Genomic DNA, 57,671 nt, shown 5'->3' with positions numbered 1-57,671 from the left:
AGAAACGGCCCCAGCGCGCTCGGCGGCAGTTCGCCGCGAACCACCCCCTGCAACGCGTCCCTGACGTGCCGTACGGCGGTGCGCTCCTGCGGCGACCCCTCGCCTCCGCGCTGCCGCAGCCATGCGCGCGCTTCAGCCGGATCGGCCAGAAGGTCCCGCTGGACGCCGTCGACGACCGGGGTGCTGTTGAGCACGTCCAGCAGCACCTCTTCGTCCGCCATCGTCTCGATCACTACCTAACCCCTTTGAATCACTTGACAGGTTAGAACCCTCTCTGGTTCAGTCTAACCAACCAAGCCGACTTAAGGGGTTAGCAATGGCGAGCGTCCATCACCGATACGCGATCGTGCAGGGCAGGCGGCTGTTCTACCGGGAGGCCGGACCGGCGGACGCGCCCGTGCTCGTGCTGCTGCACGGCTTTCCGACCAGCTCGTTCATGTTCCGTGAACTCATCCCGGCACTGGCCGACCGCTACCACGTCATCGCCCCCGATCACCTGGGGTTCGGGCTGTCCGACGCCCCGCCCGTGGAGGAGTTCGGCTACACCTTCGACGCGCTCACCGAACTGACCGCGGGCCTGCTGGACCAGCTAGGCGTCTCCCGCTACGCCGTCTACGTCCAGGACTACGGCGCTCCGATCGGCTGGCGGCTCGCCCTGAACGATCCGGACGCGATCACGGCGATCATCACGCAGAACGGCAACGGCTACGAGGCCGGCTTCGTCCAGAGTTTCTGGACGGACATCTGGGACTACCACCGGGAGCAGACCCCCGAAACCGAGCGGGTCGTCAGCCAGGCGCTCACCCTCGACGCGATCAAGTGGCAGTACGTCTCCGGCGTGCCGGACGAGACCCTCGTCAGCCCCGACACGTGGCATCACGACTTCGCCCTGGTGTCCCGCCCCGGCAACGACCGCGTCCAGCTGGCCCTGTTCCTGGACTACGCCACGAATCCTCCGCTCTACCCGCGTCTCCACGCGTACCTGCGTGAGCGTCAGACGCCTCTGCTCGCCGTCTGGGGCAAGAACGACGGAATCTTCGGTCCCGCCGGCGCCCACGCCTTCGCCGACGACCTTCCCGACGCCCAGATCCACCTTCTCGACGGTGGCCACTTCCTTCTGGAGAGCGCCCTGGACGAAGTGACTCGACTGATCAGGGACTTCCTCGGCTGACCCGACCGGCTGGAGATCGCGGTCCGGGCCGTCGTGTCAGCGGCGGCCGGAGGCGCAGGTGACACAGGTCCTGGCGGCCGGGAGAGCCATCAGGCGCTCGACGGGGATGCGCTGTCCGCACCTCTCGCAGATCCCGTAGGTGCCATCGCACAGCCGTTCGAAGGCGACGTCCAGATCGGCGAGGTGCGCCAGAGCCTGGTCGAGGAGGGATTGCACGTGGGCGCGCTCGAAGGCCGTGGACGTCCCCTCCGGGTCGTGCTCGTCGTCGGGCGCCGTCAGGGCGGACGATTCGACGATCTCGTCCCGGTCACGGCCCAGCATGGCGATCCGGGCCGCGGTCATCCGGCGGTCGGCGTCCAGCAGCTCCCGAATGGCGGCCTGTTCTGACGGGGAGAACGTGGCGTCCTGATTGCGTTCGGTCATCACGGTTCCTCACCTTCTCGACCAGGCTATTCACTGTGCGCCTGACTCCTCTGAGGGCGGGCATGCCGTCCGCGCCTGGATCGGCGCGGACGGCACATCGACCGGCGCTGAGGCCGAGGTCCCACGAGAGGGTCAGCGCTGGATCGACTTGGTCTCGAGGAACTCTTCGAGGCCGTGGCGGCCGAACTCACGGCCGTTGCCCGACTGCTTGTATCCGCCGAACGGCGCAAGCGGGTTCCACTCGGCTCCGTTGATGTCGACCTGCCCCGTGCGCATCCGCCGGGCGATCGCGAGCGCACGGTCCGCACTGCCGAACACGCCGCCGGTGAGCCCGTACATGGTGCTGTTGGCGATCTCGACGGCGTGGTCGTCGTCGACGTACGGAATGATCGTCAGGACCGGCCCGAAGATCTCCTCCTGGGCGATCACCGAGTCCGGTGCGACGTCGGCGAAGATCGTCGGCCGGACGTAGGCGCCCTTGCGCAGGCCGTCGGGCCTTCCCGGTCCGCCGAACACGAGCCTGGCGCCGTCGGCGACGCCTCGCTCGATGTAACCGTTGACCCGGTCGCGCTGCGCCTCCGAGGCCATCGGGCCGATGCGGGTGGCCTCGTCGGACGGATCGCCGACGGTGTATTCGGCGGCGGCGGCCACGGCGAGCTCGATCACCTCGTCCTGACGCGACGCGGGCACAATCATCCGCGGCCACGCGCCGCAGACCTGGCCGCCGTTGGCGAAGGCGATGCCCAGGCCGTGCCGTACGGCATGGGCGAGGTCGGCGTCGTCGAGGATCACGTTGGCGGACTTGCCTCCGAGCTCCAGCGCCACCCGCTTGACGGTCTCCGCGGCGACGGCGGCGACCCGCCTGCCCGCCCGGGTCGAGCCGGTGAACGACACCATGTCGACCCCGCGATGCGCCGCGATCGCCTCGCCGACCACCGGGCCCGTGCCGTGGACGACGTTGAAGACACCCGCGGGCAGTCCCGCCTCGGCGGCCACCTCGGCGAGGATCCCCGCCGTCAGCGGCGCCATCTCCGACGGCTTGAGGACCACGGTGTCACCCGCGACCAGGGCGGGCGCGACCTTCGAGACGACCTGCTGCAGGGGGAAGTTCCACGGCGTGATGGCGCCGACGACGCCGATCGGCTCCCGCACCACCAGCGAGTTTCCGATCTGCTCCGTCCAGGCGAAGTCGGAGGCGAGCGCGGCGAAGGACGCGGCCACCTTGACAGGGAAGGCCGCCTGCGCGAACCGGGAAAGGGAGATGGGAGCCCCCATCTCTCGGGTGATCGTGGTGGCGATCTCCTCGGCCCGGCGTTCCAGTCCCTCGGAGATGCGGCGGACGATCTCGGCACGTTCGGCCGGATCGGTGGCAGCCCAGCCCGGGAAGGCCGCCGTCGCGGCGGCGACGGCCCGGTCGACGTCGGCGGCGGTGCCCGACGGCACCTGGGAGACGACCTCATCGGTCGCCGGGTCGACCACGTCGATCATGTCCCCGGACCCGGCGACGGCCTCGCCCGCGATCCAGTGCGTGTTCAGCGTTCGTGTACTCATGTGGCCACCGTGGCAGCGGGGGACGACCGCAGGAATGTTCTCCTCATCCCTGGATCCGCTCGGCCTGGGCGGACGCCGATCCCAGGATCGGGAGTGCATGGATACGGCCGGCCGGTGCGGGACACCATGGGAAGCGCCCCTGACCGGGAAACGTTGTCAACCACAGTGCGGCAGACCTCGGAGAGGGGAGTGGAGCCGTGGACCGGGCCCGACTGGCCGATTTCCTGCGCGCCCGCCGGGAGGCGCTGCAGCCCGAGGACGTGGGACTCCCGCGCGGTGGACGGCGGCGCACCGGCGGTCTGCGCCGCGAGGAGGTCGCCGTGTTGTCCGACATGTCGGTCGACTACTACAGCAGGCTGGAACAACAGCGCGGGCCGCACCCGTCGGAGCAGATGCTGGCTGCTCTCGCCCGCGGACTGCGCCTCTCACTCGAGGAACGCGACCACCTGTTCCGTCTCGCGGGTCATGCCACTCCTCAGCGGGTCCTGCGGACCGACCACATCAAGCCGGGCATGATGCGCATCTTCGACGGGCTCGAGGACGCCGCCGCCGAGGTCGTGACCTATCTCGGTGAGACGCTGAAGCAGACCCGGCTGGCGAAGGCCCTCGTGGGCGACCAGAGCGCGCACACCGGTCTCGCGCGCAGCGCTCACTACCGGTGGTTCACCGACCCGGCAGCACGGTCGATCTATCCGGAGGAGGACCACTCGGCCCACAGCCGGCTGATCGCGGCGAATCTGCACCGGATGTACACGCGTGACAACACCGACTCCCGCGCGGCCACGATCGTCGACGCCCTGCTCGCCGAGAGCCCGGAATTCGCCGCGATCTGGCGCGAGCACCCGGTGACGGGCCCGTACTGCCCGCCCAAACGTGTTCAGCACCCCGAGGTCGGCCTGCTCGAACTGCACTGCCAGACCCTGATCGACCCTGACCAGTCGCAGGCGCTGGTCGTCTACACGGCGACTCCGGGCAGCGAGAGCCACGAGAAGCTCCGCCTGCTGTCCGTCGTCGGGAGTGTGCACGTCTGACCATTGCCCCTGCCCTGCGGCTCACCGGCGTCGCGGGATCAGAATTGGTCGTGGAGGGCGCGGAGCGTGATGTCGTGCAGGCGGTCCTGCGTCGCCTCATCGGACGCCTGCGGATTGGGCGGCTCGGGGGTCCGCTCGTCGTAGTAGACGCCGTTGTCGTCGCGGCGCATGGCGACGTACCGGATGTTGGCCGCCGCGTGTTCAGGCCGGTCGCCGGCGATGGAGAACATGGCGTGCAGGAGCCGGGTCGCGATCACGCCCGGATGCATGCTGACGACGTCGATCGACCGGCTGGGCCGGTGGGCGGCCAACCAGCAGGAGTAGGCGACCAGCGCGAGCTTTGAATGCGCATACGCGGTCGACGGCGAGTATGCATGACGGGCCAGGTCGAGGTCGTCCAGGAACAGCGTCGCAGAAAGGTGCGTGGCGGAGGCGACGTTGACGATCCGCCCGCGTGAGCCGTCGCCGATCAGGTCGATGAGCCTGGTCGTCAAGAGGACGGGAGCCAGGTAGTTGGTCTGGAAGGTGATCTCGTTTCCGGCCCTGCTGATCGTACGAGTGGGCGGGCCGGGCCTTGCGGCGTTGTTGATGAGGATGTCGATCCGCTCGGTCGCCTCGCGGATCCGTACGGCGAGCCGCGTGACGTCGGCGAGATCGCCGTAGTCGGCAGCGAAGTACGTCAGCCGCGCATCGGGACGCATCGCTGCCCGCACCGCATCAAGCACGTCCGCGATCTCGTGCTCCTGCTCCAGGCCATGGAGGATCAGGTGGCCGGCCCGGTCGGCGATGGACAGCGCGGTGGCACGGCCGATCCCGGTCGTCGCGCCGGTCAGCACGACGGTCGCATCGGGCATCGCATCTCGTTCGGCGGTCGGGTGTGTGTGCACGACTCCGGTTCCCATCTCGTCCCTGAACGTGGTTCTTTCCGAGGCTGCCCCAGCGGGGCCGCCATCGATGATCAGGTTAGGCGCACGCCCGTGAGGCGGTGCCGCCGCAGTCCCGCTTCGCCATGCGGCCGAAGACCGTTGTACGGCCGGCAGCCGGCGCGGGCCCGCCCTCTCGCTTCAGTGCACGAGGGTGGAGATCCAACCCCCGTCGACGCTCAGGGTCTGTCCGGTCACGTACGAACTCGCGTCCGTCGCGAAGAAGAGCACCGCCTGCGCGATGTCCTCCGGCTCACCCAGACGACCCAACGCGTACTGGGCGCTCAAGGCCTTCTCCCACTGGGAATCAGCGAAGATCGCGGCGGACATGTCAGAGCGGGTCACGGCGGGGCGCACCGCGTTGACGCGCACGCCCTTGGGTCCCCAACCCGCCGCGAGCGAGCGGGTGACGGCGTCGACTCCGCCTTTGGTGGCCGCGTAGAGACTCTGGTTGGGCATGCTGCGCTCGCTGCCGACGACGGAGGAGATGTTGACGATGCTGCCGCCGCCGTTGGCGGCCATGTGTGCGGCCGCCCTTCCTCCCAGAAGGAGCGGGGCCCGGCAGTTGAGCGCCCAGAGGGCGTCGGCCTCCTGAGGCGTCAGCTCGTGACTCGGGGTGAAGTTCTCGGCACCCGCGCAGTTCACCAGGACGTCCACGCGGCCGAGTCTCCGGATGGCGATGTCCATGACTTCTGCCGGGGCCTCAGGCCGTGAGAGATCGGCGGGTATGGTCACCGTGTCCCCGGCATCTCCGGACAGGGTGCGCGCGACGGCGGCGAGCGACTTCTCATCGCGTCCCACCAGGGCCAGCCGTGCGCCGGAGCGGGCCAGGAGGGCGGCCACGCTCGCTCCGATGCCTCGCCCGCCGCCGGTGACCAGCGCAGTCCGGCCGGCGAGCGGGTGGGTGGGAAGGCCCGGGGCTGCTGCCTTCATGTGGTTCTCTCCTTCGGTCGCGGTTCCGGCTCAGCCGGTCCGCCTGGGTGTGTCGCACTGGCGGGGCGGCGGTAGGCGCCGTACCACCAGATCTGTCCGAGTTCGCGGGCGAATGCGGCATCGCCGCTCCCGTCGTCGACGCTGATGTGACGCGCGATCGCCTGGGAGCCGCCCCAGACGATGATCCGGCTGGCCGCCACGGCGTCGAGGTCGGACGGTGTGGTGCCGGCTTCCTGCTCGGCCACCAGCGTCCTGAGCACGGCCTCGTCGAATTCCTCGAGGTCGGCTGTGTAGAAGTTCCGTACGGCCGGATCGTAGGAGGCGACCTCGCGGACGGCGGACAGCACGATGCGGTTGGCCCGGTGGATGGTTATCACTTCTTCGAAGAACCGGGCGTACCGTTCCGCACCGTCCTCACCGGCTCCGGGATCCCATTGCCTGGCCAGCGCCAGCAGGCCGGTCCTCAGGTTTTCCGCGAGGCGTGCCAGGATGTCCGACTTCCCCTGGAAGTGCGCGTAGAAGGTGGCCCGGGAGACGCCGGCCTCCTCCAGAATGCGCTGGACGCTGATCTCCGTGAAGGACTCCCCGTTGTTGAGGAGCCTTTCTACGGCCGACAGCAACTGTGCTTCGGTCGCGGCCGAGCGCTTGTCGTGGTGGGCGGCCTGACGTCGGGTTACGGATCTCATGGTCTCGTTCCAGGAAAAGCGGGCGGGTGTGCCTGATTCAGGACCCCTGCGTTCCGTTCAGCCAGTTGGCCTGGCCGGGTCCACATTCGTGGCGATCTTCACAAGAATCTCCGCGAACTCGCGTGGGTTCGAGTAGAAGGGCGCGTGGTGTCCGGGGCATCGGTAGACCGTATCGGCACGTGCCGCCATCTGCTCGGCCACGGTTCCGGTGATGGATACATCGCCGTCCGGGATGACGTAGCTGTTGGGCACCGACTTCCAGCCCGCGCGCGTCACCGTCTCGAAGTCGGCGCGTGGGGTCTGCGGAACCAGCCGGGCAGCCGCGGCAGCGGTCTCCGGATTCGCCGGGTCTCCGTCGTAGAAGGCGGCGGGCAGGTTGAGGTCCGGGTTCTCCGCAGGGCGCAGGCCGGCCAGGGAGTCCGGCACCGGAACACCGTGGGTCTGGAACATCCCCTCGCCGACGTCCAGCATGTAGGCGGCGACGTACACGACGTGCGCGACGTTGGAGGCCGTGGCGACGGCCTCGGTGGCCGGCACACCGCCGTACGAATGGGCCACCACGATGACGGGGCCGGTGATCCCGTCGAGCGCCTCGCCGATGACGCGGGCATCGTCGTACATGCCCGGCAGCGGCTCTGCCGGCGAATCATCGTGCACCGCACTGGGCAGGGTCACCGTCTGCGATTCCCAGCCGTCGGCGTCAAGCACATGTTGCAGCCTCTCCCACACCCACGGCCCGTGATGGCCTCCGTGCACCAGGAGGAATGTGGGGCGGTTCGCGTTCTCCAGCAAGTCTTCTCTCCTTTCGTGCTTCGCCGGCGCCGACGCGCGGCGGTCGCATACACGTTCGCTCCGCCCGGGACGCCCTGGGAGCAACCGGACAGACCAAGACAATACAACATATCTAAACACTGTGTATGATTACGGAGAGCGAGGACGGCAGTGGATCACCGGAAGGGGCGGGGAGATCAGGCGTCACCCGGTGTGATCGGCCGGTCGTCGGTGAGAGGGATCGTGACGAACAGCGACGTGCCCTTCCCCGCGGGGCTTTCGACGTGGATGCTGCCGCCGATGGCCTCGACCCGGTCCATGAGGCCGATGAGCCCCGATCCCTGTCGAGGATCGGCTCCTCCGACGCCGTCGTCGCGAACCGAGAGACGGAGGGCGGAATCCTCCACCGTGAGGTCGACATGCACCGTCGAGGCGCGCGCGTGCTTGGCCGCGTTGGTCAGCGCCTCCGATACGACGTAGTAGGCGGTCACCTCGATGCGTTCTGCCAGGCGGGTCCAGGCGCCGACGTTGAGTTCGACCGGTACGGCGGAGCGGCGCGCGAGGGCCCTGAGGGAGGGTGCGAGGCCCCCTTTCGAGAGAATCGCCGGGTGGATGCCCCGCGAGAGCTCGTGTAACTCCTCGATGATGTCGGCGAGATCGTCGGTCGTGCGAGACAGCTGCTTTTTGAGCTCGTCCTGTCCGCTGGGCACGGCCTCTTCCGCCCTTCGTAGGAGGAGCGCAAGCGAGACGAGGCGCTGCTGCGTACCGTCGTGCAGATCACGCTCGATTCGGCGGCGGGACTCGTCGGCGGCCGCGACGACCCGGGCACGGGAGGCGGCCAGTTCGGCGCGGCCGGCCTCCAGAGAGCTCGCCATGGTGTTGAGCGCGCGTTGGAGGTCGCCGATCTCGCCCTCCTCGGTCGCGGGCATTCGCACGCTCAGGTCACCGTCGGCGAGGTCGCAGGCCATGACGGACGCGCGACGAACAGGCCGGACGATGGATCGGATCACGTAGCCGTTGAAGGCGAGGATGAGCAGGGCCGATACCGCGACGCCGGCGGCCGCCCCGACGGTGGCCCAGCGACCGGCCGCCGTGGCACGTTCCTGGTGCTCCACGAGAAGTTTCCGCTCGGAAGCCACAAAGTGGTGGAACTGATTGCGAATCCCATCTAGGCGGTGTTTTCCTTCTTCTGTCACCGCGACAGTGCGCGTGGATGCCGGATCTTGCCGGGCGGCCTCCACGGTCGGGACCGAGTAGTCCCGGATATAGGAGTCGATGGTCTGCGTGAGCCGGCGGGCCTGCTCTCCCTGGCTGGCGTGGCGGGTGGCTGCCCGCTGTTGCAGGGTCGCGGTCTGCTGGGGGAGGGCGGCGCGAGCGTTGTACCACGGCTGGAGGAAACGTTCGTCTCCGGTGATGATGAATCCGCGCTGACCGGTTTCAAGATCGATGACGAGCTTCTCGACGTAGTACGCGCTTTGCAACGCCTCTCCGGAAGATTTCTGGAGATTCATCGCCTCGCGTAGGCCGGCGATCGCCAGGGTCAGAGCGGCGAAGGCGCCACCGATGAAGATCAAGAGCAGGATGCTCGCGACGACTGTGCGCCGGGTCAGTCCGCCTCTCCCATTGGCCAGTCGCATGCGACGCGCAACAGGCACCCTCATGGTTCGCCTCTTGACCAAGATTGTCAGCTTTGTGTCATCTTATTCCGATAGTGGGTGACGGGTGGAAGCCGGACGCCCCGGATCGCTCATGCGCCGGCGATCACTCGTATGGCTCGATCGGTTGCGGGATCTCGGCGACCCCGTCGGCTGCCAGCTCAGGGGCCGCCGTGCCGTTCGGGATCTTGCCGGACTTGGGGGCGATCCAGGTGCCCGTGACCTCGACCCAGGTGTCGTCCGGCGGGCGCTCGGCGCCGAGGACGGCGACCTTCAGCGCGATGGCGTCGGCGGCGCAGCAGCTCATCTGCATGCGCGCGACGTACCACCGGTCCTTCTTGGCGGAGCGGACCACGAAGCCGGTGAGCGTCACCTTCTTGCCGCTGAGCGTGCGTTTGTGATCGCTCCAGGCCCGGCCGATGAACTCGCCGATCGCCATGGGGGTGACCTTGTCGGCGGCAAGTGGGACGTACGCCTCGGCGGGCTGGACGGGCGGGCGGGCCGGGGCCTCCTCCGAGCGGGCCGCGAAGGCGCCCAGCGGGGCGGGGGCGATCAAGAAGATGGCGAACACGGGCAGGCACAGCAACCAGGCCACGCGGGGCACCCGCGAGTGATCATGCCCGTGGGCGCCGTCAGGGTGTGCCCCGTCATCGTGGGGGCCGTCGCGGTGGCCACCCTCACGCCACTCTTGGACCAGGCCGATCACTCCCAGAGCCAGCACGACCACCCCGGCCGCGATCAGGAACGGCCGGAATCCCGGCTTGACGTAGTCCGTGTACGTCGTGGACAGGACGGTGATGCGCAGGACGGCCCCGCCGAGGAGCGTGAGGATGAGGCTTTGCGACATGCGGTTCACAGGAGGACCTCTCCCACGGCGATGCTCGTCACGATGCCCAGCGCGAACGTCAGCGGGACGAATCGGGCGGCGAACGCCCGTCCGAAGGTGCCGATCTGCAGGGCGATGAGTTTCAGGTCCACCATCGGGCCCACCACCAGGAACGCCAGTTTGGCGGTGGGGGAGAACGCGGTGAGCGACGCCGCCACGAACGCGTCGGCTTCCGAGCAGATCGACAGCAGGACGGCGAGCAGGCCCAGGGCGATCACCGACAGCACGGGCACGCCGGCCACCGTGGTGAGCCAGGTGCGCGGCACCATGACGTTCAGCGTGGCCGCGGTCAGGCCGCCCACCACGAGGAATCCGCCCGCGTGGAGCAGGTCGTGACGCATCGCGTCGCGGAAGGCCACCCAGGCTGAGCCGGAGGCCGGCGGACGTGAGGGGATGCGCAACCAGTCGGACCTGCCGAGGCGGAGCCAGATCCAGCCGGCCAGCACCGCCACGATGAGCGAGGCGCCGAACCGTGAGACGACCATGAGTGGCTGCTGCGGGAAGGCCACGGCCGTGGCCACCAGGACCACCGGGTTGATCGCGGGCGAGGCCAGGAGGAAGGCCAGCGCGGCCGCCGGGGTCACGCCCCGGGCCATCAGGCCGGATGCCACCGGCACCGACGCGCACTCGCAGCCGGGAAGGACCGCGCCCGCCGCCCCGGCCACCGGAACCGCCGCGTACGGATGACGGGGGAGAGCCTTCGCCCAGAACGACGGCGGCACGAACGCGGTGATCGCGGCCGACAGCAGGACGCCGAAAACCAGGAACGGCAGGGCCTGCACGCAGATGGCGACGAAAACCGTCGCCCAGGTCTGTAGAGCCGGTGCCGTCAGCAGGGGGACGAGAAGGAACTGGCCGAGGATCAGGAGGATGACGATGAGGCCGAACGTCCAGGGCGTCACCGGAGCGACGGCGGATCTCCGGCCCCATCCGGAGGGAGGCAGTTCGACTGATCGGTCGGCCACCGTTCGGTCAGACATGCGGCAATCCTGGCAGAGCCGATCACGCGTCCAACAAAGATTCGATCGACTGGCCGGTCTCGAGGAGGATCTGGCTGAGATCGGATATCCCGCGGGGGCTTGAACGCCCGACCCGGCCACCCATACGAACGCCCGCCCAGCGGCGCGAGACGGCAATTCCGCCATGAGCACGGTTCAAGTACATTGCTGAAAATTCCGGGTGTATGCGTCCCACCTCGCGGCACTGACTCATCCCACCGCGGCCTCGTCGTGAACCTCCCGGACCTGGGAGTCTGTCCCGAACAGGCCTCCCGGTGTCCGCTGCCGGTTTCGAATGCCGAGCCCTTCAGGGAATCGTTTCGGCATGGGCCGGCTTTCGGCCGATGACGCGTACGGCCGGCCCCTCATGAATATCCGGGCCGTCATATTGCGGATCCACCAGACATCCGATCTATCGACTAACCGGTCTGGCTGAATGATGTTCGCTTCGCGCGGCTTGTGATGCTTTCTCACTACTGGCCCTTTGCGATTGTGAGGGCGAATTCGCCGTCGCCACGATGATCGGCCTCTCGTTTTTGGCTATTTGCCCACATTCGACGGTGGGTGGCACTTGTCTGCGAGCCGCCTCGGTGCCGCCCGGGCCGCAGTACCGGTGAGCGGCCGCTGCGGGCACCCCGTTGACAACGTGTCTCGTTGTGTGGGATCACAGTCCAGAGATCCAATCTTTGCGGTCTCGGGAGTCCCGCCGTGAGCGCTCACGGCGCGGCTGCCGGGGCAACAGCGCGGCCGATGTCCCGACCCGGAAGGCGTACGTGAAAACCCTCCCGTGAGCGCTCACGGGAACGGGCAGTCGTGCCGCATCTCCAAGGAGTTCACATGGTCAACCCCCCGTCCGAACAGGGGACCAGAGCAGCGAGACCCCGGCGTCGCAGGGTCGCCGCCGCGGCCGCCGTGGTCGTCGCCCTGGTCCTCAATGTGATCATGATCAGTCCCGCCCGCGCGGACCTGTTCAATCCCCGTCAGGAGTTCCTCCGCAATGCGGTCGGAGGTCTCTTCCTGCACTGGGGTGAGCGCACGGCGCCCCAGCACACCGATTGCGCCCAGTGGGAGGCGGACGTCACCAACGGCGGATGGACGCCCGACTACTGGCTCGACGAGGCGCAGAAGCTGCACACGCAGTACATCGTGCTCGCCACCTTCCACAGCCGGCTCGGCTACGCCCGCCCGTGGCCGTCCGCCATCCCGGGCAGCTGCAGCACCAAGCGGGACTTCCTCGGTGAGCTGATCGACGCGGCCAAGCCGCGAGGCATGAAGATCGTCCTGTACATGACCGATGACCCGCAGTGGCACACGCAGGGCCTGACGTCCGGTGACTGGCTCGACTCGGCCGCGTACTCGGCCTACAAGGGCCATGACGTCGACATCACCACCCGCGACGGGTTCGGCGAGTTCAGCTACGACAACTTCTTCGAGGTCATGGACCGCTATCCCGACCTCGGTGGGTTCTGGATCGACAACGACAACGCGTACTGGGAGAGAAATCACCTGTACGAGCAGATCCACCAGCTGCGGCCGAACTACACGCTGAGCAACAACAACGAAGACACTCCAGAAATGGACATGATCAGCAACGAGCAGAAGACCGGCATGACGCCGTCGTACGACTACCCCCAGGCGGTCTACACGGCACAGCCGCGGCTCACCGAGGCCGACTTCAAGCTCCCCACGACCGGCAACTGGTGGTACGACGGGGTCGACCCGTCCGTCGACTACAAGGTCTCGCTGGGCCGGCTGATCACCAACGTCGGATCTTCGGTCAAGGCGCTCATGGACGAGCAGGCCATGGTCAACGGCCACTTCCCGCCCAAGCAGGAGGCCTTCAACAACTTCGCCGACGACTACCTCGACCAGATCTGGGAGTCGCTGAACGGGGTCGAGGGCGGCGGATACATGTACGGCGGGCTCGAGCCGGGCGGCTGGAACGACGGCGCCCACGGTGTCACCACGATCAGCCGTACGGACCCGAACCTCCACTACATCCACGTGGTGACGCCGCCCACCGGGACCACCACTCTGAAGCTGGGCGACAACGGCTACAAGATCAAGAGTGTGACCAACCTGCGCACCGGCGCCAAGCTGAAGTTCTCCCAGTCGAACGGCACTCTCGCCATCACCGGGATCTCCGAATGGGATCCGTACGACACGGTCCTCAAGGTCACGTCGAACGGGCGTGCCAAGCCGTACCCCGGTGTCACGGTCACGGCGAGCGCGTCCGCGAACGGCCACGACGCCGCGGCGGCCGGTGACGGCGACTACCTGACGTACTGGGACAACAACAAGACGCTGCCGGTCTCGCTCGACTTCGATCTCGGCAACGCCGACCGGGTGCGGTACATCGGGCTCAACCAGCGTGAGGACTCCGTCAGCTACGCGCGGTCGGCGACCGAGCAGTCGGCCCGCATCCGCGACTACGAGGTGTACGCGAGCGACGACGGCGTCAACTGGGGCGCTCCCGTCAAGATCGGCACGCTGCCCAGCCAGCGTGGCGTGGAGATCATCGACCTGCCCCACACCACCGCCCGTCACGTCCGCCTGCGGGTGCTCAGCACCTACGCGGCTTCCACCGACACCACCAGGTACAAGCGGCTCCGCATCGACGAAGCGTGGGTCGGCAACCACTATGTCCGGCATGGGAAGCCGATCGCGGAGGACGGCGCCGATGGCGGTGCCACCCTGCCGATCTCGGTCGAAGGGGAGAGCGGCGTGCTGAGCGGGTCCGCCAGGGCCGACGTCTGCCCGGGCTGTTCGGGCGGCGCGAAGGTGCGCTTCATCGGCAACAACACCTCCAACTACGCGACGTTCAACGTCAACCTCGCGGCCTCCGCAGCGGGGGAGAGGCAGTTGACGATCGCCGGAGAGGTGAGCGGAACCCGGTCGTTCTCCGTGAGCGTCAACGGCGGCCCGGCCGTCACGGCGGCGCTCACCGGCACCACCTGGGACTCGCCCACCACGACGACCGTCACGGTGCCGCTGAACGCAGGCATCAACACCCTGAAGTTCTTCAACGACACAGCGAACGCGCCTGACCTGGACAGCTTCACGATCAGCTGAATGACAACGCCCGCCCTCCGACCGAAGGAAGGAGGGCGGGCGTTGGATCATCCCGCAAAGGATACTGCTGCGGGCTTGGCGTATCTATATAAAACGGGCAAACTCAAGCTAGCGCTAGTTGCCTAGAAACCCGCTGCCGCCGCGGTGTTTTCCGCGTCTGATGCCGCGTCCGTCGCCTTCCCCATGGCCTTCTCCGTATTCGTGGGCTCCTTTTGCAGCTGTGGAACGTACTTTTCCACGATGGGGTTGCCCTGGGCAGCCATCTTCAGTGCCCCTTCCGCCACAGGGTTGCCCTGGGCAGAAGCAGCAGACTGCGCCGCAATCGACAGGAACGCCGCCGAGGCGGCAATGAAGCCAATGCGTGTGAAGTTTCGCATCGCTGACCTTTCTTGACGTAGGGTCTTACTCACTCAGCGATACCCCGCCATTTTTAGTGAATACTCCGACTCGCCCATATGTGGCCGCTTTTCTGGTTCAAGATGACCATGAGTTGATGATGCCCGAATTGTCCTGCGGAGAGGGTAAAGCCGGTCGGCTGGACCAAACGAAGCGGCGCGCGGGCTCGTACACCGTGCGGGGGACTGCCGGTCATCCCTGCCCTCGGGCCTTTCGGCCCTGCCCCGGCCGGACTCGCGGCGGAAAACTGGCAGATGAGTCGGCGGGCCCATGGGCATTGAACTGATGATCACATGGCGTGCCACTCCGACGGCAAAGGACCCGAAGCGCGCGCAGGCGCCGTCGATCGTCATCCGGCGTCCGCGGCGCTCAGGGGTGTTCCGGCACCGAGCCTGCGAGGGGGTGGGCGGAGTGTTCCTTGACCGTCATGACGCGGGGCTGCGTCTTGCCGAGCGGATGCGGGGGATCACCGACCCGGCGAACGCGGTTGTTCTGGGACTCCCCAGGGGCGGGGTGCCTGTGGCGTTCGAAGTGGCCCAGGCGCTTGGAGCCCCACTGGATGTGATCGTCGTCCGCAAGCTCGGGGTGCCGTACCAGCCCGAACTGGGGTTCGGCGCCGTCGGCGAGGGCGGAGTGATCGTCATCAACCGCAATGTCGTACGGCTGGCGGCGCTCACCGAGGCGGAGATGACCCGGGTGGAGGAACGCGAGCGGGCCGAGCTGGGGCGACGCGCGCGCCGCTTCCGCGGCGAACGGCTCCCGCTGGAGCTGAGAGACCGGACGGTGATCGTGGTGGACGACGGGGTCGCCACAGGGGGGACGGCCCGCGCCGCCTGCCAGGTCGCGCGTGCGCGCGGAGCCTCGCACGTGATCCTGGCAGTGCCCGTCGGCGCGCCGGAGACGATCAGAAGCCTGCGGGAGGACGCCGACGAGGTGGTCTGCCTGGAGACGCCGGACTACTTCCACGCGATCGGCGTCTGGTATCGCGACTTCTTCCCCACCACCGATCAGGAGGTCGTGGAGCTGCTGCGGCGTGCCGCGCCGGCGGACGAGGAGTCCACGGCAGGGTCCCCGTGACCCCATGGCCTGTTCGCCGGTGGGCGCCGGAGGCGCTGAATGAGGTGGACGAGATGGGCACACGCAACGACGAGATCGCGGGGTTGCTGCAGGAGTACGCGGACCTGATCGCGATCACCGGTGGAGACGCGTTCAAGGTGCGGGTGTACGAGAAGGCGGCCCGTTCGGTCGGCGGATACCGGCAGGACGTTGCCTGCCTGGACGTGGGCGGGCTGCGGCGGATACCGAATGTCGGCGGGTCGATCGCAGGCAAGATCGATGAGTACCTGCACACGGGTGCGATCCATCAGCTGGAGGAACTGCGGGCGAGGATTCCGGCGGGGGTGCGGCAGCTGATCACGATTCCGTCGCTGGGGCCCAGGAAGGCGATGGTCCTGTACCAGGAGTGCGGAGTCGACTCGGTCGAGTCGCTGGAGGAGGCGATCAGGACCGGGAGGCTGTGCGGCCTGCATGGCTTCGGGGAGAAGACCGAGGACAACCTGCTCCACGGGATCGAGTTGATGCGCAAGGCCGGCAGGCGCGTCAACATCGGTGTCGCGATGGCCGTCGCCGAGGAGGTCGTCGCCGCGCTTTCCGCGATGCCGGGTTGCCTGCGGTGCGCTTACGCCGGGTCGCTGCGCCGGATGAAGGACACGATCGGCGACGTCGACGTGCTGGCCACGGCCCGGGACGCGCCGGCCTTGATGGCGGCCTTCACCACGCTGCCCTCCGTGGCCGAGGTGATCGTGCACGGCGAGACCAAGAGCTCGATCCGGACGGCCTCAGGGCTGCAGGTCGACCTCCGGGTGGTGCCGCGGGATTCCTGGGGTGCGGCGTTGCAGTACTTCACCGGCTCCAAGCCGCACAACATCCGGACGCGTGAAATCGCGGTGCACAAGAAGCTGAAACTCTCCGAGTACGGCGTCTTCGACGTGGCGACCGGAGAGAAGATCGTCTCCGCCGACGAGGCGGAGGTGTACGGCATGCTCGGCCTTCCGTGGATCCCGCCCCCGTTACGGGAGGACAGCGGTGAAATAGAGGCGGCGTTGCGGGGAGAGCTTCCGCAGGTGGTGGCCGAGGAGGACATCCGGGGCGATCTCCACACGCATACCGATCTCACCGACGGCCTGGCGTCGCTGGAGGAGATGGTCGCGGCGGCGGCCGCCCGCGGCTACGCCTACTACGCCGTCACCGATCACGCGCCGAACCTGTACATGCAGCGGATGACCGACGACAAGGCACTGGATCAGCGTGAACGGATGCGACAGCTGGGCGATGCCTATCCCGAGATGTGCCTGCTGCACGGGACCGAGCTCAATATCGACCCGGACGGGAACGTCGACTGGCCGCCGGATTTCCTGGCCGGGTTCGACCTGTGCGTCGCTTCGGTGCATTCGCATTTCACCCAGTCTGCGGCTGAGATGACCCGGCGCTTCGTCCGGGCCTGCGAGAACCGGAACGTCAAGATCATCGGCCATCCCACCTGCCGGACCATCGGCAAACGGGAGCCGGTCGAGGCCGACTGGGAGGAGGTGTTCCGGGCGTGTGCCCGTACGGGGACGGCTCTGGAGATCGACGCATTCCCCGACCGCCTCGACCTGCCCGCCGAACTGGTACGGCGAGCTCAGGAGTACGGCGTCCTGTTCTCCATCGGCAGTGACGCCCACGCGGTTCCGCATCTGAGCATGATGCGCTACGGCGTCGGCACCGCCCAGAGGGGCTGGCTGGCCCCGGATCGCATCATAAACACCTGGCCAGTGGGCCGCTTGCAGGAGTTCCTGGCGGCCCCGGGCGCGAGGTCATGATGGGGCCATGGCCGGGTGCAGCCGTTTCACCGCGTTCATGACATCGGACGGCCGAGCTCGGCCCGGGGAATGCGACGACGAAGACCGGGTGACATTGTTCCTCTGCGGCGACGTGATGCTGGGGCGTGGCGTCGACCAGATCCTTCCCCGCCCCGGTGACTCGGCCCTCCGGGAGATGTGGGTTCGGGACGCCCGGGCGTACGTGGAGCTGGCGGAGGCGGTGAACGGCCCGATTTCCCGCCCGGTCGGCTTCTCCTGGCCCTGGGGAGACGCGCTCCGGGTGCTCGACGCGGTGGCGCCCGATGTCCGCGTGCTGAACCTGGAGACGAGCGTTACACGCAGCGACGAGTTCGCCCCGGGCAAGGCAGTGCATTACCGGATGAGCCCCGACAACCTCGGCGGCTTGACCGTGGCCCGGCCCGACGTGTGCGCCTTGGCCAACAACCATGTGCTGGACTTCGGCCGGCGGGGGCTCAGGGAGTCGCTCGACGCCCTCACCGAGGCGGGACTGACCGCGGCCGGCGCGGGACGGGACGCTCGTCAGGCGTGGCGCCCCGCGGCCGTCCCGTTGCCCGGCGGTGGGCGGGCACTGATTTTTTCGTTCGGAACGGCCTCCAGCGGCATCCCGCCAGGATGGGCGGCAGCCGACGATCAAGCCGGACTCGCGTTCGTCCTCAAGCCGTCGGACGCCGCGGCGGCTGACGTCGTCGATCGGGTGAGCCGGGCGAAGCGTCCGGGCGACATCGTGGTCGCCTCCATCCACTGGGGCACCAACTGGGGATATTCCGTGCCGGCAGGCCAGATTCGCTTCGCCCATGCCCTGGTGGACGGCGCCGTCGACGTCGTCCACGGACATTCCTCGCATCATCCCCGCCCGATCGAGGTCTACCGCGACAAGCTCATCTTGTACGGCTGCGGCGACTTCATCGACGACTACGAAGGCATCGCGGGTTATGAGGAGTACCGGGACGACCTGCGCCTGATGTACTTCGCTTCGCTGCAGCCCCGCTCCGGAAACCTCACCGATCTGCGGATCGTGCCGATGCAGGCCCGGCAGATGAGGCTCCGCCATGCCGTACCCGCTGACCGCGCGTGGCTTCGCGGGGTCGTCGACCGCGTCAGCCGCAGCTTCGGGACACGAATCGCCCTCGAGCGCGACGAAACCTAGCAGTCAGTCCTGGACGGCCATCTCGCCGAGCAGGGACCAGTCGTCCTGCTCCAGGACCGTGTTGACGATCTTCGGAGTCTCGGCCAGGTAGGGCGGCAGAGTCCGCTGCGCCGTCTTGAAGTGCTCGGACTGGACGTGTGCGGCGCCGGCGTCGCCGTCCCGGAACGCCTCGACCAGCACGTACTCGGTCGGGTCGTCCAGGCTGCGCGACCATTCGAACCACAGGCAGCCCGGCTCACCGCGGGTGGCCTCGGTGAATTCCCGCGTGATCTCCGGCCACCCTTCGGCGTGCTCGGGTTTGATCCGGAATTTCGCAGTGATGAAGATCATGCTCGCCTCGCCGATGTCTCAACATGCTGATCTTCCAGCGAGCCTATCGCTGCCGACAGTGAATGCCGAGGCCAACCGGCACGTCGTTCGACCGCGTGCAATCACCGCTTCGGGCCCGCTCTTGGAGCGTTGACAGATGTTCGCATTTGTGGGATCACAGTCGAAAGATCCAACCTTTGCGCTGAGCCGGCTCTCTCGCCCACATCCGTGAACGCTCACGGCAACGATCCCGTGAGCGCTCACGAAGGTCGCCGAGCCGGCGGGAAAGGAGTCCTGGATGGCCCCTTCATCGACCAGCAGGAGGAGGAGGCTCGCTGCGGCGTTCGCCGTGGTGACCGCCCTCCTTCTCAGTACGGCGCCGGCCGGCCCCGCACGAGCCGATCTTCAAAATCCCCGCCAGGCCTTCCTGCGCTCCTCCGTCGCGGGGCTGTTCCTGCACTGGGGGGAACGCACGGCCCCGCAGCACACCGACTGCGCCCAGTGGGAGGCGGACGTCACCAACGGGGGCTGGACTCCGGGGTACTGGGTGTCGGAGGCGCAGAAACTCCACGCGCAGTACATCGTGCTGGCGACGTTCCACAGCCGCCTCGGGTACGCCCGTCCATGGCCGTCGGCGATCCCCGGAAGCTGCCGCACCAAGCGCGACTTCCTCGGCGAACTGATCACCGCCGCGAACGCCCAGGGCGTGAAGGTCATCCTCTACATGACCGACGACCCGCAATGGCATGCCGACGGACTGACCTCGGGCGACTGGCTCGACTCCTCGGCCTACTCCGCCTACAAGGGGCACACCGTCGACCTCACCACTCGGGACGGCTTCGGCGAGTTCAGCTACGACAACATCCTCGAGGTCGCGAACCGGTACCCCAGCCTGTCGGGGTTCTGGATCGACAACGACAACGCCTACTGGGAGAGCCACAACCTGTACGAGCAGATCTACCAGCTCCGGCCCAACTACACGATCAGCAACAACAACGAGGACACGCCGATCATGGACATGATCAGCAACGAGCAGAAGACGGGGATGACGCCGGCCTACGACTACCCGCAGGCGGTCTACACGGCGGCGCCCCGGCTGATCGAGGCCGACTTCAAGCTCCCCTCGACCGGAGCGTGGTGGTATGACGGGTCCAACCCCTCGGTGGACCGCAAGCTCACGATCGGCCGTCTCGTCACCAACGCCGGCTCCTCCATCAAGGCGCTCATGGCCGAGACCGCGCAGGTCAACGGCCGCTTCCCGTCGAACCAGGAGGCGTTCAACGACTTCGCCGACGACTACCTCGACCAGATCTGGCCGTCGCTGAACGGCACCGAAGGCGGCGGGTACATGTACGGCGGCCTCCAGCCCGGTTTCTGGAACGACGGCGCCCACGGCGTGACGACGATCAGCAAGACGAACCCCAACCTGCACTACATCCACGTCATCACCCCGCCGTCGGGAAGCACGGGCGGCACGCTGCAGGTGCGTGACAACGGGTACCGGATCACTGGCGTGAAGAACCTGCGCACCGGTGCGGCACTGAGTTTCACCCAGGCCGGCGGCACGCTGACGATCAGCGGCGTGTCGTCCTGGGATCCGTACGACACCGTCTTCACGGTCACGAGCAGCGGTCGCGAGGGGATCTACTCGGGCGTCACGCTGAGCGCCACCGCCTCGGCGAGCGGGCACGCCGCGTCGGCCGCCGGAGACGGCGACTACCTGACCTACTGGGACAGCAACAAGACCACGCCCGTCTCGCTCACCTACGACCTGGGCTCGGCCAAGGCCGTGCGGTACATCGGGATCAACCAGCGTGAGGACTCGGTCAGCTACGCCCGGTCGGACACCGAGCAGTCCGCCCGGGTCAAGAACTACCGCGTCTACGTCTCCAGCGACGGCACAAGCTGGGGAAGCCCGGTCAAGACCGGCACGCTGCCCAGCCGCCGCGGCGTGCAGTTCATCGACCTGCCGGCCACCACCACCCGGTATGTCCGGCTGGAAGCGGTCGACACGTACGCCGCGTCGACCGACACCACCCGTTACAAGCGGCTGCGGGTCGACGAGACGTGGATCGGCGGAGCCTACGCCGGCGGCGGATCCACCACCACGGTCGAGGGTGAGACCGGCACGATGAACGGTTCGGCGGTGGCCGCCGCCTGCGCGACCTGCTCAGGCGGCGCGAAGGTGCGGTTCATCGGCAACAACGCGGCGAACTACGCGACCCTGACCGTCAACGCCGCCACGGCGGGCACCAAGCAGCTGACCGTGTACGCCGAGGTCGACGGGACGCGGTCGTTCTTCGTCAGCGTCAACGCGGGCACGGGGATCGAATTGCCGACGACCGGCACGAGCTGGTCGACGCCCACCAGTGCGACGCTGAACGTCACCCTCAACGCGGGCGCCAACGACCTGCGCTTCTACAACAACGGGGCCAACGCCCCCGACCTGGACAAGATCACCGTCAGCTGATTTTCGACGGCCCCCGGGGGTGCAGTCCCGGGGGCCGCCGGCGTCAGGGAATCCGGGCCGCTCTGACGGCCAGGCCCCCGCACAGGCCGGCAACCGTCATGCGGCACTCCATCGTCCCTACGGTGTGAAAGGGGTCGGAGAGGGGACCGAGGACAGCAGGCGCCGGGTCGTTTCCAGGCCCCAGTCGTCCAGGTCGGCGATCCTGTCGGAGGAGGCGCGCAGGCCTCCGAAACGCTCGACGACGCCGGCCCAGTCCTCCCGGCGTTGTACGGCAGGCCGGGCGATGAGGCAGTCCGGGTCGTTGACCCACAGTCGCCCGTGCTGCCACGAACGGCCGACGGTGGTCAGGGTCGCCGCATGCTGGGAGGGGTCGGACAGGTCGCCCGTGCCGGCGTCGTAGGCGGCGGCGACGTCGGGGGAGACGCGCATGGCGTCCACCAGTCCGGCGCTCGGCAGGATCGGGGCGCCGCTGCCCAGCAGGTACGGCGTGGCCCCCACGGCCTCGCGGACGAGGGCCATGCCCTCCCGATACGCGGCCAGCAGAGACGCTCCGGAGTGGCGTGGTCCTTCCACCGCTCCGGCGTACAGGAAGTCGAGCTTGAAGTAGTCGAAGCCCCACTCGCACAGGGTCTGGAAGACCTCACGCAGATAGCGGGCCGCGCCGGGGTGGGTGACGTCGAGTCCGTGCAGATCCTGGCCCCAGTTGTTCCCGGCGTCGCCCACCAGCCACTCGGGGTGCCGGCGGGCGATCTCGCTGCGCGCCCCGACGACGAAGGGCGAGATCCACAGGCCCGCCCGCCTTCCTTCGGCGCGGATGCGTGCCGCGATCCCGGCGATGGAGGAGAAACGTCCGGACGGCGTCAGCCAGTCGCCGATCTCGGCCTCCCAGCCGTCGTCGATCTGGACGACGTCGACGGGAAGCTCGTGCTCACCGATGGCCCGGAGGTTCTCCAGCACGTCGTTCTCGGTCACGTCCTCGTAGTAGTGGTACCAGGAGCACCACACGGTGGGGGGACGTCGCAGCGCCCCCACTCCGGCCTCGGCGGCCAGCCGGTCGGAGAAGGCGGCGAGCGCCGCGTCGATCGGCCCCGGGTAGGACTTCTCGACGATCTCTTCCGGCTGGTCCGCGGTGATCACCAGCAGATCGCCGTCCAGCCGTGCCCGGATCGAGGGGACGTTCACCAGGCCGTTCCGCGCGGCGAACAGCCGCACCGGCTCGTCCGGCCCGGGCGCGACCGCGAGCAGGCCCTCGCCCTGGAAGCCGTCGTCGGGTGCCGAGTGCCCCGGCCGGTAGCGCATCGTCTCCATGACCGGCAGCACGGGCCGGAAGCCGCGCGCGGTGACGGGTAGCGTCGCCGTCGGCGTCCAGCTCTGCCAGCCATGCGCGTGGACCTGCCCACGCCCCGGGTCGACCGTAATCTCGGCGATCGGATGAAAAATCATCCTTTGGTGGCTCCTCCCGTGAGGCCCTTGACGAACTGCTTCTGCAGGAACAGGTAGAAGATCAACACGGGCAGCGTGGCCAGGAACATGAGGGCGAAGACCGTGCCGAAGTCGGCCTGGTACTGGCCGATGGACCGGTAGATGCCGGTGGTGATGGTGGTGCCCTGCGACGGCCCGAGGATGACCAGGGGATCGATGAAGTCGTTCCAGATCCACACGCCCAGGAAGATCAGGACGCTCGCGGTCGCGGGACGGAGCAGCGGGAAGACCACCCGCCAGAAGATCCGGGTCCGGCTCGCCCCGTCGATCGCCGCGGCCTCCTCCAGCTCGATCGGGATGCCCCGCAGGAAGCCGGTGAAGACGAAGACGCCGAAGGGGATGTAGTACCCCACGTTGAACAGGACCAGCCCCTGCAGCGTGGTCATCAGGCCGAAAGCGCGCAGCACCTGCGTGACCGGCATGAGGATCACCTGCGGGGGGATCATGAGGCCTGCCAGCAGCAGGAGCATGGCCACACGCGCCCACCTGCTCCGCGACCGGGCCAGATAGTGGCCCAGCATCGCCGACAGCACCGTGAGCAGGATGATCGACAGCGTGGTGACGACGATGCTGTTGACCAGGCTCGCCCAGAACAGATTGTCCGTACGGCTCAGCAGACCGGTGATGTTGGCGAGCGTCGGCGGGACGGGCAACGACGACGGGGACTGTGTGATCTCCTCGCCCTGCTTGAAGACGTTGACGAGGATCATGTAGAGCGGCACCAGGAAGAACGCGCTGATGATCAGGGCGACGACGGGGCGCAGCCACGGCGCGCGGGCATCCTTCACAGGTTCACCTCCCGCCGGTTGAGCACGCGGAGCGTCACCGCGGCGGCGGCCGCGATGATCACGAGCATCACGATGGCCATCGCCGACGCGTAGCCCTGCCGGTTGGCCACCAGGCCGGTCTGCAGGACGTTGTAGGCGATGGTCGCGGTAGTGCCGGTGCCCGGCCCGCCGTGAGTGATCACCTGGATGTGGTCGAAGGCCTTGAACGCGCTGATCAGCAGCACCACGGTGTTGATGGTGAGCGCGGGCGCGAGCAGGGGCCAGGTGACCGACCAGAACCGGCGCATCGGGCCGGCGCCGTCGATCGAGGCGGCTTCGGCCAGCTCGGTGGGTACTCCCTGGAGCCCGGCCAGGTAGACGACGACGCAGAATCCGAGCATCTGCCAGGACAGGATGGTCGCGATGGAGTACAACGCGAGCCGCGGGTCGGACAGCCAGCCCGGCGGCTGGTCCACGCCGAGCGCGCGTAGCGCCTGGTTGACCGGTCCTTCGTCGTCCAGCATGCGGGTCCAGACGATGCTCACCACGACCGAGCTGAGCACCATCGGGGTGAAGAACACGGTGCGCAGGGCGTTGTAGAGCCAGCCCTTGCGATCGAGCAGCACGGCGATGCCGAGCCCGGCCACGTTCGGCACGATCACCACGATGACCGTGAGGATCGTGGTCACCCGCAGTGAGGTGAGGAACTCGCTGTCGGTGAAGAGCAGCCGGTAGTTCTCCAGGCCCACGAATTTGGTCGGCGGGTTGAACGGGTTGTGGTTGGTGAGGCTGTACCCGAAGCTGATCGCGATCGGTGCCAGCACGAAGCAGGCGTAGATGAGCAGGCCCGGCGCGCCGAACGCCGCGAACGACCGCAGTCGTTCCGCCGGGATCCGGCCCGGCCTCCGCGACCGGAGGGTCGCGGAGGCGGGCACGGGTGTCGTTTTGACGTCCACTGCCATGGGTCAGGACGCCTTGGACCACTCGTCGTCGAGGGAGGAGAGCACCTCTTGGACCGACTTGTTTCCGGTGATGAGGTCCTGGGCGGCCGCCTGCCACTTGTCGACCAGGCCGGGCAGCATGCCGTCGTTACCGGACTCCCAGCCGAACGCCTGGGTGACCGTCTTGTTCTGGACACCCTGCTGGTAGAGGTCGTATCCCAGCTTGAACACCGCGCCGGTGTCGGCCGGCGGCGTGTAGCCCTTGACCGCGGGGTAGAGCCCGTCGTTGTGCACCGAGGCGTCGAGGTTGGCCTGGTCCATCGTGTACGCCAGGGCGAACTTCTTCGCCTCGGGGAGGTTCTTGGCCGTGGCGCTCACCGACAGTCCGCCGCCGGTGAAGGCGGGGACGACCGTGCTGCCGTCGTCGGTCGGCCAGTTGAACGCGCCGATCTCCCATGACGGCTTGCGCTTGGGGTCGTCCCCGGCGGCGGCGAACCAGTTGCCCATCGGGTACATCGCGCCCTTGCCGTCGAGGAACGCCTGCTCGGTCGCCGCGTAGTCGCGCGCGACGTCCTTCTTGTCGATGTAGCCCTGCTTGGCCAGGTCGGCGAACTTGGTCGTGGCCTTGACGAAATCGGCGTCGGTGAACTTCACGGTTCCCGCGCGCCGCTTGGCCATCCAGTCGGGGGTCTTGGCGTACACGTCGGTCGCGATCGTCGCCGTCCAGGCGAGCGAAGAGGCGAACGGGTCCTTGCCGCCGCCGACCACGAACGGCGTGATCCCCTTGGCCTTCAGCTTGGCGGAGTCGTCGAGCAGTTCGGCGTACGTCTTGGGCGGAGCGCTGATGCCGGCCTTGGCGAACAGGTCCTTGTTGTAGTACACGACCGGGATGGTCTGGGTGTTGGTGGGCAGCTGGTAGATCTTGCCGTTGACCGCGCCGTTGTTCGGGAAGTCGAAGTCCTTCAGTTCCTCGGGGGTGAAGGCCGCCATCGCCCCGCTTTCGGCGAATCCCGCGGGGGACACCGCGATCATGACGTCGGGGAACTGGCCGGAGGCGAGGAGCTGCTTGGCGTAGGAGACCCGGTCAGCGCTCGGTGCCACCAGCTTCTTCACCGAGATGTCCGGATATTTGTCGGTCACCCGCTTGATCGCCGCGTCCCACACCTGGGGCGTCATGTTCGGCGTCTCGAAGACCAGGAAGCTGATCTCCTTCTTGCCGGCGGCTCCTGGCTGGGTCTGCGCCGTCTGCTCCTGACCGACGCTGCACGCGGCGAGCGTGACGGTGGCGGCCAGAGCCGTCAGTAAAGCTCTGTGCTTCATGACGATGTGCCTTCCGATATTGGATGAGGGGTGTTTTCTGACGCCGCCGGATGCGGCGAAGCGGTCCCCGACGATGCCCGTGCCGTCCTGAGCGCGAACACCGTGTCGTACGGATCCCATGAGGTGATTCCGCTGATCGTGAGATGCCCGCCGGACTGCGCGAACGCCACGGCGTCGCCGGTGCGCACGTCACGCGCCTCGACGACCGGCAGGCCGCCGTCCGCCACGCGTACCGTGCCGTCCGGTGGCCTGGCGACGACGTGGAGATAGTGCCGGTCAGGATCGTCCCTGCGTACGGTCGTCAGGGTGGTGACGCCGTCGCCACGCGGCCCCGGCCGTGCCGTACCAGACGGGCCGGACTGCCCGCCGCCCTCCGTGCCTCCGACGGACTCCCAGATCGCGTCCAGGTAGCGCGCGGCGAAGTCGCCGAACGCCTCCTGGTTGGGAGGGAACAGTCCTCCGTGCTGCGGGCCGAAGGCGAGCAGCGACTTGACGGAGGACGCCGCGTTGGCGACTATCCGGCCGATGACCCGGCCGTGGTTGACCGCCGGGTCGTCGCCGTCGAACCACCAGGTGTCGGCGACGGTGAAACGGTCCTCGGTCAGCCGGGGGACGAGAGCGCTCACGGACATGCCGGGAGCGACGACGTCCATGACCGTGTCCGCGGGCGGGGTGTCCTTGTCGTTGCAGGCCAGGATCCACCCGGGACGCTCCGTCCGGATCCGGTCGTACAGGCCGGACCGCCTCCAGTAGGCGTTCTCCCTGTCGATCCAGAATCCGGCCAGACCCGGATAGCGGCGCATCACCTCGGTGAAGTTGTCGTAGGCGAACTCCCCGAAGCCGTCGCGGGTGGTCAGGTCCACCGGTGAACCCTTGTAGGCGGAGTAGGCGGCCGAGTCGAGGGATTCGGTGCCCGTCTCGTCGTGCCACTGGGGATCGTCGGTCATGTACAGCAGGACCTTCACGCCTGCGCGCGTGGCCGCCGACACCAGTTCCCCGAGGAAGTCCCGCCGGGTGGCGGGGCTTCCGGGAACCTCCGACGGCCACACGCGGACGTAACCGAGCCGGCTGTGGAAGGACGCCAGCACGATGTAGCCCGCGTGCAGCGCTCCGGCCTTGTCCAGCCATCGCTCGGCGGTCCACCCGTCGGCGGTGACCCGGTCCTCCCACGCCTGCACATCCGCGTACGCGGGAGAGGTCCGCATGCCCCAGTGGAGGAAGAGGCCCAGGGCGCTGTCGCGCAGCCATTCCTGGCGGCGGACACCGCAAGCGATGGGATCGTCGGCGATCTCATTCGGCCGGGCCATTTCCATTCCTCCGTTACCGCTCACGTGAGCGTTCACGGAGACCTTGTTCCAACGCAGGACAAAAGTCAATAGTGAGAACTCAGGCGGATGCCCGGATGAGGAGTTGCGGTTCGATAACGGCCTCGGGGATCTCCGTCTCGCCCGCCCCGGCCAGCAGCAGCGCCGCCTGCTCCACCGCGATCTCGCCCAGGCGGCGCTTGTCGATGTGGAGCGTGGTCAGCGGAGGCTCCACGAGCTCGCCGATGCTCAGGCCGTCGAAGCCGAGGAACGCGCAGTCCTCCGGCACGCGCAGGCCGAGGGCGCGTGCGCGGAGCTGGGCCCCGATTGCGATCACGTCGTTGTAGGCGAACACCGCCGTCACGTCCCGGTGGGCTGACAGCAGCCGCTCCATCGCCGCGGCTCCGCCGTCGATCGAATTGTGCGCGGGCTGGATCCAGCCGACGTCGACGGGGATTCCCCGCTCGCCCATGACCCTGAGGTAGAGCTCCCGGCGGGCGTTCGGCGCCTCACCGGACAGGGCCATCTCGTCGTCGAGCATGGCGATGCGGCGGTGTCCCTTGCCGATCAGGTATTCCAGGCCGCGCCGGGCGCCGCCTTCGAAGTCGATCCGCACGCCGGGGACCGCGGGGGCGCGACCGCCCTTGTCCAGCAGGACGAACGGCAGGTTGCCCGCCGCGGCCTTGGCGATCGCGTCGTGATGGAGCAGGAAGGCCACGCCCGCGTCCACCTGGTCGAACAGCAGGTCGACCACCTCGAGCTCCTTGCGGTGCTCCGAACCGGTGTTGTAGACGACGACCTGCCATCCCCGCCGTTCGGCGGCTTCCAGAACGCCGGCCGTCACCTCGGGGAAGAACGGGTTCAGCACGTCGGCGATCACGAGGCCGAGGGTGATGAGGTCCTGACGGACCAGGCCACGGGCGAACCGGCTGGGGCGGTAGCCCATCGCCCGGGCCGCGTCGAGCACACGCTGCCGGGTCTCGGGATCGATCTCGGACTTGTTGTTGATCGCGCGGGACACGGTCTGTCGGGAGACGCCGGTGGCCTGCGCCACCTGGTCGATGGTGACCCGCGGTCTTCTGTTGGTCGGCACGAAGGGACTGTAACTTCTGCGGCCGGTCCGGCGCGCACAGTGACCGACGCCGCATTCTCCGTCCGGCACCCGTGCGGCCAGTGACAAACCGCGTCACAAACGTGGGCGTGAGCAGTTCGGTGCTGATTTGCAAACAGATGCCTGTGGTGCCGGCGGGACATTCCCAAGCCATTCCGGATCGGTTCGATTGCTGCCTGCCGGCGCCGGATCGGCAGGCTCCGAAACAAAGGCGACCCGGTACATGCCGCCCGCGCCGAGCCGCCGGTTGGGGGCGTTCACGCAGGTGAAAGGCCGGGGTCACGTGGACGCGGAGCATCCCGGCAGGACAAGTCACCACCGGTTTCCCAGTGCGCTCCAAGAGCAATTCAAGTCGCCGCTCCTATACCTGAAGTCGGTCAGCCGGTGGGGGACGGGCTCGTCGAAATGACGGTGGGGGCAGCGGATTCGCGCTGATTCCCGGTCCGCGCTGATCGTCCGGGGATTTTTGTCGAATTCGGAAGAAGCCTGCAGGGGGTACGGCGTGGACGCGCGCAATGGGCGTGAAGACCAGACCAGCGTGGATCGACACGTGCTGGAGGACATCGCCAAAGCGGCCTTGGCTCGGGCGGGCCGTGCGACGGCCGGCGAGGAGGCCGCGAAGGAGGCCACCACCTGGGAGTTCCGTACCCGCCGGCCGTGGACGTATGTGACACCGGTGGGCGCGGCACGCAGGGCGCAGGGCTGGAAGCTGCATGTCTCGGCGACCCCGCTGTCGGCCCCGGTGGTGCTGGCACGCGCGGTGGAGGTGCTGGCGCGGCGTCGCTGCTCGTTCAAGTTCGCCGCGACCTTGGCCGAACTGTCCGGCCTGGTGTCCAGGGAGCAGGACCGCGGGGCGGTGGGGAAGTTCATCACCGTCTATCCGGCGGACGACCGGGCGGCGACCGCGATCGCCGAGGAACTGCACGCGGCCACCATGGGCCTGCCCGGGCCGCCCATCCTGTCCGACCGCGCGTACAAGCCGGGCAGCCTGGTCCACTACCGCTACGGGGTGTTCTCCGCGCCCTCCGTGCTGGACAACGACGGCACCTACGCGTCGCGGCTGACCGCGCCCGACGGCACGCCGGTGACCGACAAGCGCAACGCCTGGTACTCCCCACCCTCGTGGGCGCCCTGCCCCTTCGAATCGGGCAAGGCCCCCGTACGGGTGGCCGCGCCGGAGGCGGTACTGCTGGCCGACCGGTTCGTCGTGCGCCAGGCCGTGCGGCACAACGCCAAGGGCGGGGTGTTCCTGGCCGAGGACCGCGACACCGGCGGGCACGTGGTCGTCAAGCAGGCCCGGCCGCACGTGGGCGCCAGGCTGACCGGACGTGACGAGCGCGACGCCCTGCGGCACGAATGGCGGATGCTCGGCCTGTTCGGGCCGCTCGGCGTCACGGCGCGCAGGGTGGCGTTCTTCGACAAGGACGACAACCTGTTCCTGGTGCAGGAGCGTCTCGAGGGGACCGTCCTCACCGCCTGGGCGGGCGAGCGCAGAGTCGAAGCACCGGACCCCCGCCGCCGCGAAACGGTGCTGGGCCTGGTGGGGCGCCTGGTCGACCTGGTCACGACGGTGCACGAGCAGGGCTACATCGTGCGTGACCTGACCCCGAACAACGTCATCGTCGCCGGGGACGGCGACTGCCGGCTGATCGACCTGGAGACTGCGGCGATGCCCGGCACTCTGGTCGGGCGCGCCCACACCCCCGGATACGCGCCGCCGGAGCAGGAGCAGGCTCCCGCCCACGGGCCCTGCCCCGGCGTCGAAGTGGACTTCTACGCGCTGGGCGCGACGGTGTTCTACCTGGTGACGGCGTGCCAGCCGATGCTGCTGGCCGATCAGGGCGAGCAGGCCAGATCGTGGGACTCCCAGGTGCGCACGCTGGTCGACGTGGCCGCCTCCGGCGATCCCGTGGCCACCGAGCTGGTTCCCATGATCGTGGGTTTGATGGTGGAGGATCCCGCCCTGCGGTGGGATCTGGCCAGGGTCCGCGCGTTCCTGTCCGGCCTGGCCACCGGCCCGCAGGCGCCTCCCGTGGCGGAGGGGGGTCACCGGCTCGGCACGGCCGAGCAGGACCGGCTGCTGCACGACGGGCTGGCGTACACCCTGCGCACCATGTCCACCTCGGCGTCCACCTCGGCGTCCTCCTCGGCGTCCACCTCGGCGTCCTCGGGCGGGGTGGCGGAGCCGGTCGCGTCCGCCCGGCTGTGGGCCGCCACCGGGTACGGCGCCAACGCCGACCCCTGCGGTGTCCAGTACGGCGCGGCCGGAGTGCTCCACCTGATGGCCTCCCTGGCCGGGCCCGATGCCGCGCCCCTGCCGCAGGAGTTGCGGGGCCGGCTCACGACCGGCCTGCGCGACGGCGCGAACTGGATGATCCACTGCCTCGCGGGCGAGCGCCGCCCCTCACCGGGGTTGTACTTCGGCCGGGCCGGAATGGCCTGGGCCCTGTACGAGGCGGGCACGGCGCTCGACGACCACGACGTGCGCGCGGCGGGCCTCGACCTCGCCCTTGACCTGCCGGTCAGCTGGCCGAACCCGGACATCTGCCATGGCCTGGCCGGGACCGGGATGGCGCTGCTGCACCTGTGGAACGCCACTGGTGACACGAGATTCCGCGACCGGGCGAGCGCCTGCGCCGACGAACTGCTCAAAGTCGCGCAGCGCACCCCCGACACGGTGTTGTGGGCCATCCCCAAGGATTTCGACTCCGCGCTGGCGGGCGTGGTGCACTACGGCTTCGCCCACGGCGTCGCCGGGATCGGCGCCTACCTGCTGACCGTCGGTGCCGCGCTCGGGCGCGAGGACTGTCTGGAGACGGCCGTTGCCGCCGGCCGTACTCTCGTGGATGCGGCCGGCTATCACGGCGGGGCGGCCTGGTGGGGGGAGGGCCCGCACGGCGGGGCGAAGATGCCCCACTGGTGCAGCGGATCCTCCGGAATCGGGACTTTCCTGGTACGCCTGCACGCGGCCACCGGGGACCGGCGTGCGCTGGAGGTGGCCCGCGCCGCCGCCATGGCGGTGCACGGCCACCGGCTGCGCTCCGGCACCGCGGCCTGCCACGGCCTGGCCGGAGACGGGCAGTTCCTGCTGGACCTGGCGGAAGCGGCCGGCGAGCCGGTCTACCGGGACCAGGCCGAGGAATTGGCCGGCGTGCTGTGGGCGCGCGCAACCATGCGCGACGGGCTGCTCGTGGTGCCCGACGAGAACGCCCTCGATGTGACGTTCGGCTGGAACACCGGTCTGGCCGGTGTGCTCGCCTTCATGCTGCGGCTGCGCCACGGCGGCCCCCGCCCGTGGATGGCCGACGCCGCGATCACCGCGGAAAAGCGAGCCGACAAGGGACTCGCGACGACCGGTGGCAGGGCGTGATGAGGTCCCTGCCGACTGCCGTCACCGGCCTGCCCGCGGAGGTCAGGCGGATCAGTTTCCGGTTCTCCGGCAACGGGCACTACGCCACCTGCCTGGCCGCCTACGGCCGTGACAGGCTCATGCCGGAACTGTGGGACCTCACCGGTCCCACGCCGCGGCCACGCCTGTCACCCACCCGGGACGGCGAGACCTCGTGGACGCTCCCGCTCCCGACCGGAGACGGCGACGTGCTGCTGTGCCGCCACGGCAGGGGGTCGGCGCGGCTGCTGCTCGTCGTCCCCGCACCGGACGGCACGGCCGCCGAGGAGCACGAACTGCTCACCCCTCGAAACAGGGGGCTCAGGCTCGTCGCCGGTATCGCGCCGGGCACCGCCGCCCTGCTGTTCGAGAGCGGCGAGGAGGGGCGCACGACGGTGTGGCGCGTGTCAGGGCGTGCCGAACGCCCCGAGCCGATCGCCGAGCTGACCGGTGTGGTCGGCGGCGGAGCCTGGCTCGACGAGGACGGCCGGCGTCTCGCGCTGGCGCGCCCGGAGCCGGGAGCCGGCCCCACGCTCGTCCTCGACCTCGCCACCGGTGTCGCGGCGCCGCTCGAAGGGTCGGCGGACGGCGAGCACCTGCTCATGGCCGCGCCGCGCACCGGCGTGATGCTCACCGCGGCACGGCGTGACGGCACCTTCCGTCTCGGCGTACGGCACCGCGACGACCCGGCGCCGACGGTGTTCCCCGAGCGGCTGAACCGTGTCGAGGGCACCGTCACACCACTGACCCTGGATCCCGGCGGACGGCACCTGGCCCTGTCGGCCGTCCGCCGCAGCCGCTCCCACCTGGTGCTGCACGATCTCGTGGCGGACACGACCGTCGAGACCGAGCTCGGGACGTTGCAGCCGACGGCGCGCTGGACCGACGGCGGGCTGCATCTGCTGCACAGTGCGCCGGACCGTCCACTCGGGGTGGTCACCCTGCCCGATCCGCTGCGGCCCGGCGCGGGCCTTCGGGCAGCCGCCGAGGAGCACCCAGGACGCTGGGTTCCCGCCCGGACGGTGGACTACCAAGGCCCGGCCGGGCCCATCGAGGCCGTCGTGTACGGCGATCCCGCGACGAGCGAGCATGTGGTCCTGGCATTGCACGGCGGCCCGGAGGCGGCCTGGCACTTCGGATTCGAGCCGCTGTTCCAGCGGATGGCCGCGGCGGGAATGGCGGTGGTCGCACCCAACCAGCGCGGAAGCACCGGCTACGGGGCCGCGCACCGCGACGCCATCCATGACGCGTGGGGAGGCCCCGACCTCGCGGACATCCTCCATTTGGGGCGCACGCTGGCCGACGCGCGTGGACCGGGCCGGCACCGGCCCATGCTGTACGGCATCAGCTACGGCGCCTATTTGGCCCTGCTGGCCGCGGCCGCGGAGCCGGACCGGTGGGCTCGCGCCGCCGTCGTCGCACCGTTCCTGTCCGGCCGGAAGCTGTATCAGGACGGGCCGCCCAGCGTGCGCACGCTGCTCGATCGGCTCGGCGGTCGCGTGGAGCTCGACGATGCGCTCGGCCCGCGCGACCTGGCCCGGCTGGCGGGTCGAATGCGCCTGCCGATCATGATCGTTCACGGCCTGCAGGACTCGATCATCCCGGTCGCCCACTCCCGGCGGTTGCAGGCCGGCCTGCTGGCGGCCGGCCACCCGGTGGAACCGGTCTACCTGGAGATCGCCGGGGCCGACCACGACCCGCTGGCCTCCGGCGACGGGCACCTGGTCGCCGGCCGTCTCATCGACTTCCTGAGCGAAGGGGCCGGGCCGAGGACCGCCGGCTCCTCCATTCGCAGGGGGGCGTCCCTCCCCGCCTAGCGCGTGGCACGGCGACGCCTCGCGCGCCCGCCGCGCCGGTCCGCCGTGCGCGGACTCAACAGACCCCGGCCCGATCGCCGTTGATGCGGGCCGGTGCCCAGGCCGTCTCGAAGCGAGCGGCACGGATCGACGAAAGGAAACCGTCATGGAACTCGACATCAACGCCCTCGACATGCTGCCCGCCACCGGGGAGTCGCAGCTGTGGCCCTGTGCGCCGACCTGCAATCCCTACACCTGCGGCGACGCCTCCACCTGCTGGATCACCGACATCTAAGGATCGACCAACCATCACGGAAAGGAGAACGCCGTGGAGATCGACGTCAAGGCGCTGGACATGCTTCCGGCGGCCGAGGAGTCCTCGCTGTGGCCCTGCCTCGTCACCTGCGGGGCGGGGACGTGCGCGGACAGCTGCTGGATCACCATCTGACGGAGCCCCAGGTCACCGGTGCTGTGGTGACCAGGCGGCGGAAAAGGAGAAACGCAATGGAAATCGACGTCAAGGCGCTGGACATGCTCCCGGCCGCCGAGGAGTCCTCGCTGTGGCCCTGCGTCATCACGTGCTTCGTCTCGTGCGAGTCGAGCTGCCTCATCACCATCTGACGACGTCCCGGTCATGACCGGGCGGCGAAAAGGGAGAAACGCCGTGGAGATCGACGTCAAGGCGCTGGACATGCTTCCGGCGGCCGAGGAGTCGTGGCTGTGGCCCTGCACGCTCACCTGCTTCGGTGTGACGTGCGAGGGCGATGAGACCTGCTTCATCACCCTCAGCCTGGCCTAGTGAAATCCCCGGTCACCGCCGTCGGCGGTGACCGGGTCCTGTGGGAGATCACGAACGAGAGACGGAGAGGAAGGATGTCAGGCCCCATGTCAGGCCCCGTGTCAGGCACTCGTCACTGCGCCGCCGGAGAGCAGGTGACGCACAAGGACGGCGACCGCCTTCTCGCCTCCCTCGCACTACGCGCCTGGCGGCCGCTGGCGGTGGTCGCCGTCGGGACCGCCGTCGCCTCGGCCGCGACACTGACCATGCCTGCCCTGCTGGCCGCCGCGGTGGACGGGGTGCTCGCGGGTGAAGGCGTGCTCACCGCGGCGGCGCGGCTGGCTCTGATCCTTGCCCTCTTCACGCTCGCCGACCTGGCGCGCAACATCGCCGGCGCCTCATCCAACGCCAGGGCCACATCGACGCTGCGCCTGCGGCTCACGGGCCACATCCTGCGTCTCGGCGTGGGCGAGGCCCGCCGGTTCCCGATCGGGGAACTGGCCAACCGGCTGGTGAGCAACACCGCCAACGCCGGAAACGTCCCGCTGACCCTGCTGGACACCGCCGCCGGGCTCATCACCGCGGCAGGCGGGGTCACCGCGCTCTTCCTCATCGATTGGCGGACCGGGCTCGCCTTCCTGGCCGGCCTGCCCGTCGCGCTCATCGTCATCTTCGTCTTCGTCACCCGGATGTCCGGGCTCTTCGACGATTACCAGGAGGCACAGGGCCGTCTGGCTGCGCGTCTCACCGACACCCTGGCGGGCATCCGCACCGTACGGGCCTCCGGCACCGCCGACCGCGAGATCGCCCGCGTGCTCGCCCCGCTGCCCGAACTGTCCGCGGCCGGGCACGCCCTGTGGCGGGCCCAGGCCCGCGGCGTGTGGCGGATCGGCCTGGTGTTGCCGCTCATCGAGGTGGCGGTCCTCGCCGTGGCGGGCCTCGGCGTCGTGGACGGACGTCTCGCGCCCGGGCAACTGCTGGCTGTGGCCGGGTACGCCACGCTGGGCCTGTCGTTCATCGAACAGGTCGAAGCGGTGGTGAGCGTGGCTCAGGCCCGGTCGGCGGCGCGGCGGGTCTGCCAGGTGCTCGCTCTGCCCACCCAGGTCCCCGGCACGCACCCGGCGCCCGAAGGCCCCGGGGCGTTGTCGTTGCGCGGCGTCACCGTGACGCGAGACGGCGCCCGGCTGCTGGACGAACTCGACCTGGAGATCCCCGCAGGGCTGCTGACCGCCGTCGTCGGCCGGTCCGGCGCGGGCAAGACGACGCTGGCCATGGTGGCGGGCAGGCTGCTCGACCCCGATCGCGGACAGGTGTCGCTCGACGGCCGGCCCCTGGACGAGATCGCTCCGGATTCTCTGCGCGACGTCGTCGCCTACGCCTTCGAACGTCCCGCACTCCTCGGCGGGGACCTCGCATCGGCCATCGCCTACGGAAGGCCCGGGATCGACCGCGTGGCCGTACGGGAGGCCGCCGCCTCTGCCCGTGTCGACGACGTCATCGGCCGGCTTCCCCAGGGGTACGACACCCCGGCCGCGGGCGCGCCGTTGTCCGGTGGCGAACTCCAGCGCCTCGGCCTGGCCCGCGCGCTCGTACGGCGCGCCCGGCTGACCGTGCTCGACGACGCCACCTCCAGCCTCGACACCGCGACCGAGGCTCAGGTGACGCGCGCCCTCGTGGACGGGATGCGCGGACGCACCCGTCTGGTCGTCGCGCACCGGGCGACGACCGCCGCCCACGCCGACCTGGTCGTCTGGCTCGAAAGCGGCCGGGTGCGCGCTCAGGGCACACACCAGGACCTCTGGAACGACCCGGCCTACCGCGCCCTGTTCGCCACCGGGGACGTCAGCCGAAAGGAGGAGCCGTGTCCGGTGCTTCGCTGACCGGGTCGCCCTCGGTCGCTCGACCGGCGGCCGGCCCCCTCACAGGGCCCCATGCACTCAGCACGCCGCGTCTGCTGCTGGCGTTGCTCCGGCCTCGCCGCCGCCCACTCGCCGTCGCCCTGGCGTTGTCCGCCGTCGAATCGGTTCCGGCGCTGCTGTCTGGGCTGCTCGTCGCCGCCGCCGTCGACCACGGCTTCCTGGCGGAAAGGCCGGGCGTCGGCCTCGCCTTCCTCGGCCTGCTCGCCGCGGTGATGTCGCTCAAAGCAGTGGCCACCCGGGTGATGCTTCCCGTCCTGGCCGAGGTCGTCGAACCGCTGCGCGACGACCTCGTGCGAGCCGTGGTCACCGCCACCGTGACCCGCGCCGCCACAGGCGCGGAACCGCCCGACACCGCCGCCGTCAACCGTCTCACCGCGCAGGTGGAAACGCTGCGGAACCTGGTGTCCGCCCTGCTGCGCAGCAGCCGCCAGCTCGGCGTGTCGTTGATCGCCGCACTGGTGGGGCTGCTGGCCCTGTCTCCGCCCGCCGCCGCCATCGCCGTGGGACCGATGCTGCTGGCCTTGGCCGTCTTCGCTTGGCTGCTGCGCACGCTGACGAACCGGCAGCGTGCGCTGATCCTGGCCGACGAGCGGCTCACCGCCGAGGTCACCCCGATCCTGGCCGGAATACGCGACGTCGCCGCCTGCGGAGCCCATGACCAGGCCCGTGCGACGGTGGACGCCGCAGTCTCCGCACAGGTGGCGGCCACCATGTCCATGGCCTGGGCCGGCATCGGCCGGAGGCTGATCGTCACGCTCGGGGTCCACCTCCCGCTGCTCGTCCTGCTGATCGCCGCCCGTCCACTCGTCGACGGCGGCCATCTGAGCGCGGGAGAGGTCATCGGTGCGGTGACCTACCTGGCCACCGGGCTCGACCCGGCGTTGCGCATGCTCGTCAACTCGGTCGGCGGCTGGGGAGTGGCCCTCGCCGTCTCGCTGCGCAGGATCGCCGAGTCCATCACTGTGCCCGCGAGCTCACCGTCGACCGGGCGCACCCCGGTTCGCCCGCTCGGATATGCGCTGCACGCCGAGCGGCTGACCTTCGGCTACGCGCCCGAAGCGACACCGGTCGTACGCGACCTCGACCTAACGATCCCCGAAAGGGCTCATCTGGCTGTGGTCGGCCCGAGCGGTGCAGGCAAGTCCACCTTGTCGATGCTGCTCACCGGGCTCCTGACACCGGCCGGTGGCCGGATACTGCTCGGCGGGCTCGCGCTCGAGGAGACTCCGGAACACCGCCTGCGGACCGCGATCGCACTCGTGCCCCAGGAGGCGTACGTCTTCACCGGAACCGTCCGCGAGAACCTCGCTTACCTCACTCGGGCCCACCTCAGCGGGGGAGAGGCGTGGGGCACCGATGCGCGGCTGCGTGCGGCGGCCACGGCCGTGGGTGCCCTGCCGCTGGTCGAACGGCTCGGCGGGCTCGACGCCCTCATCGAGGAACCCTCCTCGCTCTCCGCCGGGGAGAGGCAGCTCATCGCCCTGGCCCGCGTCCATGCCTCGCCCGCGCGGATCGTCGTCCTGGACGAGGCCACCTGCCACCTCGACCCTGCCGCCGAGCAGCGTGCAGAGGAGGCGTTCGCCGAACGCGACGGCACGCTCATCGTCATCGCCCATCGGATCAGTTCCGCCATGAGAGCACAGCGCGTCCTGCTGATGGACGGCAGCACAACAATCACCGGAACGCATCCGGAACTGCTCACTCGATCACCCTTGTACGCCGACCTGGTCGGCCACTGGCGGGGCGACGCCCGTCTCATGAGGACCGCCTGTCGCCCTGCGCGTCACGCGAACGAGGAAAGGACCATGCCATGACCACCCCGAAGGGGCCCGGCGACGTCGTCTGGGACGTCACCTACGCCTGCCCGCTGCGATGCGTGCACTGCTACTCCGAGTCGGGCAGACGTCCGGCCCGGCAGCTGAACCATGAGGAGATGCTCGCGGTCGCCGACGCGATCATCTCCCTGCGCCCGCAGTCGGTGGAGTTCGCCGGGGGCGAGCCGCTGCTGGTCAGAGGCATCGTCGAGGTCGCCGAGCGGATCAGGGAAGCGGGGGTGGCCGCCAACCTCTACACCGGCGGATGGACTCTCGACCGCCGGTCGGCCGAAGAGGTGACCCGGGTCTTCTCCCGGATCACCGTGAGCGTCGACGGAGCGAGCGCCGAGGTGCACGACCGGATCCGCGGACGCGCCGGTTCGTTCGAGCGGGCGATGAGCGCGCTGGCCTTCCTGGACGACCTGTCCGGGAAGCGGGTGGCGGGAGGCGCCGACCCCGTCGATTTCGGGGTGGACTACGCGGTCCTGCGGTCCAACCTCCATCAACTGGAAGAGTTCTGCCGCACCGTCGCCCCCCGCTTCCCGCACATGCGGTTCCTCACCTTCGCCGCCGCGGCGCCGTCCGGGCTCGCGAGCAGGGAGGGATTCGCCGGACACGAGCTGCTGGGTTTCGACCAGCTGCGCACGCTGGTGAGCGGGGAGCGCGTCGAACGGCTGCGTTCCCTAGCACCGCGCTCGGTGCGGGTGACGACGTCGGACAACCTGATCTTGATGATGCATCCGAACTTCCTGAGGCGGCACGGTTTCCCGCTGCTGCAGGTGGAGCCGGACGGTGAGGTCCGCGCGATGCCGATCTACGAGGGCACCGTCGGCAGCCTCCTCACCGAGGACGCCGGCACGCTGTGGAAGCGCGCCGTGGAAAGGTGGAGCGATCCCCTGGTGGTGGAGGCCCTGTCGGCGGTTCGCTCAATGGAGGACTGGGCCGAGGCGACCCGGCGCATCGACTACCACTTCGGGACCGATGACGTCCGCCGCCGCATCGACCGCCGCCCGCTTTACCCCTCGGGCGACCCGGCGAGCAGTCCTCTGGTGCCGTCATCCCGGACGGCGTAACGGCCGAAGCGAACTATCCCGCTGCGAGGACTTCGTTGAATCCCTCGGTCGAACTGGGGTGGGTGTAAATGGTGTCGCGCAGCTCGCTCGCCGTCACCCCGTGACGCATGGCGAGGGCGACCGTGTTGATGAGCTCCTGCGAGTCGACGCTGAGCAGGGCGGCCCCCAGGATCTGGTCGGTGCCGGCGTCGATGACGAACTTCATCAGTCCCCGGGTCTCCTCCACGATCCGGGCGCGGGGCATCGCGGCGATCTGGGCGATCGGCTTGGCGGCGATCTTCACCGAGTGCCCCTGTTCACATGCCTCTCGTTCCGTGAGCCCGACCCCGGACAGTGGCGGCGTCATGAACAGCGTGTGGGGGACCGCTCGGCGGTCCGCCGTGGACCGGGCGCCTGTGCCGATCAGCTGGTCGGTCACGATGCGGCCGTCGTCCAGGGAGATGTAGGTGAACTGGGGTCCGCCGTTCACGTCGCCGACGGCGAAGATGTGCGGCTTACTGGTGCGCAGGTGCTCGTTCGGGCAGGGCGCCGGGAAACTGATCTTCGACAGCCTGCCCGACCCCCTCCACGTGTCCCTCGGCGCCGAATCGAGCGAACCCGTGCGGATGCTGAGCGCGCTGACATCCGTCGCTTCACCCGCGGCACCGGCATGACCGTCGGAGACTTCCTCACCCGCGCCCGGATGATGACCGCGGCCGATCTGCTCACCGGCACCGACCGGCCGGTCAGCGTGATAGCCGCCGAGGTCGGCTACCGGTCGGAATCGGCCTTCGGCCGAGTGTTCCGCCCGGCCACGGCCACCACTCCGGCCCGATTCCGCCCGAAAGCCGCCGGCTCGTAGCCGGTGCCCCATGGCTGGAGGGCGGCGCGCTCTGTGCAGGGCGTGACGGCGGGTGGGCTCCGGGGCGTGGCGGCCCCGGAACCCGTGAGTCCCCAGGCGGAGCGGTGTCAGAAGGCCAGGTCGCGCCAGGTCTTCACCTGGTCGGAAGACAGCCTTCTGGCGAAGATCGCCATCCGGTCGACGGCGCCGGACAGTCGCTGGCCGCCTCCCTGGTCGGCAGCGAAGCGCAACGGCCGGGAGGTGCAGCCGGTGATGCCGTCACCGGTCGCCTGTCCGCCCGCCACCCTGACGCCGTCGACGTAGACGTCGATGGCCCCGCCCTTCTGCAGCGTGACGACGAGGTCGATCCAGCGGCCGGTGGGGATCGTCGTGTTGATCCCCACGTTCAGACCGGCGCCGATGAACCGCAGCGTGTTCGACGGCGTCAGGTCGATGATGATGCCGTCGGTTCCGGGGTTGCCGGAGGGCTGGGAGTCGAACAGCCGCCGGTAGCCGCTGCCCGCCACCTTGACCTCGGCGGCGAAGGTGGCCTCGGGCAGGTAGCCGAGGGTGGTGGCGCCGGTGGTCAGATAGGTCGGGCCGGACAGGACGAGTCCGCTGCCGCTCGGCGCGGTGGCGTCATAGGCCGCGCCGCCCACGATCGTCGCGTCCCGGCCGTTGCCCGAGGTGTCGGCCACGGTGTTTCCCGCGGACGGGTCCCAGGCGACGAGCGGCCGGTCGGCCGAGGGAGTCGCGCAGGGGTTCAGGGCCAAGGTGGCCGAGGTCGTACCCCTCCAGTTGTCCCCGGTGGCAGTCGCGGTGATCCGGGCGCTGCGTGTGCCGTCCGAGGAACCGCTGGTGACCGTGAACGTGGCGGTCCGTGTGCTGCCCGGAGCCGACGCCGGCAGGTGGACCGTGGCCGGGGTGGCGGTCCAGCCCTTGGGCAGGGTCAGCGTCACGTCGGACGCGGGTACGGCCCGCTTGCGGGCGGCGGTCACGGAGACCTCGACGGGGAAGGACGCGTTCTGCCCGGCCGCGGCGGGCGCGGTGAGGGTGACCACGGCCTCGTTCTGAATCGTGTAGGCCTTGCCGGCCGTGGCGTTCCAGGTCAGGGTGTCGCCGTCGCGGTGCGGACCGACCTCGTGGCCCTGCTCGTCGTAGACCCGGTAGCGCCCGGCGATGAAATCGGACTTCACCGTGATGCGCCCGGTCTTCCCCGGGTGCACGGTGATCGTGTCGGCGGCGCCGCCCTTCCAGGTGGCGTCCACGGTCACGTCCCCGCGGGCGCGCAGGCCGGAGAACGAGCCGTCCTTCCATGTCGACGGGAGCGCAGGCAGCACGTGCACGTAGTCGTGCTGACTCTGCACGAGCATCTCCGCCACGCCGGAGGTGGCGCCGAAGTTGCCGTCGATCTGGAACGGGGGATGGGTGTCCCAGAGGTTGTCCAGGGTGGAGGTCTTGATCTGCTCGCTGAGCATCTTCAGCGCGTGATCGCCGTCCAGCAGCCGCGCCCAGAAGTTGATCTTCCAGGCCTTGCTCCAGCCGGTGCCCCCGTCGCCGCGCGCCGTGAGCGACACCTTCGCGGCTTCGGCTTCGGGAGTCCCGGCGACGATCTGGTTGCCGGGGTGCAGCGCGTACAGGTGGGAGACGTGCCGGTGGTCGTCGGTCCTGGAATCCCAGTCGGTCTTCCACTCCTGCAGCTGGCCCCACGAGCCGACGCGGATGCCCGGGTCGAGCTTGGCGAGAGCCGTACGGACCTCGTCCTGGAAGCCGCGGTCCACGCCGAGCTTCTCGGCGGAGGCCAGCGCGTTGGTGAGCACCTCGTGCACGATCTGCTGGGACATCGAGGCCCCTGCGGAGAAGTCGCCGTGCTCGGGGGAGTAGCTCGGGGACACGACCAGCGTGCCGTCGCGGGGGTCGGTGTGCAGGAAGTCCAGCCAGAACTCGGCGGCGCCCTTGATCACCGGGTAGGCGGTGTCCCTCAGGTAGCCCACGTCACCGGTGAACCGGTACCTGTCGTACATGTGCTGGGTGGTCCAGGCGGCGGCCTCGGGGAACCAGAACGAGGTGGCCCAGTTGTGGAGCCCGGTGAAACCGAACGGGTTGGTCTCGTTGTTGACCACCCAGCCGCGGGTTCCGTACATCTCCTGGGCGGTCTCGGTGCCGGGGGCGACCATCGAGGAGATGTACCGGTCGTACGGCCTGGTGGTCTCGTCCAGGTTGGTCTGTTCGGCCAGCCAGTAATTCATCTGCAGGTTGATGTTGACGTGGTAGTCGGCCGACCAGGGCGGGTTCGTCGAGTTGTTCCAGACGCCCTGCAGGTTGGCCGGCAGGAGTTCGTCCTCCCGGGAAGAGGAGATCAGCAGGTACCGGCCGTAGGCGAACATGAGCGCTTCCAGCGCGCGGTCGTCGGCCGAGTCGCCGCCGGTGTACGCGCGCCGCAGCCGGTCGGTCGGGACCGACGGGGTGCCCTGGCCGATGTCCAGCTTCACCCGGTCGAACAGGTTGCGGTAGTCCGCCAGGTGCGCCTGCTTGAGCTGGTCGTAGCTCTGGCCTGCGGCGGTGTCCACGGCGGCGGTCACCTTGGCGTGCGGGTCGTCGCCGCGATACGCGGGGTAGGCGCCGGAGTAGTCGGTGCCGGCCGACAGGACGAACATCGCGCTGTCCGCGCCGGTGACGGTGATCCTGTCCCCGGAGTCGGTGCGTGTGCCGCCCTGGGTGATCACCTGGACCTGGGCCTCGAACTTCATCTTGTTGTCGGACAGAGCGCCGCGGATTGTGAGCCGGCCGCCGGAGGCGGTGACGGTCTTGTCGCCCCGCGGCGAGGTGTGCCGCAGCGTGAAGGAGACCTTGCCGCCCTGGTCGGCGGAGAGCCGGCCGACGATGACGTTGCCGGGGTGGCTGGCGAAGTACTCGCGGGAGTAGGCGACGCCGTCGGCGGCGTAACTCACCCGGGCCACGGCCTCGCGCAGGCCGAGCTCACGGCGGTAGCCGGTGGGGCTCTGCGGCGCGCCCGCGATGTCGAGGTAGAGGTCGCCGAAGGTCTGGTAGGCGCCGAACCCGGTTTTGGGCTGGCCCAGCTTGGCAGCCACCGCGTCCGGTGACATCCTGCCGTCGCGGTCGATCTGCTCCTGGACCTCGGCGATGGCGTTGGGCCGCGGGGTCCTCCAGTTGCCGAAGTCGTAGTTCGGTGAGCCGGGGCCGCCGGTCCACAGGGTCTTCTCGTTGAACTGGATCTGCTCGGTGGCCACGCCGCCGAAGACCTTGGCACCCAGTGGGCCGTTGCCGATGGGCAGCGCCTGGGTCTCCCAGTCAGTGGCGGGCCGGTCGTACCAGAGCGTGAGGTCGTCGGGGGTGCCGGTGCCCGGATCAGGCTCCGCGTGCGCCTGCACGGGCACGGCGAGACCCACGGCCAGCGCGAGGACGGCCGCGAGGACGGCCGAGAGACGCCGCAACGGGGGCTGAGTCACAGATTCCTCCGTTCACAGGTGATCTTGATGGTGTTCACAGGTGATCTTAAGAAAAGGAGATAGCACCGAAACGCCGGCGCAACAAGGTATCGATCCGATGTCTTCGGCGGCCGGTGTGACGACGGCGCTGGTCGATCTACGGCTCTTACCTGCATATTTATGCTTAAATCGCCACCCGCTGCTCGGTAAGTAATAGATCTGTGTGGGTAACAGATCGGATGAATCAATGGGTGGGGGTATTGACAGGCGACGACATCGGATGAATGGACAAGGGAGGGCGATGACCGATCGCCTCGATGGACGGGCGTGCCGAAGCCGATCGGGGCGGTTTCCGAGGCGGCGGATACGCTGCGCTGGTGACCCTGATTGCACGTCGCAGGGAACTCGCCGCGGTGAGGCGGTTGCTCGACCGGGTCGCCGCGGGGGCCGGCGGTCACCTCATCGTCACGGGGCCGTCCGGGTCCGGCAAGACGGCTCTGCTCGACGTGGCGGGGGAGATGGCCCGTGCTCGGGGGATCCCGGTTCTCCGTACGGCCGCCACGGACGGGGATCCCGGACAGCCGATCTGGAGCCGGATGCTCGGCGATCTCGAGGCGGTCCCGGATCGCGAGGGGCACGAGGAACAGGACCTCGAAAGGCTCGCCGGGTCGATTGCTCGTGGCGGCCCGCGCCTCCTCCTGATCGACGACGTCGACCGGGCCGGCCCACCTGCAGTGGAGTTCCTCGCCATGCTCGTGTCCCGCCTCGGACCAGGGCCGACCGTGCTGATCGCGAGCAGCTCCGACTCCGTCGGGATGACGCCGGACCTTCGCCTGCGCGGCCTCACGGAGACGGAGCTCGCCGGCCTGATGCCCGGCATGCCGCCCGATGCGGTCCATGCGGTGTGGCTGGCCTCCGGCGGCCTCCCCGGGTCCGCCCTCGCCCTGACCGGCGAGCTGAGCGCCGCGGACCAGACAGACGCGGCCTTCACAGACGCGGGCTCCGCAGACGCGGGCTCCCCAGAGGATCCGGTGACCCGCCTCGCGTTGTCCGCGCCGTCACGGGCGGGATTCCTCGACCTCGATGTCGGACTGATCCGCCTGCTCGAAACCGCGGCCGAACGTCCGTCGCCACCCGCCACCCGGGCCAGGGTGCTGGCCCGGCTCGCCCGTGAGCTCCTGGGCGACCCGTCGGCGGCGGGCCGCCGCCGGGAGCTGATCGGCGAGGCGGTGGCCTCGGCCCAGGCGTCCGGAAGCCCTGGGACGATCGCCGAAGTGCTCGACTCCCGGTTGCACGCGCTGTGGGATCCGTCCGCCGCCCACGAGCGCCTGACCACGGCGTCGCAAATCGTGGAGCAGGCGCGGCTTGCCGGGGACGCCGACGCCGAACGGCGTGGACTCTTCTGGCGTTTCATCGCTCTGGCGGAGCTCGGCGACCTGGAAGGAGCCGAGGCCGCGCTCACCGCCTACGCCAGGACAGGCGAGCTGACGGGCGACGCCGAAGCGGCGGTGGTCGTGCTCGCGAGGCAGTCGATGCTCGCGACCGTTCGCGGCCGGTTCGACACGGCCGCGGAGCTCGCCGCGGAGGTCTCCGTGCGCGGACGGCAGGCAGGGCTCGCCGACACCGACCGCCTCGTCGGGACGCTCCGGAGCTCGATCGACGCGCTGCGGGGCGACGTCGCGTCCTACGCGGAGAGGTGGCAGGGAGTCGCGCGGCGGCTTCCCGGGCACTTCTTCGAGGCGACCGCGGCACGGGCGCTGGCCGAGTCCGGGCGGGTCGTCGAAGCGGGCCTGGAGCTGGAACGGCTGCTGCCTGCCGTGCTCGCCGGATCCGGGCCACGATGGATCGGCGTCGTCGCCGACCTCGCGATCGTGGCGTCCCGGGTCGGGGAACCGGCCGCGGCCGAGGCGCTGTACGGCGCGCTGCTTCCCTATCGGGGACGCGTAGTTGTTTGGGGCGGCGCCAACACGATCACAGGTCCGGTCGACGACTACCTCGGCCGTCTGGCGGCCCGGCTGGGCCGTACCGCCGAAGCGGTCGCCCATTTCGGCCATGCGGTCGAGCTGGAGGAACGGATCGGCGCCCTTCCCTGGCTCGCGCACACGCTCGTCGCCCGGGCGGAGGCACTGGCCGGCGGCGACCGGCGGCAGGCCGACGACGATCTCGCCCGAGCCCGTTCGATCGCCGAACGTCTCGGCCTGACGAGACTGCTGTCGTCGCTGACCCCGCCCGCGGGCGAGTGGCGGCTGACCAGGGACGGCGACGGCTGGCGGCTCGACGCCGGCCCGGAGACCGTACGGCTCCGCGACGGCCGCGGGGTGCACTATCTGCGGACGTTGCTGACCGCACCGGGGCAGGAGGTCGCCGCGCTGGACCTCGTCGCCGGGGGCGCGGGGCTGGTGGCGTCCCAGGGTGAGCCGGTCCTGGACGGCGCCGCCCGCGCGGCCTATCGCCGGCGGCTGCGGCAACTCGACGAGCAGCTCGACGGCGCGGACCGTGCGGGGGACGCCGGGCGCGCCGCCGCGCTTCAGGCGGAGAGAACGGCTCTGCTGGCGGAGCTGCGCCGGGCCACCGGTCTGGGCGGCCGGCCGCGTACCCAGGACGCCGAGGCCGAGCGCGCCCGGGTCAACGCGACCCGAGCGCTGTGGGCGATCGTCGAACGGGTCGAGTCGGCCGCGCCGGGGGCAGGAGCGCACCTACGGGCGTCGCTGCGGAGCGGCAGGTTCTTCCGGTATCAGCCGGCTCCCGGGGGCCCTGACCGCTGGAGTCTGTGACCCACGTCACGAACGATTTGTGCACATCGGAGTTACGCCTCCCTGATGAAGTTTCAGGAACGGGAGACGGACATGACCGAATTCTTCGGGGACCTCGCGGCCGACAGTCACGGCACAGCCGATGACCGTCCGCCACTGGTCTTCCTGCACGGCCTCACCTACGACCGGCGCCAGTGGGGGCGGGTCCTGCACGAGCTGGCCGTCGCCGATCCGGGTCGTCGTGCGGTCGTGTTCGACCTGCCCGGACACGGGGACTCGCCGCTACGGGACTCCTACCGGTCCGCCGACGTCGTCGGCGTCGTGCACGAGGCGGTGACCGCCGCCGGGCTCGACAGGCCGATCATCGTGGGTCATTCGCTCGGCGGAGCGCTGGCGACGATCTATGCGGCGAACCATCCGGCCCGGGGCGTGGTCAACGTGGATCAGCCGGTGCTGGTCGGGGGTTTTCGCGACGTGCTGCTCCGGGCCGAACCGGTGCTGCGCGGACCCGAATGGCGGCAGGTATGGAACTCCATGCTGGCCGGGATGCAGATCGAGCTGCTGCCTGCCGACGTGCAGGAACTCGTGCGGACGGCCACGACCCCGCGCCAGGACCTTCTCCTCGGCTACTGGGGCGATCTCCTCGCCACGCCCGCGGAGGAGCTGGCCGGGCTGCGCACGCGTGACATGGGGGCCATCCGCGCAAAGGGCGCCACCTACCACCACATCAGCGGAAACGAACTCGCCCCGGCGTACCGCAGCTGGCTGGAGTCGGTGCTTCCCGAGGTGGCCGTCACCGTCCTGCCCGGCAGCGGTCATTTTCCGCACCTGACCCATCCCGCCGAGGTCGCCGCGATCCTCGCCGGCTGACGCAGGAGTCAGCCCGCAGAGATCGGGAGGTAACGCCCGGCGACGTGCAGATCCGCCTCGATACGGGCGGCGGCCGTACGGAGCGGCGGCAGCACCTGTGCCCGCGCCTCCTCCTCGGTTCGCCGGTCGGCGTGCATCGACACGTTGATCGCGGCGACCACGTTTCCCGCGAGGTCCCGTACGGGGACGGCGATCGCACGCAGACCGTCTTCCAGCTCCTGGTCCACCAGGACATGGCCGTCCTGGGCGGCCTGATCCAGCAGGGCGGCCAGCCGTTCGGGGGAGGTGACCGTCCGGGACGTCAGCGGGCTGAGGCGGGAGCGCCGCACGACGGCGGCGCGGCCGGCCGGCGGGAGGCCGGACAGCAGCACACGGCCCATCGAGGTCGCATAGGCGGGGAACCTGGTTCCGACCGTGATGTCCATGCTCATGATCCGTGACGCGGCCACCCGGGCGACGTACTGGATGTCGTCGCCGGCGAGGACGGCCATCGACGCCGAGTCGTGCACCTGCGTGGTCAGCCAGACCAGGTGCCGCCGGGCGATCTGCGGCAGCGTCAGCCGCGACAAGGCGGCGAAGCCGAAATCGAGCACGCGCGGCGTGAGCCGGAACAGCCTCCCCTCCAGCGCCTCGACGTATCCCAGGTGTTCGAGGGTGATGAGGGAACGTCGTACGGTGGCCCTGGCCAGGCCCGACGCCTGCGCCAGCGCGGTGAGCGCGCTGCCCCCCGCGCTGCCCCCGCCGGCCGGGCCGAACGCCGTCAGGACGTGCAGGCCGCGTGCGAGCGACTCGACGAAGTCCGGGCCGAGTTCGTGTTTCAACGCGCGCATGCGGACCGCCTCGGCGGCCGGGCGCCGGTGGGCGGGTTCCGCGGAGGCCAGGGTGCGCTCCATGTCCGCGACCGCGGAGCGCAGCCTCGCGACGACGGATTCGCGCAAGGAACGCGCGCTGTGCCTGGTCGTGTGGCTGACCACGCTCACGGCGCACGCCGGCCGTCTCGCGCCGTCGTGGACGGGCATCGCGACCGCGACCAGCCCCGGCTCGATCATCTGGTCGTCCAGTGCCCAGCCGTCCCGCCGAGCCTCGGCCGCCCGTTCCTCGAACGACGCGACGGCCTTGTCGTTGCGGGGCAGTGGAATGGGAAAGGACGGGCCGCCGGGGTCGGACGCGCGCCGGTCCCGCCAGCGGAGCCAGTCGTCGTGTGACCAGTCGGCCGCGAAGAGGGCGCCCGGTGCGGCACGTTCGGCGGGGATCAGATCACCGGCCCGGAAGGTGACCGACATCGTGCGTCGCCGTGGGGCCTGGTGGACGAACCGGACGCCGTCGTGGTCGGGAACCGCGAGCGAGACCGACTCGTCCAGTTCGTCGGCGAGCCGGTCCGCCGGCGGCCCCAGAACGTCGGGCAGCCGGGACGCGGCCAGATAGGCGTTGCCGAGTTCCATCACCCTCGGGGTGAGCACCGCCTCCTGGCCGTCGAGCCGGGCGTAGCCGAGCGCGGCGAGGGTGGACAGCACCCGGTCGACCGTCGAACGGGCCAGTCCCACGTCGCGCACGAGATCGCTCACGCTCCGGCGCCCGCCTGCGGCGGCGAGGTGACGGAGCACGCTCAGGCCGCGGATCAGTGGGCCGACCGCCTCGTCGGGTGGTGCCAGGGAGGTCGTCGGCACCGTCATGTGATCAGTCAGGTGATCCGTCATGCGATCTCCACAACACGTCGTCGTCGTTCGAAACGTACCGCTCCGGGCATTGACATCCTCCCGCGAAGGGCACAAACTGCTGGTCGCAATTATGAACAAAAGTTCACCAGGCGAACAGATTGCGTCGTCAACACCCAGGTGCGGAGCCCTGGTCGTGGGAAGGTGACGGACACATGACGGCAAACCCTCTCGTCCTCACGCAGGACGTGATCAGTGCCGAGATCGACCAGGCGCGCCGCGCCTACGCCGAGGAGCTCAAGGAGGGGGCGGAGCCGCGCCCCCACCCCGCACGGGGCTACCGGCCCTACCGGAGCAGTGTCGCCCGCCACCCCAGGCAGCCGCTCGTCGTCGTGGGCGACCCCGACGCGGTCGAGCTGAGCGGCCCGGTGTTCGGCGTCACCGACATCACCGATCTCGACTCCGATCTCACCCGGCAACATCTGGGGGAGCCCCTCGGCGAGCGGATGCAGGTGACCGGGCGCGTGGCCGACCGCGACGGGCGGCCGGTGCGCGGTCAGCTGGTCGAGATCTGGCAGGCCAACTCCGCCGGCCGGTACGCCCACCAGAGGGACCAGCACCCGGCTCCGCTCGATCCCCACTTCACCGGCGTCGGCCGTTGCCTGACCGACGACCAGGGCCGGTACACGTTCACCACGATCAAGCCGGGGCCCTACCCGTGGCGCAACCACCTCAACGCCTGGCGGCCCGCGCACATCCACTTCTCGCTCTTCGGGACGGCCTTCACGCAGCGGTTGGTCACCCAGATGTACTTTCCCGGGGATCCGTTGTTCGAGTACGACCCGATCCTGCAGTCCGTCACCGACGAGGCGGCCCGCTCGCGGCTCGTCGCCACCTACGACCACAGCCTGTCGTCACCCGAATGGGCGCTCGGCTACCGGTGGGACATCGTCCTCGACGGCCCGGCCGCCACCTGGATCGAGGAGGGCCGATGACCTTCCTGCCCACGCCCTCGCAGACGGTCGGCCCGTTCTACGGGTACGCCCTTCCCTTCACCGGCGGCGGCAACATCGCCCCCGCCGGAGAACCCGGCACGATCACCGTCCACGGGCAGGTCTTCGACGGCGCCGGCGCGCCCGTGCCTGACGCGCTGCTGGAGTTCTGGCAGCCCGCACCGGACGGATCGCGGACGGGTGCCCCGGGGTCGCTTCGCCGCGACGCGGTGACCGGCGCGGTCGTCGGGCGCACCGGGGTGGAGTTCACCGGGTTCGGCCGCGTCGCGACCGACGCCGACGGCCGTTACGTGCTGCGGACCCTGCCGCCGGGCGGCGTGCCGTACATCTCGGTGTGCGTCTTCGCCAGGGGGCTGCTGCACCATCTGTTCACGCGCGCCTACCTGCCCCACCTGACCGACCCGGCGACCGAGCCGCTGCTCCGCTCGCTGCCGGAGCACCGCAGGGCCACGCTGCTCGCGGTCCGCGAGCGTGAAGGGGTCCACCGCTTCGACGTCCGCCTGCAGGACGACGGAGTGCACGAGGAGACGGTCTTCCTTGCCTTCGAATGAGCCGGACGACCCGTACGGCACGGCCGAGGTGTGGGACGCCGGTCTGCTGAACCCGGTGTGGGCGGGCTCGGCGGCCGAGGCGGCGACCGGGGACGCGGCGATCGCCCGGCACATGCTCGACGCCGAGGCCGCGCTGACGCGAGCCCAGGCCGTGGTGGGGCTCGCCCCCGCCTCCGCCGCGCAGGCCGTCACCGCGGCGGCGGCCGACCGTGCCCGGTACGACGTCCGCGATCTGGCCCTGCGCGCACGCAGAGGCGGAAACCCGGTCATCCCGCTGGTGGCCGACCTGACCGCCGCCGTGGCCGAGCGTGATCCCGCGGCCGCGCCGTACGTGCACCGGGGCGCGACCAGCCAGGACATCTGGGACACCGCGGTGATGCTGACGGCGAGCCGGGCGCTGGAGCCGGCGATCTCCGCCCTGGACCGCACGATCGGCACCCTGGCGGCCCTCGCCGCCGAGCATCGTGACACGCCCATGGCCGGGCGCACGCTCACCCAGCACGCCGTGCCGATCACGTTCGGGCTCAAGGTCGCCGGCTGGCGGAGCCTCCTGATCGGCGCGCGGAGGAGACTCGCCTCGGTCCGCTCGTCCCTTCCGGTCCAGCTCGGAGGCGCGGCCGGCACGCTGGCCGCCTTCCACGCGTTCGACCGTTCCGGCGACCCCGAAATAGGCGTACGGCTGATCGCCGCCTATGCCGCCGAGACCGGGCTCGCCGAGCCGGCGCTGCCGTGGCACACGCTGCGCGCGCCCGTGGCCGACCTCGCCGGGGCGCTCGCGTTCACCACCGGTGCGCTCGGCAAACTCGCCGCCGACGTGCTGGTGCTGTCCCGCACCGAGGTCGGGGAGGTCGCCGAAGGCGAAGGCGGCGGGTCGTCGGCCATGGCGCACAAGTCCAACCCGGTGCGCGCCCTGCTCGTCGCCACCGCGGCCCGGCAGGCACCCGCGCTGGCCGCGATGCTGTACCAGTCGCTCGCCGCCGAGGACGAACGTCCCGCGGGGGCCTGGCACGCCGAGTGGCAGCCGCTGCGTGAGGCGTTGCGCCTGGCCGGCGGCGCCGCGGAAGCCGCCGCCGCGATGGCGGGCGGCCTGCGGATCGACACGGAACGGATGCGGGACAACCTCGCCATGACCGGCGGCCTGATCGCGACCGAGCGGCTGACCGTGGCCCTGTCCGACCTGATCGGCAGGGACGAGGCCACCAAGGCGCTGGCCCGGGCGGCCCGCGCCGTACCCGCGGCCGGGCGGGATCTGGCGCGGACGCTGGCCGAGGACCCCGCCGTGCCGCTGCCGGAGGAGACGCTGCGTGAGCTGAGCGATCCTGCCGGTCATCTGGGATCCGCCGGGCAGTTGGTGGATCGTGAGCTTGCGGAGGAAGCGTGACGACGACCACCGGGCGTGGCCTGCTGCACCACCGGATCGACGGGGCAGGCACGGCTTCGCCGCTCATCTTGGGCCCGTCCCTCGGCACGACCGTGGACGTCTGGGAACCGCTGACCGCGGCCCTCGCCCGTGACCACCGGGTGATCCGGTGGGACCTACCCGGACACGGCGGGTCGCCCTCGGGGCTGCTCGCGAGCACCAAGGAGGGCGCGACCACCATCGCCGAGCTGGGGCGGCTGGTGCTCGACCTGGCCGACGCGCTCGAGATCGAGCGGTTCTCCTACGCGGGCGTCTCCCTCGGCGGGGCGGTCGGCGCATGGCTCGCCGTCCACCATCCCGGCAGGATCGCCTCGCTGGCGCCGGTGTGCTCGTCGGCCCGTTTCGGTGAGCCGCAGGCCTGGCACGAACGCGCGGCTCTGGTAAGGGCAGAGGGCATCGGACCCGTCGCGGACACCGCCGCCGCCCGCTGGTTCACCCCCGGCTTCACCGGGACACCCGCCGCCGACGCGACGGTGGCGAGCCTGCGGACGGTCGATCCGTACGGCTACGCCGCCTGTTGCGACGCGCTCGCCTCCTACGATCTGCGGGCCGACCTGCCCCGGATCACCGCGCCGACGGCGGTGATCGCCGGGCGCGAGGATCAGGCCACCCCGCCCGCCCACGCGCGGCAGCTCGCGGACGGCATCCCGGGCGCGGCCCTCACCGAGGTGGCGCACGCCGCCCACCTCGCCGTCGTCGAGAGGCCGGGCCCGGTGCTGGCGGCCCTGCTCGGGCACCTGTCGGAGCTCCGCACGACCGGCACACCGGCGCAGCCCGTGCCGGAAGGCGACGCGTCCCGGCACGCGGCCGGCATGGCGGTGCGCCGTGCCGTCCTCGGCGACGCGCACGTCGACCGGGCGGTGGCCCGGACGACCCCCTTCACGGCCACGTTCCAGGACTTCATCACCCGCTACGCGTGGGGCGAGATCTGGACCCGCCCCGGGCTGAGCCGGAAGACCCGCAGCTGCATCACGCTCACCGCGCTGGTCGCCCGCGGACACCACGAGGAGCTGGCCATGCATGTGCGGGCGGCGCTGAGAAACGGCCTGACCCGCGAGGAGATCGAGGAAGTGCTGCTGCAGGCCGCCGTCTACTGCGGGGTTCCGGCCGCCAACTCGGCATTCGCGATCGCGAACCAGGTCATCGAGGAACAAGGCGCCGCATACGACCCGGCCGACGGGCACGACACGGGAAGCGGGCAAGCCTGATGCACACGACCGTCGGCGTCATCGGCGGCGGGCCGGCGGGGCTACTGCTGGCCAGGCTGCTGCACAACGCCGGAATCGACTGCGTGCTCCTGGAAAGCCGTGACCGCGCGTACGTCGAGGGCCGCCAGCGTGCGGGCATCCTCGAACAGGGCACGGTGGACGTGCTCAGGGAATGCGGTGCCGGGGCCAGGATGGACCGGGAAGGACTGGTTCACGACGGCATCGAGCTGCGGTTCGACCGGCGGTCGCACCGCATCGACTTCCCCTCGCTGACCTCCGGGCGGCGGGTCATGGTCTACGCGCAGACCGAGGTGGTCAAGGACCTGATCGCCGCGCAACTGGACAACGGCGGTCCGCTCCTGTTCGAGGCCAAGGCCGAGGCGGTGACGGGCGTGGACACCGGCCAGCCGATGATCCATTTCACCCACGAGGGCCGCGATCAGACGCTCACCTGCGACTACGTGGTCGGCTGCGACGGCTTCCACGGGGTCGCCCGCTCCGCGGTCCCAGGCGGCGTGCTCACCACCTACGAGCGGACCTATCCCTACTCCTGGCTCGGCATCCTGGCCGACGTCCCGCCGTCCTGCGACGAGCTCGTCTACGCGCATTCCAGCCGCGGCTTCGCTCTGCACAGCATGCGCTCACCGACGGTCAGCCGCCTGTATCTGCAGGTGCCGAACGGCACCGATCCTGCCGACTGGGCCGACGAGCACGTGTGGGACGAGCTCGACGCGCGCTTCGCCGTCGATTCCAGCTGGAAACTCGAACGCGGCCCCATCACCGCGAAGGCCGTGCTGCCCATGCGGAGCTTCGTCGCCGAGCCGATGCGGTACGGCCGGCTGTTCCTCGCCGGGGACGCGGCGCACATCGTGCCGCCCACCGGGGCGAAGGGGCTCAACCTCGCCGTGAGCGACGTGGTGGTGCTGGCCAATGCCTTCGCCCATCTGCGGACGACCGGCTCCGCCGAACTCCTCGACGCGTTCTCCGCCACGTGCCTGCGGCGCGTGTGGCGGGCGGAGCACTTCTCCTACTTCATGACCACGACCCTGCACACCGACCCCCGGCAGTCGCCGTTCGACACCCGGCTGCAGATCTCCCAGCTGGACCGCATCACGACGTCCACCGCCGCGGCGGCGGAACTCGCCGAAAACTACGTCGGGCCGCCCATCGTCTGACCAGCGGGTCCGTACGGCCGGCTCACAGGGGCCGGCCGTACGGACCCAGCGGTCTAGCGGTCGTCCAGGGTGCGCAGGCCGACGTCCAGCCTCGCGGCGAGCTCCTGCACGGTCGTGCCGTACGTCTCGACCACCGTGACACCGTCAGGGGTGATGCGGAAGACCGCCTGATCGGTGTAGAGGCGGCTCACGCAGGCCAGCCCGGTGAGCGGATACGTGCATCGGGGGACGAGCTTGGGCGTGCCCTCCTTGGTGAACAGCGTCATCATGACGAACACGTTCTTGGCGCCGGTGGCCAGATCCATGGCCCCGCCGACGGCGGGAATCGCGTCGGAGGCGCCGGTGTGCCAGTTGGCCAGATCGCCGCGTTCGGACACCTGGAAGGCGCCGAGGACGCACACGTCGATGTGGCCGCCGCGCATCATCGCGAAGGAGTCGGCCTGGTGGAAGTACGACGCGCCCGGCAGTTCGGTCACCGGGATCTTGCCGGCGTTGACGAGGTCGGGGTCGATCTCGTCGCCGTGGGCGGCGGGCCCCATGCCGAGCATGCCGTTCTCGGTGTGCAGGACGACCCCCGAGTCCGCCGGGAGGTGGTCGGCGACCGTCGTCGGCTGGCCGATGCCGAGGTTCACGAAGGAGCCGCGCGGAATGTCCCGGGCGACGACGGCGGCGAGTTCGTCCCGGCCGAGCGGCCCGCGGCCGAGGTGTTCCACGGTGGTGGGGAGGGGGACGACGGTCATGAGGCGGCCTCCGCTGTGCCCAGGTCCAGGATCCGGTCGACGTAGATCGAAGGGGTGACCACGGTCTCGGGGTCCAGCTCACCGGCCTCGACGACCCGGTTGACCTGCGCGATCGTCAACGTCGCGGCAGTCGCCATGACGGGCCCGAAGTTGCGGGCGGTCTTGCGGTAGACGAGGTTGCCCGCCCGGTCGCCGACGTGGGCACCGACGAGGGCGACGTCACCCTTGATGGGGTATTCGAGCACGTAGTCGCGGCCGTCGATCGTGCGCGTCTCCTTGCCGTCGGCCAGCGGGGTGCCGACCCCGGTGGGGCAGTAGAAGGCGCCGATGCCGGCGCCGGCCGCACGCATGCGCTCAGCGAGGGTGCCCTGAGGGACGACCTCCAGCTCGATCTTCCCCGCGCGGTAGAGGCCGTCGAACACCCACGAGTCGCTCTGGCGCGGAAACGAGCAGATCATCTTGCGTACCCGCCCGGCGGCGAGGAGCGCCGCCAGACCGGTGTCGCCGTTGCCGGCGTTGTTGCAGACCACGGTCAGGTCTGTGGCACCCTGCCGGATCAGCGCGTCGACGAGCTGGACGGGCATGCCGGCCATCCCGAATCCGCCGATCAGGACGGTGGAACCGTCGGAGATTCCCGCGACGGCGTCGTCGGGGTCGGCGAAGATGCCGGTCATCGTGCGCTCACGTTCTCGAGGACGACGGCCAGGCCCTGGCCGACACCGATGCAGATGGCGGCGACTCCCCATCGTTCGCGCCGTTCGCGCAGCACGTGGGCGAGCGTGCCGAGGACGCGCCCGCCGGAGGCCCCCAGCGGGTGGCCGATGGCGATGGCGCCGCCCCTGGTGTTGACGATCTCGGGGTCGACCTTCCACGCGTCCAGGCACACCAGGGACTGGACGGCGAACGCCTCGTTGAGTTCCACGGCGCCGACGTCGTCCCAGCCGATGCCCGCCCGGCGCAACGCCTGGTTCGCGGCCTCGACCGGTGCGTAGCCGAACATCTGGGGCTCGAGCGCCGAGGCCGCTCGCCCTGCGACGCGTGCGATGGGGTCGGCGCCGAGGCGGCCCGAGGCGGCCTCCGCGCCGAGCACGACCGCGGAGGCACCGTCGTTCAGCGGGGAGGCGTTGCCGGCCGTGATGGTGCCGTCGGGGCGGAAGGCCGGCTTCAGGCCCGCGAGCACCTCAGGCGTCGTACCAGGCCGGATCCCCTCATCACGGGCGAGGTCGGCACCGTCGACGGGGACGACCAGGTCGTCGTAGAACCCGGCGTTCCATGCCGCGTCGGCCAGCGTGTGCGACCGTGTGGCGAAGGCGTCCTGCCGCTCCCGCGAGATGGAGAACCTGTCGGCCAGCTGCTCGTTGGCCTCGCCGAGGGAGACCGTCCACTCCTCGGGCATCCGCGGATTGACCAGGCGCCAGCCGAGGGTGGTGGAGACGGCGGTCGTGTCGCCCGCGGGGAAGGCCCGCGAGGGTTTGGGCAACACCCACGGGGCCCGCGTCATCGATTCCACACCGCCGATCACGACGATGTCGGCGTCGCCGCTCTCGACGGTCCGCGAGCCGATCATGGCGGCGTCGAGGCTCGACCCGCACAACCGGTTGACGGTGGTGGCCGGCACGCTCACCGGCAGCCCCGCCAGCAGTACGGCCATGCGGCCGACGTTGCGGTTGTCCTCACCCGCGCCGTTGGCGTTGCCCCACACCACGTCGCCGATCTCCGCCGGGTCCAGATCCGGAACCTTGGCGAGGACGCCGCGTAACGCGGTGACGGCCAGGTCGTCCGGGCGGACACCCGAAAGCGCCCCGTTGAACCGCCCGAACGGTGTGCGTGCCGCGGCGTAGACGAAAGCCGAGCCCATGTCACCTCATCCTTCTATGTTCGGCATGCGAACAATGGTTCTCTTAGCGAACGAGCCTCATCGGAACCTATTGTCTGGCGATCCTCGGGTCAATGCTGATGCCGAAGTGGGTACAGAGGGCGATGAGCTCCCATTTATGGTAGGAAAGGCGCCCCTGCTCAACACACGCGCCGTGATCGCACGAACGTGGCTGTAGTGAACTCATCTGCGGCAGACGGCGACCTGACGCCCAGAGCGAACCCTCGGCTGCCGGGTGCGAATTCCGTTGCGCAACCGCCCTCCAGTAGGCTGGCAGCCCGCCGGGGAACTGTGGAGGAGCCCGATGACCGACCGGGCGCGCGGCACCTACTTCGTCCAGTCCCTGGAACGCGGACTCGCGGTGATTCGAGCGTTCGACGCCGACAACCCCGAACTCACGCTCAGCGAAGTGGCCGCTCGGACCGATCTGACCAGGGCCGCCGCCCGCCGGTTTCTGCTCACCATGGTCGATCTCGGCTACATGAATTCAGACGGCCGGCTGTTCAGACTCAGCCCGCGCGTTCTCGAGCTGGGATATTCGTACCTGTCCAGCCTGTCTTTTCCCGACATCGCGGAACCGCATCTGGAACGGCTGGTCGCCGAGGTGAAAGAGTCGGCGTCCATGTCGGTTCTCGACGGGGACGACATCGTCTATGTGACCCGGGTGCCGACCAGCCGCATCATGAGCGTGTCCATCATGGTGGGCACACGTTTCCCCGCTTATGTCACGTCCATGGGCCGGGTGCTCCTCGCCGACCTCTCCGACGAGGAGGTGGACCGGCGCCTCAAGGGCATCACGTTCGAGTCGCACACGTCCCGGACCATCACCTCCGATCAGGCTCTGCGTACGGAATTGCAGCGCGTCCGGGCCCAGGGGTATGCGATCGTCGACCAGGAGCTCGAGGAGGGGCTGCGTTCGGTGGCCACGCCCATCCGTGCCCGCACCGGCTCCGTCATCGCGGCCATCAACATCCCCGTGCATGCGGCCCGCTACACGGTCGAATCGATGCGGCGCGACCTCGTGCCGCCACTGCTCGCGACCGCGGCGCGTATCGAAGCCGACCTTCGCGTCATGACTCCGCACCGCTGACGCCGGTTCACGGGGTTTCCAGCCGAGGCGTGGCTCCGGCAGCACGATGCCGGA

Annotated in this window: 49 protein-coding genes (1 of these 49 running past the window's edge); 25 read left to right on the top strand and 24 right to left on the bottom strand. The window is 69.8% G+C overall.

Annotated features, from left to right (window positions below):
• Positions 1 to 233 carry the 5' end (the start) of a CGNR zinc finger domain-containing protein gene (locus Pth03_RS13435; protein WP_239119004.1) on the bottom strand. Its footprint begins 283 nt before the window's first position, so the window shows 233 of its 516 coding nt (coding positions 1-233); its start codon is at positions 231 to 233; its stop codon lies off the left edge, out of view.
• An 83-nt stretch (positions 234 to 316) separates the two neighbouring features.
• Between Pth03_RS13435 and Pth03_RS13430 the strand changes: the two genes are divergently transcribed.
• Complete coding sequence (locus Pth03_RS13430; RefSeq protein WP_203944561.1) at positions 317 to 1,171, top strand: alpha/beta fold hydrolase; 855 nt, start codon at positions 317 to 319, stop codon at positions 1,169 to 1,171.
• Positions 1,172 to 1,207: 36 nt separating this feature from the next.
• Here the strand turns inward: Pth03_RS13430 and Pth03_RS13425 are convergent, their stop codons facing one another.
• Both Pth03_RS13425 and Pth03_RS13420 read right to left on the bottom strand, forming a co-directional pair.
• Positions 1,208 to 1,594: a TraR/DksA family transcriptional regulator gene (locus Pth03_RS13425; RefSeq protein WP_203944560.1), complete on the bottom strand. Its 387-nt coding sequence runs from the start codon at positions 1,592 to 1,594 to the stop codon at positions 1,208 to 1,210.
• A gap of 132 nt (positions 1,595 to 1,726) precedes the next feature.
• On the bottom strand, positions 1,727 to 3,145 hold the full coding sequence (locus tag Pth03_RS13420) for an aldehyde dehydrogenase family protein (RefSeq protein WP_203944559.1): 1,419 nt from the start codon (positions 3,143 to 3,145) through the stop codon (positions 1,727 to 1,729).
• Positions 3,146 to 3,342: 197 nt separating this feature from the next.
• Between Pth03_RS13420 and Pth03_RS13415 the strand changes: the two genes are divergently transcribed.
• The gene (locus Pth03_RS13415; protein WP_203944558.1) at positions 3,343 to 4,176 is read left to right on the top strand and encodes a helix-turn-helix transcriptional regulator; all 834 of its coding nucleotides are present in this window, start codon (positions 3,343 to 3,345) and stop codon (positions 4,174 to 4,176) included.
• A 38-nt stretch (positions 4,177 to 4,214) separates the two neighbouring features.
• Here the strand turns inward: Pth03_RS13415 and Pth03_RS13410 are convergent, their stop codons facing one another.
• From Pth03_RS13410 to Pth03_RS13380, 7 genes are all read right to left on the bottom strand, one after another.
• The gene (locus tag Pth03_RS13410; protein WP_203944557.1) at positions 4,215 to 5,030 is read right to left on the bottom strand and encodes an SDR family NAD(P)-dependent oxidoreductase; all 816 of its coding nucleotides are present in this window, start codon (positions 5,028 to 5,030) and stop codon (positions 4,215 to 4,217) included.
• Between the two features lie 210 nt (positions 5,031 to 5,240).
• Complete coding sequence (locus Pth03_RS13405) at positions 5,241 to 6,032, bottom strand: SDR family NAD(P)-dependent oxidoreductase (RefSeq protein WP_203944556.1); 792 nt, start codon at positions 6,030 to 6,032, stop codon at positions 5,241 to 5,243.
• The gene (locus tag Pth03_RS13400) at positions 6,029 to 6,718 is read right to left on the bottom strand and encodes a TetR/AcrR family transcriptional regulator (protein ID WP_203944555.1); all 690 of its coding nucleotides are present in this window, start codon (positions 6,716 to 6,718) and stop codon (positions 6,029 to 6,031) included. Before Pth03_RS13400 ends, Pth03_RS13405 begins: the two co-directional genes overlap by 4 nt.
• Before the next feature lie 57 nt (positions 6,719 to 6,775).
• Positions 6,776 to 7,510, bottom strand: coding sequence for an alpha/beta fold hydrolase (locus Pth03_RS13395; protein ID WP_203944554.1), 735 nt, complete (start codon positions 7,508 to 7,510; stop codon positions 6,776 to 6,778).
• 176 nt (positions 7,511 to 7,686) lie between these two features.
• Entirely contained in the window at positions 7,687 to 9,063 is a 1,377-nt protein-coding gene (locus Pth03_RS13390) for a CHASE3 domain-containing protein (RefSeq protein WP_203944553.1), read from the bottom strand.
• A 187-nt stretch (positions 9,064 to 9,250) separates the two neighbouring features.
• Positions 9,251 to 9,991, bottom strand: coding sequence for a TIGR03943 family putative permease subunit (locus Pth03_RS13385; protein ID WP_203944552.1), 741 nt, complete (start codon positions 9,989 to 9,991; stop codon positions 9,251 to 9,253).
• Between the two features lie 5 nt (positions 9,992 to 9,996).
• Complete coding sequence (locus Pth03_RS13380; protein WP_203944551.1) at positions 9,997 to 11,010, bottom strand: permease; 1,014 nt, start codon at positions 11,008 to 11,010, stop codon at positions 9,997 to 9,999.
• 855 nt (positions 11,011 to 11,865) lie between these two features.
• Between Pth03_RS13380 and Pth03_RS13375 the strand changes: the two genes are divergently transcribed.
• Complete coding sequence (locus Pth03_RS13375) at positions 11,866 to 14,100, top strand: discoidin domain-containing protein (protein ID WP_203944550.1); 2,235 nt, start codon at positions 11,866 to 11,868, stop codon at positions 14,098 to 14,100.
• A gap of 122 nt (positions 14,101 to 14,222) precedes the next feature.
• Here the strand turns inward: Pth03_RS13375 and Pth03_RS13370 are convergent, their stop codons facing one another.
• Positions 14,223 to 14,477: a hypothetical protein gene (locus Pth03_RS13370; protein WP_203944549.1), complete on the bottom strand. Its 255-nt coding sequence runs from the start codon at positions 14,475 to 14,477 to the stop codon at positions 14,223 to 14,225.
• Positions 14,478 to 14,781: 304 nt separating this feature from the next.
• Here Pth03_RS13370 and Pth03_RS13365 point away from each other — a divergent pair, with 304 nt between their 5' ends.
• From Pth03_RS13365 to Pth03_RS13355, 3 genes are all read left to right on the top strand, one after another.
• Positions 14,782 to 15,573, top strand: coding sequence for a phosphoribosyltransferase (locus Pth03_RS13365; RefSeq protein ID WP_203944548.1), 792 nt, complete (start codon positions 14,782 to 14,784; stop codon positions 15,571 to 15,573).
• A gap of 53 nt (positions 15,574 to 15,626) precedes the next feature.
• A complete protein-coding gene (polX, locus tag Pth03_RS13360) occupies positions 15,627 to 17,357 on the top strand; it encodes a DNA polymerase/3'-5' exonuclease PolX (protein ID WP_203944547.1) in 1,731 nt (576 codons plus the stop codon).
• A gap of 88 nt (positions 17,358 to 17,445) precedes the next feature.
• Positions 17,446 to 18,525, top strand: a complete 1,080-nt coding sequence (locus Pth03_RS13355; RefSeq protein WP_239119003.1) for a CapA family protein — start codon at positions 17,446 to 17,448, stop codon at positions 18,523 to 18,525.
• 3 nt (positions 18,526 to 18,528) lie between these two features.
• On the opposite strand, the gene Pth03_RS13350 is transcribed toward Pth03_RS13355, so the two are convergent.
• A complete protein-coding gene (locus Pth03_RS13350; RefSeq protein ID WP_203944546.1) occupies positions 18,529 to 18,855 on the bottom strand; it encodes a putative quinol monooxygenase in 327 nt (108 codons plus the stop codon).
• 277 nt (positions 18,856 to 19,132) lie between these two features.
• On the opposite strand from Pth03_RS13350, the gene Pth03_RS13345 reads away from it, so the two are divergent.
• Positions 19,133 to 21,304 (top strand): discoidin domain-containing protein, encoded by a 2,172-nt coding sequence (locus tag Pth03_RS13345; RefSeq protein WP_203944545.1) that lies wholly within the window; start codon positions 19,133 to 19,135, stop codon positions 21,302 to 21,304.
• 117 nt (positions 21,305 to 21,421) lie between these two features.
• On the opposite strand, the gene Pth03_RS13340 is transcribed toward Pth03_RS13345, so the two are convergent.
• The 6 genes from Pth03_RS13340 to Pth03_RS13315 form a co-directional block, all read right to left on the bottom strand.
• On the bottom strand, positions 21,422 to 22,747 hold the full coding sequence (locus tag Pth03_RS13340; protein WP_203944544.1) for a glycoside hydrolase family 36 protein: 1,326 nt from the start codon (positions 22,745 to 22,747) through the stop codon (positions 21,422 to 21,424).
• The gene (locus Pth03_RS13335) at positions 22,744 to 23,574 is read right to left on the bottom strand and encodes a carbohydrate ABC transporter permease (protein ID WP_203944543.1); all 831 of its coding nucleotides are present in this window, start codon (positions 23,572 to 23,574) and stop codon (positions 22,744 to 22,746) included. The genes Pth03_RS13340 and Pth03_RS13335 overlap by 4 nt, the downstream gene beginning before the upstream one ends.
• Complete coding sequence (locus Pth03_RS13330) at positions 23,571 to 24,515, bottom strand: carbohydrate ABC transporter permease (RefSeq protein WP_203944542.1); 945 nt, start codon at positions 24,513 to 24,515, stop codon at positions 23,571 to 23,573. Before Pth03_RS13330 ends, Pth03_RS13335 begins: the two co-directional genes overlap by 4 nt.
• 3 nt (positions 24,516 to 24,518) lie before the next feature.
• Positions 24,519 to 25,814, bottom strand: coding sequence for an ABC transporter substrate-binding protein (locus Pth03_RS13325; RefSeq protein ID WP_203944541.1), 1,296 nt, complete (start codon positions 25,812 to 25,814; stop codon positions 24,519 to 24,521).
• Complete coding sequence (locus Pth03_RS13320) at positions 25,811 to 27,121, bottom strand: alpha-L-fucosidase (RefSeq protein WP_203944540.1); 1,311 nt, start codon at positions 27,119 to 27,121, stop codon at positions 25,811 to 25,813. Before Pth03_RS13320 ends, Pth03_RS13325 begins: the two co-directional genes overlap by 4 nt.
• Positions 27,122 to 27,200: 79 nt before the next feature.
• Entirely contained in the window at positions 27,201 to 28,211 is a 1,011-nt protein-coding gene (locus tag Pth03_RS13315) for a LacI family DNA-binding transcriptional regulator (RefSeq protein WP_203944539.1), read from the bottom strand.
• A gap of 520 nt (positions 28,212 to 28,731) precedes the next feature.
• Between Pth03_RS13315 and lanL the strand changes: the two genes are divergently transcribed.
• From lanL to Pth03_RS13270, 9 genes are all read left to right on the top strand, one after another.
• Positions 28,732 to 31,599, top strand: a complete 2,868-nt coding sequence (gene lanL / locus Pth03_RS13310) for a class IV lanthionine synthetase LanL (protein ID WP_203944538.1) — start codon at positions 28,732 to 28,734, stop codon at positions 31,597 to 31,599.
• On the top strand, positions 31,599 to 33,434 hold the full coding sequence (locus Pth03_RS13305; RefSeq protein WP_203944537.1) for a S9 family peptidase: 1,836 nt from the start codon (positions 31,599 to 31,601) through the stop codon (positions 33,432 to 33,434). Before lanL ends, Pth03_RS13305 begins: the two co-directional genes overlap by 1 nt.
• Before the next feature lie 145 nt (positions 33,435 to 33,579).
• Complete coding sequence (locus Pth03_RS13300) at positions 33,580 to 33,708, top strand: ALQxL family class IV lanthipeptide (protein ID WP_203944536.1); 129 nt, start codon at positions 33,580 to 33,582, stop codon at positions 33,706 to 33,708.
• A 33-nt stretch (positions 33,709 to 33,741) separates the two neighbouring features.
• The gene (locus tag Pth03_RS13295) at positions 33,742 to 33,861 is read left to right on the top strand and encodes an ALQxL family class IV lanthipeptide (RefSeq protein WP_203944535.1); all 120 of its coding nucleotides are present in this window, start codon (positions 33,742 to 33,744) and stop codon (positions 33,859 to 33,861) included.
• A 56-nt stretch (positions 33,862 to 33,917) separates the two neighbouring features.
• A complete protein-coding gene (locus Pth03_RS13290; RefSeq protein ID WP_203944534.1) occupies positions 33,918 to 34,034 on the top strand; it encodes an ALQxL family class IV lanthipeptide in 117 nt (38 codons plus the stop codon).
• A 43-nt stretch (positions 34,035 to 34,077) separates the two neighbouring features.
• A complete protein-coding gene (locus tag Pth03_RS13285; protein ID WP_203944533.1) occupies positions 34,078 to 34,212 on the top strand; it encodes an ALQxL family class IV lanthipeptide in 135 nt (44 codons plus the stop codon).
• 134 nt (positions 34,213 to 34,346) lie between these two features.
• Positions 34,347 to 36,071: an ABC transporter ATP-binding protein gene (locus tag Pth03_RS13280; RefSeq protein ID WP_239119002.1), complete on the top strand. Its 1,725-nt coding sequence runs from the start codon at positions 34,347 to 34,349 to the stop codon at positions 36,069 to 36,071.
• A complete protein-coding gene (locus tag Pth03_RS13275; RefSeq protein ID WP_239119001.1) occupies positions 36,053 to 37,924 on the top strand; it encodes an ABC transporter ATP-binding protein in 1,872 nt (623 codons plus the stop codon). The genes Pth03_RS13280 and Pth03_RS13275 overlap by 19 nt, the downstream gene beginning before the upstream one ends.
• Entirely contained in the window at positions 37,921 to 38,997 is a 1,077-nt protein-coding gene (locus Pth03_RS13270; protein WP_203944531.1) for a radical SAM protein, read from the top strand. Before Pth03_RS13275 ends, Pth03_RS13270 begins: the two co-directional genes overlap by 4 nt.
• A gap of 13 nt (positions 38,998 to 39,010) precedes the next feature.
• Here Pth03_RS13270 and Pth03_RS13265 read toward each other — a convergent pair whose 3' ends face one another.
• Positions 39,011 to 39,466 carry an oxidoreductase dimerization domain-containing protein gene (locus Pth03_RS13265; RefSeq protein ID WP_239119000.1) on the bottom strand — a complete coding sequence of 152 codons (456 nt, stop codon included), beginning with the start codon at positions 39,464 to 39,466 and terminating at the stop codon, positions 39,011 to 39,013.
• Here Pth03_RS13265 and Pth03_RS42065 point away from each other — a divergent pair.
• A complete protein-coding gene (locus Pth03_RS42065; RefSeq protein WP_275413097.1) occupies positions 39,353 to 39,838 on the top strand; it encodes a helix-turn-helix domain-containing protein in 486 nt (161 codons plus the stop codon). The two genes, Pth03_RS13265 and Pth03_RS42065, sit on opposite strands and share 114 nt — an antisense overlap.
• A gap of 107 nt (positions 39,839 to 39,945) precedes the next feature.
• Here the strand turns inward: Pth03_RS42065 and Pth03_RS13255 are convergent, their stop codons facing one another.
• Positions 39,946 to 43,287, bottom strand: coding sequence for a glycosyl hydrolase family 95 catalytic domain-containing protein (locus tag Pth03_RS13255; RefSeq protein ID WP_239118999.1), 3,342 nt, complete (start codon positions 43,285 to 43,287; stop codon positions 39,946 to 39,948).
• Positions 43,288 to 43,643: 356 nt separating this feature from the next.
• On the opposite strand from Pth03_RS13255, the gene Pth03_RS13250 reads away from it, so the two are divergent.
• Positions 43,644 to 46,040, top strand: coding sequence for an ATP-binding protein (locus Pth03_RS13250; protein WP_203944530.1), 2,397 nt, complete (start codon positions 43,644 to 43,646; stop codon positions 46,038 to 46,040).
• 72 nt (positions 46,041 to 46,112) lie between these two features.
• On the top strand, positions 46,113 to 46,889 hold the full coding sequence (locus tag Pth03_RS13245) for an alpha/beta fold hydrolase (protein ID WP_203944529.1): 777 nt from the start codon (positions 46,113 to 46,115) through the stop codon (positions 46,887 to 46,889).
• Between the two features lie 8 nt (positions 46,890 to 46,897).
• Here the strand turns inward: Pth03_RS13245 and Pth03_RS42360 are convergent, their stop codons facing one another.
• Positions 46,898 to 48,586: an IclR family transcriptional regulator domain-containing protein gene (locus Pth03_RS42360; RefSeq protein ID WP_203944528.1), complete on the bottom strand. Its 1,689-nt coding sequence runs from the start codon at positions 48,584 to 48,586 to the stop codon at positions 46,898 to 46,900.
• Between the two features lie 173 nt (positions 48,587 to 48,759).
• Here Pth03_RS42360 and pcaH point away from each other — a divergent pair, with 173 nt between their 5' ends.
• From pcaH to Pth03_RS13215, 5 genes are read left to right on the top strand one after another with little or no spacing between them, the layout of a single operon-like run.
• Entirely contained in the window at positions 48,760 to 49,539 is a 780-nt protein-coding gene (pcaH, locus tag Pth03_RS13235; RefSeq protein WP_203944527.1) for a protocatechuate 3,4-dioxygenase subunit beta, read from the top strand.
• Positions 49,536 to 50,108, top strand: a complete 573-nt coding sequence (gene pcaG, locus Pth03_RS13230) for a protocatechuate 3,4-dioxygenase subunit alpha (protein ID WP_203944526.1) — start codon at positions 49,536 to 49,538, stop codon at positions 50,106 to 50,108. The genes pcaH and pcaG overlap by 4 nt, the downstream gene beginning before the upstream one ends.
• Positions 50,095 to 51,489, top strand: coding sequence for a 3-carboxy-cis,cis-muconate cycloisomerase (pcaB, locus tag Pth03_RS13225; protein ID WP_203944525.1), 1,395 nt, complete (start codon positions 50,095 to 50,097; stop codon positions 51,487 to 51,489). Before pcaG ends, pcaB begins: the two co-directional genes overlap by 14 nt.
• Positions 51,486 to 52,736 carry a bifunctional 3-oxoadipate enol-lactonase/4-carboxymuconolactone decarboxylase PcaDC gene (gene pcaDC / locus Pth03_RS13220; protein ID WP_203944524.1) on the top strand — a complete coding sequence of 417 codons (1,251 nt, stop codon included), beginning with the start codon at positions 51,486 to 51,488 and terminating at the stop codon, positions 52,734 to 52,736. The genes pcaB and pcaDC overlap by 4 nt, the downstream gene beginning before the upstream one ends.
• Entirely contained in the window at positions 52,736 to 53,911 is a 1,176-nt protein-coding gene (locus tag Pth03_RS13215; RefSeq protein ID WP_203944523.1) for a 4-hydroxybenzoate 3-monooxygenase, read from the top strand. The genes pcaDC and Pth03_RS13215 overlap by 1 nt, the downstream gene beginning before the upstream one ends.
• Positions 53,912 to 53,964: 53 nt before the next feature.
• Here Pth03_RS13215 and Pth03_RS13210 read toward each other — a convergent pair whose 3' ends face one another.
• Genes Pth03_RS13210 through Pth03_RS13200 form a run of 3 tightly spaced genes read right to left on the bottom strand, consistent with a single transcriptional unit; the run spans position 53,965 to position 56,509 of the window.
• Positions 53,965 to 54,651, bottom strand: a complete 687-nt coding sequence (locus tag Pth03_RS13210; RefSeq protein ID WP_203944522.1) for a 3-oxoacid CoA-transferase subunit B — start codon at positions 54,649 to 54,651, stop codon at positions 53,965 to 53,967.
• Entirely contained in the window at positions 54,648 to 55,325 is a 678-nt protein-coding gene (locus Pth03_RS13205) for a 3-oxoacid CoA-transferase subunit A (RefSeq protein ID WP_203944521.1), read from the bottom strand. Before Pth03_RS13205 ends, Pth03_RS13210 begins: the two co-directional genes overlap by 4 nt.
• A complete protein-coding gene (locus Pth03_RS13200; RefSeq protein ID WP_203944520.1) occupies positions 55,322 to 56,509 on the bottom strand; it encodes a thiolase family protein in 1,188 nt (395 codons plus the stop codon). Before Pth03_RS13200 ends, Pth03_RS13205 begins: the two co-directional genes overlap by 4 nt.
• A 322-nt stretch (positions 56,510 to 56,831) precedes the next feature.
• On the opposite strand from Pth03_RS13200, the gene Pth03_RS13195 reads away from it, so the two are divergent.
• Positions 56,832 to 57,617 (top strand): IclR family transcriptional regulator domain-containing protein, encoded by a 786-nt coding sequence (locus Pth03_RS13195; protein WP_203944519.1) that lies wholly within the window; start codon positions 56,832 to 56,834, stop codon positions 57,615 to 57,617.
• The last annotated feature ends 54 nt before the right edge of the window (positions 57,618 to 57,671 follow it).

This window comes from Planotetraspora thailandica (assembly GCF_016863335.1).
Taxonomy (GTDB): domain Bacteria; phylum Actinomycetota; class Actinomycetes; order Streptosporangiales; family Streptosporangiaceae; genus Planotetraspora; species Planotetraspora thailandica.
Note: the sequence above shows the minus strand (reverse complement) of the source record. Positions and strands in the feature narration are given on the sequence as shown.

Excerpts from the sequence above, each read along its gene's own strand:
- Pth03_RS13325 (WP_203944541.1), bottom strand. The coding sequence starts at position 25,814 with ATGAAGCACAGAGCTTTACTGACGGCTCTGGCCGCCACCGTCACGCTC.
- Pth03_RS13340 (WP_203944544.1), bottom strand. The coding sequence starts at position 22,747 with ATGATTTTTCATCCGATCGCCGAGATTACGGTCGACCCGGGGCGTGGG.
- Pth03_RS13200 (WP_203944520.1), bottom strand. The coding sequence starts at position 56,509 with ATGGGCTCGGCTTTCGTCTACGCCGCGGCACGCACACCGTTCGGGCGG.
- Pth03_RS13400 (WP_203944555.1), bottom strand. The coding sequence starts at position 6,718 with ATGAGATCCGTAACCCGACGTCAGGCCGCCCACCACGACAAGCGCTCG.
- polX (WP_203944547.1), top strand. The coding sequence starts at position 15,627 with ATGGGCACACGCAACGACGAGATCGCGGGGTTGCTGCAGGAGTACGCG.
- Pth03_RS13215 (WP_203944523.1), top strand. The coding sequence starts at position 52,736 with ATGCACACGACCGTCGGCGTCATCGGCGGCGGGCCGGCGGGGCTACTG.
- Pth03_RS13365 (WP_203944548.1), top strand. The coding sequence starts at position 14,782 with ATGATCACATGGCGTGCCACTCCGACGGCAAAGGACCCGAAGCGCGCG.
- Pth03_RS13375 (WP_203944550.1), top strand. The coding sequence starts at position 11,866 with ATGGTCAACCCCCCGTCCGAACAGGGGACCAGAGCAGCGAGACCCCGG.
- Pth03_RS13210 (WP_203944522.1), bottom strand. The coding sequence starts at position 54,651 with ATGACCGTCGTCCCCCTCCCCACCACCGTGGAACACCTCGGCCGCGGG.
- Pth03_RS13425 (WP_203944560.1), bottom strand. The coding sequence starts at position 1,594 with ATGACCGAACGCAATCAGGACGCCACGTTCTCCCCGTCAGAACAGGCC.
- Pth03_RS13420 (WP_203944559.1), bottom strand. The coding sequence starts at position 3,145 with ATGAGTACACGAACGCTGAACACGCACTGGATCGCGGGCGAGGCCGTC.
- Pth03_RS13270 (WP_203944531.1), top strand. The coding sequence starts at position 37,921 with ATGACCACCCCGAAGGGGCCCGGCGACGTCGTCTGGGACGTCACCTAC.
- Pth03_RS13345 (WP_203944545.1), top strand. The coding sequence starts at position 19,133 with ATGGCCCCTTCATCGACCAGCAGGAGGAGGAGGCTCGCTGCGGCGTTC.
- Pth03_RS13330 (WP_203944542.1), bottom strand. The coding sequence starts at position 24,515 with ATGGCAGTGGACGTCAAAACGACACCCGTGCCCGCCTCCGCGACCCTC.
- Pth03_RS13410 (WP_203944557.1), bottom strand. The coding sequence starts at position 5,030 with ATGCCCGATGCGACCGTCGTGCTGACCGGCGCGACGACCGGGATCGGC.
- Pth03_RS13245 (WP_203944529.1), top strand. The coding sequence starts at position 46,113 with ATGACCGAATTCTTCGGGGACCTCGCGGCCGACAGTCACGGCACAGCC.
- Pth03_RS13305 (WP_203944537.1), top strand. The coding sequence starts at position 31,599 with ATGAGGTCCCTGCCGACTGCCGTCACCGGCCTGCCCGCGGAGGTCAGG.
- Pth03_RS13385 (WP_203944552.1), bottom strand. The coding sequence starts at position 9,991 with ATGTCGCAAAGCCTCATCCTCACGCTCCTCGGCGGGGCCGTCCTGCGC.
- Pth03_RS13320 (WP_203944540.1), bottom strand. The coding sequence starts at position 27,121 with ATGGCCCGGCCGAATGAGATCGCCGACGATCCCATCGCTTGCGGTGTC.
- Pth03_RS13370 (WP_203944549.1), bottom strand. The coding sequence starts at position 14,477 with ATGCGAAACTTCACACGCATTGGCTTCATTGCCGCCTCGGCGGCGTTC.
- Pth03_RS13300 (WP_203944536.1), top strand. The coding sequence starts at position 33,580 with ATGGAACTCGACATCAACGCCCTCGACATGCTGCCCGCCACCGGGGAG.
- pcaH (WP_203944527.1), top strand. The coding sequence starts at position 48,760 with ATGACGGCAAACCCTCTCGTCCTCACGCAGGACGTGATCAGTGCCGAG.
- Pth03_RS13380 (WP_203944551.1), bottom strand. The coding sequence starts at position 11,010 with ATGTCTGACCGAACGGTGGCCGACCGATCAGTCGAACTGCCTCCCTCC.
- Pth03_RS13195 (WP_203944519.1), top strand. The coding sequence starts at position 56,832 with ATGACCGACCGGGCGCGCGGCACCTACTTCGTCCAGTCCCTGGAACGC.
- Pth03_RS13350 (WP_203944546.1), bottom strand. The coding sequence starts at position 18,855 with ATGATCTTCATCACTGCGAAATTCCGGATCAAACCCGAGCACGCCGAA.
- pcaG (WP_203944526.1), top strand. The coding sequence starts at position 49,536 with ATGACCTTCCTGCCCACGCCCTCGCAGACGGTCGGCCCGTTCTACGGG.
- Pth03_RS13405 (WP_203944556.1), bottom strand. The coding sequence starts at position 6,032 with ATGAAGGCAGCAGCCCCGGGCCTTCCCACCCACCCGCTCGCCGGCCGG.
- Pth03_RS13430 (WP_203944561.1), top strand. The coding sequence starts at position 317 with ATGGCGAGCGTCCATCACCGATACGCGATCGTGCAGGGCAGGCGGCTG.
- Pth03_RS13205 (WP_203944521.1), bottom strand. The coding sequence starts at position 55,325 with ATGACCGGCATCTTCGCCGACCCCGACGACGCCGTCGCGGGAATCTCC.
- Pth03_RS13290 (WP_203944534.1), top strand. The coding sequence starts at position 33,918 with ATGGAAATCGACGTCAAGGCGCTGGACATGCTCCCGGCCGCCGAGGAG.
- Pth03_RS42360 (WP_203944528.1), bottom strand. The coding sequence starts at position 48,586 with ATGACGGATCACCTGACTGATCACATGACGGTGCCGACGACCTCCCTG.